We start from the raw sequence: 57671 nt of genomic DNA, 5'->3' as shown, positions 1-57671 counted from the left end.
GCCGGTTCTTCACCACCGACGCCGTGACCGTCGAGCACCCGAACCTGATCAAGCCGAACGGCGCGCGAACACCGCTGGACGAGATGCTCGCGGGCTCCAGGAAGGGCGTGGAGTTGTTGTCCAGCCAGAAGTACGACGTGCACTCGACGTTGCGCTGCGGCGACACCGTGGTCGTCCGGCTGACCTGGACCGGCGTGTTGCGCACAGGTGATCGGCTCGTCGCGCACATCGCGCAGTTCGTCGAGATGCGCGACGAGCTGATCAGGTCGATCGAGACGTTCGACTGCTACGAGCCCAGCGCGTTCACCATGGCGGTGTGAGCCTTCTTCGGCGTGATCGACGACGTCCACGGCAACGCGTTGCCAGGCACCGGCGGGTAGCGCTTCGTCGTGGCCGTCGAGCCGTACCGGTCGGTGAAGCCCCACGAGGTGAACCCCGTGCAGTTGACCTCCTGCCGACACACGGCGAGCCGCTCACCGAACTGCCTGGCCTGCAAGGCCTGGTCGGTCGTCGTGACGTCCATTTCGGACACCCGCACCTTCAGCCCGAGATCGGCCAGCGCGCGGACGTGCTTGCGGAACGTCTCCGCGGGCACCCGGTCGGCCGCCTCGTACTCGTGGCTCTGCAGGCCCACGCCGTCGATCGGCACGCCGTCCTGCCGGAGCTTCTTCACCAGGGCGTGCAGAGCCTTCCAGCGCGGTCCCTCCTGCTCGGCGCCGTACTCGTTGAGATACAGCACGGCGCCGGGATCGGCGGACCGGGCGGCGCGGAAGGCCTGGGCGATGTAGTCGGCTCCCATGGCCTGGTACCAAAGGTTGTGTTCCAGTCCATCCGCGTTGTCCTCGTTCATCGGCTCGTTGACGACGTCCCACTCCGCGACGCGGCCCTTGAAGTGCCCGGCGACGGCCTTGATGTGGTCCGTCATCACGATTTTCTTGTCCGGCGCCGACCTCATCCACGTGGGCAGCGCCTCGAACCACACCAGCGTGTGCGCGTGCACCGCGATGTCGTTGGCACGCGCGAAGTCCACGATCGCGTCGGCCTCCTCGAACGCGAACACCCCGCGCGCCGGTTGCACGAACTGGGGCTTCATGTCGTTCTCGGGCGTGATCAGGTTGAACTGCTCACCCGCGGTGGCCCGATAGGCGTCATCGGCCACGAGCGGTGCCACGGCGAGTGCGCTGCCCACACCCATCTTGCGCGGCAACGCTTCCGCGCGTGACCGCAACGAGCCGGGCACGGTCTTCTGCTTCCAGTCCGGCGCCGTGCGGATCCCCGCGGCACCGGTGGCCGTCAACGACTTCAGCGTCCACGACCCGTCCGCGCCGAACCACACCTGGCCCGAGGAGAACACGCCGGGATCCGGCACGCCGCCGAGCTGCCTGCCGCCGGCCGAGAACTCGAACGACGAACCGGACCGCCTCACCCGCACGGCCACGTCACCGGACAGCCCGGAGCCGAACTTCTTGGTCTGCACGGGTTTGTCGCCCTTGCCGTTCCACACGGCCACGTCGAGCTGCCCGCCGATCACCCCGACCCGGACGCTCGGCGGTTCCTGCCGCCACTCGTCGTAGATGATCGGCGGCGAGCCGTAGAGCTGCAGATAGCCGGAACCGGACATGGTCGCGTCGACCTCGAACGCGCCGTTGACCAGCAGCCGCGGCCCGAGCAGGTTGACCGGCGGGTTGGGCTGGGAGCGCTGGCCCTCCGTGGCGACGATCCACCGGTCCAGCGGCCGGATCCGCACCCCGTCCGAAGTCGGTGTGGCACCGGCGAAACGACCCCAGTCCTGACCGCTCAGCAGATCGAGCGACGCCTGGGGAGCAGCGACCGGGGTGACCCCGGCCGCGAGTATCAGTGCAGCGAACATGGGCAGCATCGAGCCCTCTCCTGTGGTGGGCGGCGACTCAGCCGGCGGCGGAAACCCTGGTGGCGACGAGATCGGCGAGCACGGTGGTGAGCCCGGTGGCGACGGCACCGGTGAGGATGGCGGCCTCGCCCAGCCGGGACGTCTCCACGGCGGGTGGGTAGGCGGACAGGCCGTTCAGCGTGGCGCGCACGGGTTCGACGAGCAGGTCGCCGTTCAACCCGATGCCGCCGCCCAGCACGATCAGCGACACGTCGACGACCGCCGTGATCCTGGCGGCGTGCTCGGCGATCCGCGCCGCCTCCCACGCGACGAGGTGCAGCGCCCGTTCGTCGTGCTCCCGCGCAGCGATCATGACCTCTTCCGCGGTGACGAAGTCGGAGTGCTGCCACACGTGCGCGAGGAACGCGTCCGCGGCGGGACTGTCGGACCGGAACCGCTGCCCCTCCGGCACGTGGTCGATCTCGCCCGCGGCACCGTTGACGCCCCGGTGCAGCTCGCCGCCGAGCACGAGCCCGGCGCCGACCCCGCTGCCGATCGACAGGAACGCGAAGTTCCGCACGCCGAGACCGACCCCGCGCCAGCCTTCGCCGACGGCGGCGAGGTTGATGTCGTTCTCGGCGATCACCGGCAGCTCCAGCGCGCCGGCGAGCTCGGCCTTGGCGGCGAACCCCTCCAGCGCGTCCTGGTTGGCGTCGTGGACGACCCCGGTGCGCGGGTCGATCACGCCGCCGATGCCGATCGTGGCGACCTCGGGCGCGACCCCGGTCACGGCGACGAGCTCGTCCCGCACGTCCCTCGCCACCTCCAGCACGTGCGCGGGTTCGTTGCTGCTCACGGGCTGGTCGAGCCGCGCCAGCACGGTCCCGTCGAGGTCGGCGACGCACGCGCGCAGGAACCGGCTGCCGAGGTCGAGCGCGAGCACCGTGGCCGCGGTCGCGCACGGCCCGAAGTACACCGCGTCGTACCCCGCCGCGTTCTCCGGTTTCGGGACCTCCTCGACCAGCCCGGCGCCGAGCAACGCGTCGATCGCCCGGTTCGCGGTCGGCTTGCTCATCCCCAGATACCGCGCCAGCTGCGCGCGGGTGACCGGGTGCGCCCGCCGGATCGCCTGGTACACGGCCTGCACGTTGGTCTCCCGGACGTGCGCGCCGGTGACGGCTCCTGTCATGCCCGCCAAACTAGTAACGAGACGTTACCGGTGTCCAGGGGTACTTGTTCACATACCGCTCGCATACCGGCCCTCATACCCCGGCGCTGTTGCCTGACGGCGTTCCTCGACGAAGGGAGACCGGTGATGGCCGGCGAGAAGCAGTACAGCCGCCGAGCGGTGGGCAGGCTGGCGGCGGGCGCCGTCGCGGCGGCGGGCATGGTCTCGTTGCCGGGCAAGGCGTTGGCCGTTCCGCACTACCGGGCGCACGGTCCGTTGCTGACCGACGGCTACCAGACCTGGCTCGACGCGATCACCAACCAGTCCGCGAACCTCGCCAAGGTCGTCACCGGCTGGGGCATGCCGGGCCCCGGCCCGTGGGCGAACTACCGAGACCACGTCTGGACCGCCGCCGGTGCGACGAACTTCCTCATCGTCCGCACCACCACCGGCGACACCGACAACGTGATCGACCCGAACCGCGCGGTCGCCGAGATCCGCGACTCGCGCTTCTTCGAGTACAAGAGCATCCGCTCCGGCGCCGACAAGTGCATCATCGAGCTGGGCAACGAGCCGAACATCCGCGTCACCGACCCGTGGGTCTACGGCTACAACCTCGGCGTCACGGTCGACCGCATCCGGGAGGCGTTCCCCGGAGCCAAGATCTGCGGCACCGCGCTCTCGCCGAACAAGGGCACGAACCCGGACACCTGGTACGCCAACCCGAACTTCGTCAACGCCATCGCCAAGTGCGACTTCGTCGGCGTGCACTTCTACAGCAACGCGGCCGACGGCAGCTTCGCGAACCAGGGCAGCTGGAACGAGCTCACCTACGCCGAAACCCTGTCGCGGTGCGCCTCGAAGTGGTCAGGCAAACCGGTGATCGCGACCGAGTACTCGATCAGGACCACCGGGCTCACCCCGTACCAGAAGGGCTACAAGTACGGGAACTTCATCCACTTCGACGACTCGGTCGCGGGCAACCTCTGGGGCGCCACGTACTACCACGTGCAGACCAACCCGAGCGGCGTCGACTACAACGAGAACGTCGGCTCAGAGGGGGCTCGCGGCTACCGCAAACGACTCTCCGAAGGTGGCCTCTGAGGTAGACTGAGGGCCGATCTACCTGGGGGTTTGGTTGAATCGGCACATCAGGACGGTCGACGACGTCCTCACTTTGCTCGACGGTCTGTTCGCACCGGAGGCCGACCGCTGGACCGAGCGGGCGGGCGACTGGTGGGACCGCTTCTACGCCGACCGAGGCCGCGAGGTCCCGTTCTTCGCGGCGAAGCCCGACGAGAACCTGGTGAGCTACCTCGACCGCGGGCTGATCAAGCCGGGCCGCGCGCTCGACGTGGGCTGCGGACCCGGCCGCAACGCGATCTTCCTGGCGCGCCACGGGTTCCAGGTCGACGCGGTGGACCTCTCGGCCACCGCGATCGCCTGGGCCCGTGAACGCGCGGAGGGCCTCGACGTGCGGTTCCGCCAGGGCGACGCGTTCGCGGCCGAGGGCTCGTACGACCTGATCTACGACTCCGGCTGCTTCCACCACCTGCCGCCGCACCGCCGGATCAGCTACCTCGCGTTGCTGGACCGCGTGCTCGAACCCGGCGGCCACTTCGCGTTGACGTGCTTCACCGCCGACGAGGGCACCGCCGCGCCGGACGCCGAGCTGTACCGGCGGCGGGAGCTGAGCGGCGGGGTCGGCTACGAGCCCGCCGACCTGCGGTGGATCTTCTCCGGCCACGCCGAGATCGAGCTGCGCCGGATGACCGAGCAACCCGCGCAGTCCCCGGTGTTCGGCAAGTCGTTCCTCTGGACGGCGCTGTTCCGTGCAGCGAACGGACGTACGCGTCCGGCAGGCGAAATCGACGAGGGTCGCCACCTGCGAAAGTAGGGTGAAGGCCCTGCTCCCGTAGGTGATCCGGAGCCCCTACCCGCCAGTATCGTCAGACGTGTGAAGCGGGCAGGAGACCTCGCACCGGAGCTGCCCGTGGCGGCGCCGGACATCTCCGGCGCGGTGATCGCGTTCCTGATGATCGCCGGGCTCGCGGCCCTCTACCTGCTCAGCCGCCGCCGGCTCGTCCAGCGCGCGGAACGGGCCGAGCGCGACCTGCGGGCCGTGCAGGCACGTGCCGACGAACGCACCAGGCTCGCCGCCGAGATGCACGACGTGGTCACCCACCGCCTGAACCTCATGGTCCTGCACGCCGGCGCGTTGCGGGTGGCGGCCAAGGACGACGGCACGCGCGAGGCCGCGGAAGGGCTTCGCACCGCGGGCTGTCAGGCGTTGGCGGAGCTGCGCGACATGGTCGGAGTGCTGCGGTCCGGCGGCAAGGCGCGCATCCCGGACGTGCTGCCCGACCGTCTCGCCAACCTGGTGGCCGACTCCGCCGCCACGGGCCTGGAGGTGACGCTCACCGAGCACGGTGACGCCGACACCATCTCCCCCGCCGTGCGCCGCACGATGTACCGGGTCGTCCAGGAGTCGCTGACCAACGTGCACAAGCACGCCCCCGGCGCGCACACCGAGATCACCATCCACTGTGGACCGAGCAGCGTCCGTGCCGTCATCCGCAACACCGCGCCGTCGTCCACGCCCGGCACCGCGCCGCCGCGTTCCGGCAACGGGCTGCTCGGGTTGCGCGGCCGGGTGGAGATGGTCGGCGGCACGCTCACCGCGGGCCCGACGGACGACGGCGGGTTCGAGGTGGACGCGGTGCTTCCGGCGTTCGTGCCGACCGGCCGTTGAACCACGCGACGCAGGTCCAGAGCTGCCGCCAGATGGCGGTCCGCAGGTCCTGCAGGGGGATCGGCAGGGCGCCGTCGATCTCCTTGAGCATCGACCACAGCCGGAACTGCTCGGCCAGGCACGACTCGTCCCCGCGGTCCCACAGCTCCTTGACCAGGCTGACCTGCGCGGACAGGCCGATCAGGTCGGTGCGGCCGCTCAGCTTCCTGCTCAGCCGCACGACGGCCCGGTACTCGTCGACGATCGTCTCCACCTCACCGAAGTGCCCGCGGATGAGCGCGAGGTCGAGCCGGCACGCCAGCGTCAGCTCGACCTCGCCGAGGTTCTCGGCGCAGTCGTCGGCCAGTGCCGCGTACTCCTCGATCGAGCATCGCGCCCGGTTGCGCTCCCAGTGCAACCGCGCCAGCTCGCGCCGTACCGTCAGCACCTCCGGGTGCCCGAACCCGAGGTAGCGCAGCCTGACCACGAGCGCGTGGCGGAACATGGCCTCACCGAAGGCGTACGACCGCGACAGGCGCGCGAACTGGGCCACCGCGCAGGTGAGCCGGCTGCCCATGAGCTCCCACTGCTCCGCGTTGGCGAACGTGGCGCGCGCGTCGTGGATGCGGTCGACGATGTACGCGCACTGCGGGCTGAGCACGCCCCACTGCGCGAGGTGGCGCGGGTCCGATGTGGACAGATAGCTGGTGCAGCCGTCCAGTGCCGCGACGCAGAGCGCGAGATAGGCGTGGAAGTCCTCCTGCACGTCGGTCTGGTGCCGGTTCGCCTCGCGGATGACCGGGTGCACGCTCAGGTACGCCACGGACACGCCGGACGAGCGCGGATCGGTCATGGTGGCCTGCTCGACCAGGCCGAAGTCGGCGAGCAGCACCAGCACCCGCATCAGGTCCAGCTCGCTGACCTCGGGGAACAACGAGGACTGCGACAGCACGCGGTGATCGAGCAGCACGCACGGAACCGGTGCCTGCTCGAAGAACGACAGCCACCGCAGCAACGGACGCGCCAGCGGCTCGCCGTGTTCGGCCAGCAGGTCGAGCGAGAGCTCCCAGGTGCGCAACAACAACTCGCGCTCGCACAGCCCGCTGCCGATCTCGTGCAACCGGTCGAGGTCGGCGAACCGCTGCTGGAACGTGACGCGGTACTGGTCGAAGTCGCGCGGCAGGGCGACCGCGGCCAGCGGCGGGAAGTTGCGCGCCGCGTGCAGGTAGTGACCGGCCAGCCGCAGCGCGAGCGGCAGGTAGCCCAGGGCGCGGGCCAGCTCCGCCGCGTTCCCCGTCGCGGTCGGTGCCGCCGACTGCAGCAGCTCGACCGCGCTCTCCTCGTTCAGCGGCCCGATCAGGATCAGCTCGGCGGCACCGCGCCCGCTCGTCTCACCGCCGTCCCGCGACGTGATCAGCACGGTGCCCCTGGCCTGGGTGAGCGCCGGGCGCCACGCCTTGAGCACACGGTGGTCGTCGGCGTCGTCGATGATCAGCAACCACGGCCAGCGCGCGGCCGCGAGCACCTTCCCCAGCAGTTCGACCGCCGAGCTCTCCCCCGACCACGCCCTGGCGATGTCGCTCGGGCACGCGCCGGCGTCGAACGCGACCTCCCGCAGCCCCGCCTCCAGGCCGGCCGCAGTGCCCGCGTCGACCCACCAGGTGCGGATCTTCGTCTCGTCGCGGGTCAGCCGTCTGGCCGTCTCCAGCGCGACCGACGTCTTGCCGCAGCCGCCCCGGCCGTGCAGCACGACCGAGGCGCCACCGGATCTTCGCGCGACGCCGAGCAGGTGCGCGATGACGTGCTCCCGGCCGTGGATCTTGCCGACGAGCCGGTCGAACGGCGGCGCGATCGACACCAGTCCCGGCTGGGGTTCCACTCCGGGCACGCCGTTGAAGACGAGGTCGCCGCCGATCTGGCCGGCCTGGAACACCGTGCGGGCCGTACCGGCCTCGATCTTGTTTCGCGTCGCTCCCGGCGGCAGGTCTGGGCGCGACGACTGGTCATCACTCACGCGGCGGACTCCGGATGAATCGGTCGAAGGTGAGCACCCTAGCGAAGGAATCACCGATCTCAAGCCGGTAACGGCGATAGTTCGGCGTATGCGTTCGGCCCGGCGTTGAACGCTCGCCGCTGAACGACCGCGATCAACCGTTCACCGCATCTCACCCCGCGCGCGGGGTGAGAAGCGCAATTCGGTTAACCGCGGTCGCGACCACCTGAGATGATTGGGTGCGTTCACGGTCAAGGGGGTGGATCATGTCCACGGCAAAGGCGTGGAAACGGGCACGGGCCTGCAGTCCGGCGGGCGACAACTGCGTCGAGGTGAATCTCAGCCACCCAGGACGCTCCTGCGTGCGCGATTCCAAGCACACCGATGGAGCAATCCTGACGTTCAAGGCGACGAGCTGGGCCGACTTCGTGCGGTTCGTGCGGCGCCATTGAGCAATCATGGCCAAAACAAGGCCATTTTCGCGGACCGCGTGCCGCGCTGATCGTCTGCTTTCCACAATGGCCGCCTGACCGATCACCTCGTTCGAGTGGAGAGTCAGTGGCAGGCTCGGAACCCGTGTCGCCGCGGTCGCGACGAGAGAAACTGGGCGAGTTCGTGCGCATCGCCCGCAAGGACCGCGAGATGTCCCAGGCCCGGCTCGGGAAGCTGATCAGGGGCAGCCAGGCGAAGATCAACCGAATCGAACGCGGCCTGGCCGGCACGAAGATCGACGACCTGCGGGCGATCGTCACCGCGCTCGGCATCCCGCCCGAGGTCGCCGCGGAGATGGAGGCGCTCGCGGCCGCCGCACCACGGCAACGCACGTGGCGGGGTGCGATTCCCCTGCACGTGCGGCGCTATCTCGAAGCCGAGCGCGAAGCCGTGCTGATCCGCGGCGTGCACGGCGACCGCATCCCCGGCGTGCTGCAGTCCGAGCAGTACATGTTCCGCCAGGCCGGTATCCGCAACCCGGCCCAGATCACCGACCGGATCCGCGCCCGCCTCGAACGCAAGCAGCTGTTCGACCTCGACGGCGGACCGCGGTTCGAGTACCTGCTCAGCGAGTCGTCGGTGCGGCGGCGGGTGCACGGCAGCGTGGCGGTCGCGCTCGACCAGGTCGCCGAGCTGCTGCGCATCGGCGACCGGTATCCGGGCGTGTCGATCCACGTCCTGCCGTTCGACGCCGACATCGACTTCCTGCCCGGCGACTTCACGTTGCTGGACTTCGCCGACCGGGCGCGGAACTTCGTCTACATCGAGCTGATGGGGAGGTCCGTCGAGCCGAGGGGCACCGCGGAGATCACCAGGTACCGGCACCAGTGGGACAAGCTGCGGCAGGCGGCGCTCAGCCGCGCGGACACCAGGGTGTTCCTCACCGACCTGTACAAGGAGCTGGACGCCTAGGTCTCGTCCGACGCGCGCACGGCCCGGCACGCCAGGTGCACCGCCAGCCGTTCGTCCGGGTTCAGCAGGCTCACGCCGAGCAGCTGCTCGGCCCGGTTGATCCGCTGCGCCACCGTGTTGCGGTGCACCTTGAGCCGCACGGCCGCCGTCGACGTCACCGACTCCTCGTCGAGGTACACGGCGAGCGTGCGCAGCAGCTGCCCGTCCTCCACGCCCGCCAGCGGTTCCAGCAGCCGCGCCGCCTGCTCCACCAGCGCCGGCGTCTCGGCCGCCATCGACAGCAACCGCCGCACGCCGAGCTCGTCGATGTGCACGACCTTCGCCGGCCCCGTCATCGCGGCGGCCTCCCGGGCCTCGGCGAGCGTCCGGCCGACCCCGGCGGCCCCGGGATGCGGCCGTCCGACGCCCGCGACGAGGTTGCCGGAGCCCAGCGCCTGGGCCAGTTTCGCGGTCAGCTCGCGGTGCTGCGACTGAGGCGGCTCGGCGTCGTTGGTGAGCCAGAACGACCAGCCCTCCGCACCCTCTACCAGCTGGCCGTGCAGGCCGCGCCGGGAGAGCTCGACGCGCAGGCGTTCGGTGTGGGCGGCGTCGAGGATGCCGGGCGACGGCGGGTTCGGCATCGCGTAGACGCCCGTGTGCCAGCCGTCGAGCCGCCAGCCGGCCAGCACCGCCTGCTGCACCAGCTGCGGTGGCACGTCGTCCCCCGCGGCGAGCAGCTCGGCGAGCAGCGAACCGCGGGACCGGGCCCGGCGCTCGGTCTCCAGGCGTTCGGCGGCGACCCAGTTGCCCAGCGCCCAGGACGCGACCTGGCTGATCTGCTGCACGGTCTCGGCCCAGCGCTTGTTGCGGCCGCGGGTGTGCGCGACGAGCCACAGGTGCACGTGCCCGGTCCGGTCGGTCTCGACCGGCACCGCGACCGCGACGCCCTGCGGCAGCTCCACGGTGGTGGCGACCGAGCCGGACAGCAGGTCCGGCGGCAGGCCCGGCGGGGACACGCCCTCGATCGCCGTGCCGTCCGCGCTCATCACCGCGCACGTCACGTGCAGCTCGCCGGACAGGATCGTGATGACCGACCGCGGGTCCGGCCTGCTGCGGCCCAGCCTCGTGGTGACGGCGTTGAGCAGCCGGGCCGCAGCGACCTCGGGGCGGCGGACGGCCGTGCGCAACGAGTCGGCGACCAGCAGCGGGTCGTCCGCTCTGATCTGCAGCAACGGGACGCCGAGCCGGTTCGCGAACGAGACCGTCGCGGCGGACGGCGGCTGGTAGCCGCCGGTCGACGACCGCACCAGCACGACGGCCCGCACGTCGGCGCTGTAGGCCCGGCGCAGCGCCACCTCGACGAGGTACGGCTGGTGCCCGGTGAGGATCACCAGGTCGCCGGCCGAGCACGCCTCCACGGCCGTCATGTCGGCCGCCAGCCGCACGTCGGTGACCTCGGTGCCGACGCCGCGCTCGCCCGCCAGCAGGCACGCCTCGCCGAGCACGCCGATCTCCAGCAGGTCGCGCACGGTCAGCGAGTCGGCGTCGTCGATCACGGGACTTCCCGGAACGGCACGTAGTCGAGGTCGTAGCCGAACGCCCGCGGGTCGACCCGTCCGAGCATGTCGGCGCGCACCCACCGCGCCGGTGATGGGAGCGCTACCACGTCCACGACGGCACCGAACGCGAGCCGCTCGGTCGACACCGGTTTGCCGGACTCCGCGTCCAGGCAGCACAGCAGGTCGGGAGTCGTCACGAGCGGCTCGCCGTCCGCGAGCGCGACGAGGTACTCCCCCTGCATCTCCAGGCGCACGTACGCGTCGTCGGCGTCCAGGCACCGCAGCGCCACCGTTCCGCGCGGGAAGTCGCCGACGGACTCGCGCCACACCTCGACGACCTTTCCCCGTGCCACGAGGAAACCACCGGAGGCCTTCGCGCGTTCGTCGACGGAAACCGTACGCCTGGACCAGATCTCACCGAGTTCCAGCGCCCTCGCGAGCGAGCCCTTTACACCCGCTTTGACGGCGTCCGCGAGCTTCAACGGCTTCGCGACCATCATCGCCCAGCCGCCGAAGTCGACCATCACCGTGCGCGCGAGCTTCTCGATGCCGGTCGCGTCGAGGACCGCCCGGTTACCGCCGGGTTCGGTGATGGCCAACGGGATCGTGGGCAGCCCGGCCGCGTCGTAGGTCGTCTGGTCGATCCGTGGGAACGCTCTCCCCATGCCGTCCACGTCGACGTACGGCAGCCCGAGGCGAGCGGCCAGGATCAGCGGCAACAGGCCGTTGCACCCGCCGGCCTCCCACCCGATGACGGCCGTGACCGGCGTGGAGTCGTGCGCCTGCAACGCCTTCAGCGCGTCTTCGGCCTCCTGGCCGGACGGCAGCTTCTCGATCATCACCGTCGGCGCGCCGATCAGCCCGACGCGCGCACCGGAACCGTCCGGATCGGCCTCTTCCGGTGAAAGCACCGTGACCGGCCCGCTTTGCCGCATTTCCTGCCGAAGCATGGCCGCGAACGCGTAGGTCTCCCGCTCGCCGCCTCCACCCCCGCTGCCGAGCATGACCACGCCCAGGGCGAGCTGGTCGACCTCGTCGGGCTGGAGCAGGTGCATGCGCGGGACTGTAGTGGAAGTGTCACGCCCCGAGCGGTGTGTAGTCGTGCGAGTAGCCGAAAGCCGACGGCCCGACCAGCGCGAGTCCTTCCGGCGTCCGCCAGCGCGGGTGGCAGGGCGCCCCGACGACCGAGACCCGCTGCCCGTAGCGCAACCGCTCGGCCGGCACCGGTTCGCCTTCGGCGTCGAGCACGCAGATCAGGTCCGGCACCGAGGCGACGACCTCGCCGTCCCTGGACGCGACGAGGTGCTCGTTCTGGAACGCCAGCCGGCAGTTCCCGCCGTCGTACGCGGCCAGGCCCTCCAGCCACGCCTCTCCCTTGGCGAACCCGGGATCGGTGGCGCGCATGACGTCGACGACCTTGCCGGTGAACAACACCCGGCCGCCGAGGAACGACGCGATGGCCGCGCACGGGTCCTGGCGGTCGCGCCGCGCCTCCTCCACCAGCCGCCCCAGCCGGGACGCGAGGGTGAGCGTGCCGGGGATGGTGATGTCGCGGGCCTGCTTGCCGGACATGGGAAAGCTGCTCATCAACGCCGTGCAGCCCATGCCGATCGTGGCCGAGCGCGCGAGCCGTTCGGCCCAGTGGTTGTCGCGGACGTCCAGGACGATCGAGTTGCCCTTCTCGTCCGCGATGGCGAGCGGCTTGGCCAGCACGCCGTCGAGCGTGCAGACGACCATCTGCACCATGGGGAACGCACGGCCCATGCAGTCCGCGTCGAGCACCGGCAGGCCGAGTGACGCGGCCACCGGGAACGGCGCGAGCGAGTTCATCCCGCCCACCTCGATCGGCAGCACGTGCGTGATCGGGCGGCCGATTTCCCGTTGCAGCGTCAGGAAAGCCGTGACCGCCTCCTCACCGGCGGGCAGCTTCTCGATCATCACGGTCGGAGCGCCGATCATGCCGATGCCCGCGACCACCGCGTCGTCGGGCACCTCGTGCAGTTCGGCCGCGAGCACCGGCCCGTACTCCAGCACCGCCTGTTCCGCGACCAGCCTGCCGATGTACGGGTCGCCACCGCCACCGGTGCCGAGGATCGCGGCACCGCGGGCGATGTGTCTCAGCTCGTTCGCTCCGATCTCACGCACGTGCCCTCCTCGGGGCGTCGTCCAGCACGAGATCCCCCACGGCTCTCGCGCGCACCCTGCTCGCGTTGCCGGGCAGGTACGCCAACGGGATCTCCTCGACCTCGACGATCCGCACGCTGTCGGCCCGTGCGCCCGCCGCCACCGCCTTGTCCACCGCCTCCTGCCTGGCCGAGTCGAGCACCTCCTCGCGCCGGCTCGGGTCGATCGTGAAGACCCGGTCGACCTCACCGCCGACCTGTGCGATCGCGGCACCGATGGCGTTGGCGAACGCGTGGTGCGGCGGCCTGACCAGCTCGCTGATGCCCTCGACCTCGTCGGGCACCAGCACGCTGCCACCGCCGACGAGCACGACGGGCAACGGTGCCGGGCAGGTGCGCATGCGGTCCACCTGCGTGGCGATGCGTTCGCAGACCTGGTCGAGCACCGCGCTGACGAGCGACCGGTCGAGGTGCTTGACGAGCGCGCGGTCGCCGATGTCGGCCAGCCCGGCCGCGACCGCGACGTCCGTGGCGGTCAGCGTGTCGCCGCCGAACACCAAAGCCTGCTGCGACAACCGGAACCCGACGCTGTCCGGTCCGATCTCGACGCCCTGCGGCTGTCCCCGCACGACGCTGCCGCCGCCGAGACCCACGCTCAGCACGTCGGGCATGCGGAAGTTCGTGCGCACCCCGCTGATCGTCACCTCGGACGAGGCCTCGCGCGGGAAACCCTTGTTCAGCATGCCGACGTCGGTCGTCGTACCGCCGATGTCGATCACCGCGCACTCGTCCAGTCCGGACAGGAAGGCCCCGCCGCGCATGGAGTTCGTGGGACCGGACGAGAACGTGGCGACCGGGTAGCAGCGCGCGTACTCGAGGTCCATCAGCGTGCCGTCGTTCTGGCTCAGGTACAGCGGGGCGTGGATGCCCTGTGCCGTCAGCGATTCGGTGAGCCCGTCGGCGATCTGCTCGGCCAGCTCGCGCAGGGCCGCGTTGATGATCGTCGCGTTCTCCCGCTCCAGCAGGCCGAGCCGCCCGATCTCGTGGGAGAAGCTGACGAGCAGGTCCGGCACCTCGGCGGTGAGGATCTCCGCGGCCTGGCGCTCGAAGTCGCCGTTGACCAACGAGAACACCGACGAGATGGCGACCGACCGCACGCCCTTCGCGGCGATGTCCGTGGCGACGCCGCGCAGCTCGTCCTCGTTGAGCGGCGAGATGACCCGGCCGTCGTACTCGTGGCCGCCGTGGCAGAGGTAGGCGTGCCCGCCGATGACCTGCCGCAACCGCTGCGGCCAGTCGACGAACGGCGGAAGTGCTTTGGTGGCGGGAAGTCCGAGCCGCACCGCCGCCGTCTGGGCGAGTCCCCTGCCCTCGACGATGGCGTTGACGAAGTGCGTCGTACCGATCATGACCGCGTTGATCGCCACCGGGTCGAACGCGTGGACGGCGTGCAGACCGTCGACCGCCTTGACGATGCCGCTCGTCACGTCGGCCGTGGTCGTCGTCTTGCACTCGGCGAGGACCCGCCGTCCCTCAACGAGAACGGCATCGGTGTTCGTGCCGCCGACGTCGATACCGATGTGCATGTGCGAAACCACCCCTCAGGCGGCCGACGCTTCCCCGACCACCTTACGGTTGGTGGCCCTCCGAGTCCTCATGCGAAGCAGGTCGAATCTGCCTGCTGAGACGTAGAGGACGAACGCGAGGACGAGCGAGTTCACACTGGACTGACCGAAAGGCAGCAGCTCACCGATGCCGGCGGCGGCCGGCCAGATGACCACGGTGGCGGGCACCCACGAGGGCGCCGATCTCGGTACGCGCGGCCGAGTCGAGATGATCTCCTTGCGCCAGCGCCGCACGACGTAGTACTCGGCGATCATGATCCCGGTGACGGGCGGGAACACCACGCCCAGCAGCACCAGGAAGTGGCTGAACTGGCTCACGATCCCGGCGGCCGCGAGGAAGCTGCCCGCGCACCCGACCATGACGGTCACCTGCGCCCGGCTGATCCGCACCGCGAACACGGCGTCGAAGAAGTTCACCAGCCCGAGCGAGGCCGAGTAGAGGTTCCAGTCGTTGATCTTCAACACGGCCGTGACCACGACCAGCGCCCCGATCCACCCGCTCGACCGGCTGATGACGCCCATGATGTCCGTGGTGCCCAGCCCGTGCGCGATGATCACGCCGGCCAGGCTGATCACCCACTCGCCCAGCGTGATGCCGAGGACCGTCTGCTTGACGACGTCCCACTCGTTGCGGTTGAAGCGCGTCATGTCCGGCGCGATGGCGGCCCCGACGATGAAACTGCCGGTCACCAGCGTCACCGCGGTGAGCATGCCGATGGGCGCGCCCGGCGCCGGGCTGCTGAGCGCGGCGGGGATGTCGCGGACGTTCGTCAGCACGAGCCAGCCGAGGAGCACGAGAAACGCCGGCACCGCCACGTACGCCGTCCACGCCATCCACCGCACGCCATACGCGGCGATGACCGTGACGACGATGCCGAAGAGCAACGACCACACGGGCGCCGGCAGCACCCCTGCAACGTCCGCGAGCGTGGCGCCGGCCAGCCCCGTCTGCACTCCGAACCACCCGGTGGCGGACAGCGCGATGATCAGCCCGAGCATCGCGCTCCCGGCGTGCCCGAACCCGGTCCACCTGGTCAGAATGGCCGTGGAGAGCCCCTCGCGCTGCCCGATCACCCCGACCGTGACCGCCACGGTGTTGAGCACCACGGCCCCGATGGTGAGCGCGAGGAACGCGTCCCAGAACGTCATGCCGAAGCCGAGCGTCGCGCCCAGCAGCAACTGGCTCAGCGCGGTCGTCTGCCCGAAGCGCTGGGTCGCGACCGACAACCACGGGTGCCGCGCCTGGTCGGGGACACGGGTGAGGGCCTGATCGTCATGCCCGAGAAGAGCGGCCACTCTCGTCCCTCCGCTCCGTGATCGACAACCCGGACAGTAATCGCCGACTCACCATCGAGCTACAGACAATGTGCACTGTCGGACGAATCATCACGTTGCGATTCGCACAGGCCACCTAATTCATCGCCAGCCCAATCCGCCGCCGCGCCACCAGCCGAGTGCGGTGCACGTCGATGCTCGCACCCAGCCCAGGCCGCCGCTCGAACCGGTCGTAGCTGCGGCTGAGCAGCCAGTGCGCCGCCTCCGCACTGATCAACTCCAACCGCATCTGGTTCCGCAACCGATCGAGCGCCTCTTCCACCCGCCGCGTCAGGAACGCGTGCCGAGTGAGGCTCCCGCTGATTTCATCGATCATGAAAACCATGGCGTGCGGCTCATCGCCATACGCATAACTGCACAGCAGTGCCAGATATCCCGCGTCGATCGACCGGTCCCCGATCCAGCACTCCCCGAACCGCAACTGCGCAAGATCCCACCGCGGCTCGCGCTGCTCCTCGGCCGCCTCCCGGGCCCACTGCCCAGGCCTGCCCGGCAGCAGGTGCGCGAGCGCCGTGAGCAGCGCCGCACTGCGCCGGCTCGGCACCTCCCGCAGGTGCTGAACCACGACCTCCCACAACGCCTCGTTGTCGGCGAACGGCCCCACGAACGCACTGACCTGGAGCTCGACCTCCAGCGGATCGGTGAGCTGCGGCAACGGCCGCCCGGCGTCCACCACCGCCTGCTGCATGGGGGTCAGCCTCGTCCGCACGCGCGGGAGATTAGCCCGATCGGCGCAACGCAACGCCTTTGTTGATCCACGCCACCACGCGGATCACCCCATCGTGGGGTCAGCTCGGCTGGACCGCGGCGTAGAACGCCCCGGCCAGTTCCTTCAACCTGCCTCGGCACGCCTCCGACCTCGGATTCGTCTTGTCGGACGGCTTGTTGTCGAGCAACAACACGGCGTTGGCGTCGAGGATGACCAGGTAACAGCTGTCGTTGTCCTTGGCGTTCTGCCATTTGGCCTGTTCGCCAACACCCACGTCGGCGGGCCCGTCGTCAACCGGATCCGTGGAGTCGTCGAACCACTCACGCGCCTTCGCTCTGCCCGGCTCATCGCGCCACACCGAGATCTCCAGCCCGATACGCGGGAAATCGGGAATGTTCTGGAACTCGCACCCGGTGAACATGTCCACGAACGGCGACGGATGCTCGTTGCCCGATCGGAACTTCGGCAACCCCCGCACCTTCTGCTCGATCTGCTTGCAGGTCGGCACCGCCTTGTACTTGGCGGCCGCGGGGGTGGTCGGCGTGGTGAACGTCGGCTGCTCGATCGGCCGCACGTTCGTGCCTCCGCACGCGCCCGCACTCAGCGCGAGCAGCAGCACGCCCACGATCTTCACTGACCGGTTCACCTGCCTCCCAGCCCTTTCCACAGGTCTTCTTCCGGATCCTCCTCAACGTGCGGCCGTCTGCGCGTCGGCACCGAGGCACGGTTCGACCGGAGGCCCGCGTCGCCGAACACCTCCCACAGGTCCTGCTGCACCTGACCGGGGTTCGCCTGGGAGATCGCGTCGGTGTTCGCCGTCAAACCGACCAGCGCGCCGGTGCGCAACTGCAGCGTCACGAACCCGTAGGGGCTGCGCAGCTCGGTCACGTCGTACGACACCCTGGCCGCGCTCTCCCTGGCCTCACTCAACTTCTGGCCGATCGCGACCTGCTCGGCCCTGGTCTTCGCCAGGAACGTCTCCAGGTCCTCAGCACCGGACCAGCTCTTGAAGCTGACCGGCACTTCCTGCACCGGCCGGTTGCGCCGCGCCTGACGTTCGACGGCAGCGGCGATCCCCAACGCGTGCTGATAAGCCGCCATCAACGCCGACCCGAATTCGGTGGCGGGCAGCCGCGAGAGCCAGGACCCGGCCAGGTCGAAACGCAGCACCTTGCCCTCGGGATCAACGGTCACCCGCAACGACCGCGAGGCATCGGCCGCCGTGTACTCGTCAGCGGGCCCTGCGGGCAGCTCCGGCGACGGTCGCTGCGGACCGAGGGGAATCCGCGGCAGCCGCACCTCGGCCAGCTCCATGTTGCGCAGCTCGTCAGCCAACGCGCTCAAGTCGGTCATGAGCTCACCGCCTGCGGCCACGCGTCCCTGGGGAACGCTCCGGTGCTGCTGCGCGTGCTCACCGCATCACGCATGAAGCTGATCGCCTGGCTGTAGTACTCCACACTGTCGCCGAACACGGTGACAGCGCTGTCGACCAACTTCCCGCACACCTCCGCAGCGTCGCCGATCGCCTCCAGCGCGCCGATGATCGTGCCGGCGGAGATGAGAGCTGCAACCGCGCTGGAGGCGATATCACCGATCCGAGCGGCATAGGTGTTGAGGAACTTGATGTTCGCTTGTGCCACCTGGGTGAGCCACTTGCTGATCGCTTCCGCTTTCGGGCTCAGCGCGTCGAGCGCCTTCTGCTGCCGCGCGACCACCTGCACGCTGTAGTAGGTGGCGGCCTTGCCGGTCCACTCGCCGTAGTTCTTGTTCTGCTCGAAGTCACCTACTCGCGAGGCGATGTCCGATACCGGCTTCTGCATCTGGGTGAGCCAGTTGAAGCTTGCTTTGATCAGTGCGATGACGGGAGCCTGATGCTCGAAGAACTGCTCTGTCGCCTTCGCGAACTTGTCCACCCAGTCCCGCAGGGTGTTCACGCCCCGCTCCAGTTTTCCGAAGATGTCCGGCGCCAAGTAGATGAGCGGGTTGGTGTTGACGTTGTGAATACCCTTGTTGAAGTTGTCGATGAGGAGTTTCACCGCGTCGTAAGCCAGTTTGAACGCTTCCTCGAGTGCCTGGATCAACGCTGGGTACGACGAGTCCGCACTGGTCATGGTCACCCCACTGTCCTCAGTAGACGCTGTCGAGTTCGAGCTCGACGACGGCCTCGGCCTGCTCGTACGTGTCAGCGATCTTGACAAGCGCCCTGGCGATTTCGGCGAACTCGGTTTGCGCCTCACCGAGCAGCTTCTCGACGAATGAGCGCATGTCCTCGTACGAGCGCGCCAGCTCCTCCGGAGGTGTCGGAAGCCTCAGCGGAATCGTGGCGAACGTGATCGCGTCCAGCACGAAGAAGGCCAGCGGCTCCAACGTCATCGAGGCGATCGCATCACGCACAGGGCCTATTTCATCGGCGAACTCGTCCCACTTCGCAGCCTCCTTGCGAACTACCGCGGTGACCACCTGATAGCCAGCCACGAGCCCCTCCCAACCTCACTGGCATGACAATCCGCGCTCGCATGATTGCGAAAAGTTACGGTAGCACGGAGTGACGGCTGGCACGGGCGCAAAAGCCGAGCAGCCGCGACACGCACCAGGAGCAGAAGACCCCCCATTGGAAGGAGTAAGCGAGACCGAGGCCGCCTGACGTGGCATGAAAGGCCGCCACCACCGCGCCGGTACGCATTTGGAGGACCTCCATGAATGACCACTTGGTGTCTATGTATTCACCTTCGTGTCGAAACATTGACTACGCCGCGTGGTGGTCGTTAGATGCCAAAGAGAGTGGTAGCACGCAGCGCGACGCCCCGGCTTCGCTCCGTGCACAGCGCTGAGCACGTGCATCCAAGTTCAGGGGAGGAACTCGATGCCGTTCTACGCGGCCAAGCCGGACGGGGGAAGTGACAGGCCATCCGCTGGAGGGCCGGTGACCATGCGCGTCGATCCCGGCAAAGTGCTGGGGCTCAAAGCTCACCTCGAGGCGGTCCGCGACAACGTTCAGCACTTCCTGAGGTCAGAGGGCGACAACCTGCGGGCAAGACCGCTGGCCCGGGACGAGGTGTCCGTCGACGCTGCCAGGATCTTCGTGAAGAACGCCGACACCGCTCTTGCCGTGGCCACGCAGTTCGTCGACCAGCTCAGTCTCACGATCGAACAACTGGGCCAGATCGCCAAGACCTACCACCTGGCCGAGGAGGTCAACACCACCGCGATGCAGCAGCAGAACAGGGGTGTCTGAGCCAGATGCGACGATCTGCGTCCGCCGTCTTCGCCGGCGTCACCGCGCTTGCGTTCGTCACGGCTTGCACTGACTCCAGGGAAGGAACCGCTACCCCGGGTAGCACAACTCCGACCGCGGAATCGACATCTGCCAAGCCATCGTCTGCTCGCCCTCAGGAGATCAAGCTCGACGGCAAGGATCCCTGCCAATTGCTCACGACGGAGCAGTTGCCGTCGCTCAAGATCGATCGACCTGGGCGTCCGGGGAACGCACCCGCGTTCAACGCCAAGGATTGCTCATGGACCGTCACGGGCGCCGACAGCCGGCTCGCCCCGGTCACGAGCGAGGGCATCGACGTCTGGACCGGCGGCAAGCGCACCGGGCAAGCGGAGAAAACGGCACCGATCGCGGCATTTCCCGCGATCTCCGTCACCATTCCGTCTGACCAAGATCGTTGTGACGTGATGGTCGACGTGGCTGACGGCCAGTACCTGCTGGCGACCTTCTCGGTCAGCCCGAGTTTCAGGGACCGGTTTCCGATGCCGTGCGACGGGGCGCGGCAGCTGGCCGAGGCAGCCATGCAGAACTTGGTGAAGTAGGGCTTGAGAGGGGGAGTTGCGGTGCTCGGCGACTACAACTTCGACGCGAAGTCGCATCAGGAGCTGTACGACAAGATTCACGCCGACGACGGCGCATCCTTCGCCCAGACCGTGGAAGACGCGTGGAACGGCTTCCGTGCGGTGATGGGGAACGCGAAAGCCGAGATCGAGGCGGCCTACCGGGACGCGGGCGTGCACTGGGCAGGGACGGCCGGGGAGGCGTTCTCCGGTGCGATGGCGCCGCTGGCCCAGTTCGCCGAAGACGCTCGCGCGGCAGGGGTGCAGACGCACCGTTCGATGCAGGCCCAGCAGTCGTTCTACCACGGCGCGAAGAACGGGATGCCGCCGCCGGTGCAGGTGTCCTCGACGGCGAACGACGACTTCTTGGGCATTCCGGCGGGGATGACGCATCTTCTCGGCGGACAGACCGACCAGGACATCGAGGAGCAGGAGGCCAACGAGGCCAAGCGCGAGGCCGTGCGAGTGATGAAGACATACCGGGACGGTGCCGCGTCGTCGGTGACGAGCATCGGCACGTTCGTACCGCCACCGCAGGTGACCACTCAGGTTGCCGAGACGCCGATCCAACAGCCGTCGAACCCACAGACGCAGTACGCACAACAGTGGAGCTCGCAACAACGCACCACGTCGACCGGCGAGCAGCTGACGCAGTCCCGACAACAGCAGCAGAGCGACGCGCCGCTGGTGTTGCAGGGTGAGGACGACATAACAGGAACCTCGGCCTACCAGCCGTCCACTGACACGGTGCCGCGCCCGACGCCATCGCCTGGCCCGCAGCACACGCCGAACCCGCAGCCGCCGATCAGCGGCCCCGTACCACCCACGATGCGACCGCCGGGCGCGACTCCAGCCGGAGGCACCAGCCCGCGCGGCAGCTCCGGCGCGAGCACGCCGCGGTTCGGCAGCGGAATGGCCGGTCAGCTGGGCCGTGGTCCAGCGGCCGGGGTCGGCGCTCTCGGTGAGGCGGCGCAGGCGGGCCGCGGCGGGCAGGGTGCGTCAGGCGCGCGAGGCGCGACCGGAACGCCGGGCGCGGGCGTGGCCGGTGCGCAACAGCGTGGCCAGGACGAGGAGGACAAGGAGCACAAGTCCGCGCCGTACCTGGAAGAACTGGACGACGTGTGGGGCGAGGGCACCATCCCGGCGGTGGCGCCGCCGGTGATCGGAGAAGACCAGCAGTGAGATACCGGTTGTCCCGGCTGGAGTTCGACCTGTGCTGGGAACGTCTCGGCCTCGGCGAGTTCCCCACCATCCTGGCCATCAACAGCCACGGCGACCTGCTCGACGAGCGCAGGACGCTGCACCGCGAAGCGTGGGAATCGTTGGAGGACAAGGGCTACACCGACCGCGGCGAAATGGACGGCGCGCTGGCCGGATGGATGCGCGTGCTGGCCCGCCCCGAACGGGAGGTCGACGCCCGGCTACGGCTTGATCCCAGCGGGCCACGGGTCCGCGCACTCGCCGCGGGCGTCGGCCGGTACGCGGTACTCGCGGTGCTCACCGCGGACGAGCTCACCCTGCGCGAGATCGACGAGACCGCACTGGCCCGGTCGGTGGTGTCGTTACTGCCAGAGCACGCAACACCGCGAGCCCGGTCCGTCAGCCTCCCGGCCGAGGTGCTCGACCACGCCGCCGCTCGGGCCGGCGAGTCCTCCAGCCGCATGGAGAATCTGCTCGCCGACGCCCGGATTCCGCAGCCAGACGCCCACCTGGTCGCGTCAGTACTCGGCAACGTGGTGCGCATGGGACAGTTCGGCGCGGCCTGCCGCGAGCGGCGGCACGGTGGACTCGGCCCACGACGCCGCGGACCGTACGCCGTGTCGTTCTACGACACCCCGGACGGCCGCTGGCAGTTCACCCGCCGCGCCTCAGGCGACGGACGCGAATGGTCCACGCTCGCCCCGGCCGACCACGGACGGCTCACCCACGCCGTGACCGAACTGCTCAGCCGCACCAGCTGATCAGTCCTCTTCGGTGTGCTGGGCCTGCTCGATCGGCTCCTGGTCGACCTGGTTGGCCAGGAGTTCGGCCATGGTCATGTTCTTGATCGGTTTGTCTTCGGGCACAGGCATTGCCTTTCGGGAATTCACCGTCCGGTTAGGACTTACGCGTCGATGAGCGCGTGTGCATACGGTGCAGCGTCGGGGTTCAGGCGGTAGCCCAGGCCAGGAAGGTGCACGTGCACCGCTTGCTGGCCAAGAACTCCGTCGGCGAACGCATGCGCGAGATCATCGAGAAGAAGCAACGGTTGTTCGACGAGTACGCTCGCAAGAGCGTCGCCAAGGAAGCTGCCGCTCGTGCGATCGATGCTTCGTTGCACCAGTCGGTCGACGTGACACGAGACGAGGCGGTTCCTGCAGAACAGCGGATCATCGCTGCCTAACGTCAGCGGCTCGGCTTCGACCCGCGTTCAAGGTGACAGATGATCGCGGTCTCAAAGCACGGCGGTAACTGCTCCGACCGACGGGCCAACGATTCAACCTCCGCACACACGCGACACAGGCGCGGCGTCCGCGTAGATGTCCAAGGTGGTCCAGCCTGCCGAGAGCAGGACCAGTCCTCCGACGACCGTCAACACGCAGCCGAGGATCAAACCCGTCAGGTGCCGGCGGCGCATCAACAGGATCAGCGCTGCTGCCAGAGCACCGACTGCCGTCAGGACGCCGAACCAGGTGAGCACGAACGCAGTCGCCGGCAACGGAATCGTGCCGTCGCAGAGGTGCGCGGTTCGCTGGTGGAACGACGTCACGGTGTCGCGCGCGGCGGACGCCAGCCACACCGAAACTCCCCCGAGTGCGAGAGCGAGCGCCAACCAGCGCCACTGCGTGGCCTTGCGCTCAGTGGTCGTCATTCGGACTCCCAGCGAACGTCTTCAAGCGCCTCGACGATCCGTCGCTCCGCATCCTGGTAGTCCTTCGCGGAGGCTCTCAACTTCTCGGCGGCCTCTCCGGTCCGCTTCACCACGTCGTTCAGGTGATCCGACCACGTCTGGCGACATGCCACAAGCGCAGCCGCCGAGCGCCACCCGGGATTGGCCGAAGCCGCGTCGGCACTGGGCGCGAGGCAGTTCTTCACGTCGTCCAGCGCGCTGGCGACCGCGTCGTCGACGCCCTTCGCGGCTTCGTGCACAGCCTCCGGGTTGATGTTGATCGACATGTCACTTCTCCGCGGGATCGACGCGAACGACGATGAACTGCTGTTCACCGAGCCCCTGCTCGATGTGGCGCTCCCGCCCCTGCAGGCTGAGGTTCACCTTGTTGTCGGAGTGCTGGGTGTAGTGGATGACTCCGTCAGGTGTCACCGAAGTGACCACAGCCGTGTGGTGGATGTCCCCAGTCTTCGGGTCGCTGCTCTCGCCCTCCTGCTTCAGGAAGATCAGATCGCCGGGCCGGGCCTCCTGCAGCGGTACCTCGTGACTGCGCGTCTCGGTGACGAGGTAGTCGTGCAGTTGGTTGGCGCCCGCCCAGCTGTGCGTCGGCCTGCCGAGCTTCCAGATCGAGTCGTCGGTCCAGTCGCTGTTCTCCTCCATGCCGGCGTGCGCCATCGCCACGGATGCGAACTGCGTGCAGTTGTTGTCGTACTTGTCGATGCTGGTGTCGTTCCAGTGCTCGAGGCTGAACCGGACCATCTCGACGCGGTTGAGGGGGCCAGGACCGCGCAACCGCTCCTTGACGTCCTCGGGCACGCCGTTGAGGTCGGCGAGCTCGACTGGCACCGCCAGTTCGAGCTCACGGCGTTGCCCATCGCTGAGCGAGTTCCACCAGGCGGCGACGGTCTCGGCGTCCTGGCCGTGCGGCAACGAGAAGTGCAGCATCGTGATCTCCGCCTGCGACGCCACGGCCTGGTACTCGTCCAGCGCCTTCTTGGTGTCTGTGATCGACGTGCCGGCCGCGAGCAGGCTCAGCTGCTCGGCGGCGAGATCGTCGGCCTGGGTCGCGGCCTCGACCGCATCACGGATCATGCGTTCCACCCGAGGCTTGTTCTCCATCGCCTCGGTGTACCCGTTGTCGCCCTGGGAGTCCGGATGGTCGTACGGCCCGACGGAGCCGTCGTCCCTCACCTGCAGGTTGTGCCGCCGGGCCATCTCGAACGCAGCCGCCAGCTCCCGCTGGGCGATCTCGATCGCCTCGGCGAGACCTTCCAGGATCATGGCGGTGCTGCGCATGAGATCGGAAGCGCAGTCGTACTCGGTGGCCAGGTCGCCCAGCACCTTGCCGGCCGCCTCGCCGACTTCGTCCTTCCAGTGCTCGTCAAGCTTGTTCTTGCCCTGACCGCGGATGTCCTTGCCCGCGTAAACCGCCTGATCGGCGAAGTTGCGCCACCCCTTCGCCGCGGTCTCCCAAGGCCCCCACTTGGCATCGCGCAGTTGGATCATGCTGACCATGCCACCCCCGTTCACTCTCCGTGGTCAGGCATGAACATAGAGCAATGCCGTGTCCGTGTCCCACGATTGCCAACTTGACCTGGGTCATCGCCGCGCGGACCGTCGTGTCACCCGAACGTGCTACAGCGACCAGCTACGGTGGGCCACGTGACGAAGTCTCCCGGGGTGCCCGCGGACCTGTTCCGCTTCACCACGACCGCCGACGCCGAGCTGCACACCGCGGTGCTGCGCGTGTTCGGCCTGGCGAACGCGCGCCTGGAGACCTCGCTGAGCCTCGATGACGTGCAGCAACGGCTCCGGGACGCAGGCTGGGCCGAACAGGTGACGGACGAGGAGCTGACGGGCTCGCTGACCAAGCTCCGCAAGTGGGGGTTGCTCGACAGCGCGCAGCAGCGGTACGGGCTGACGAAACTGGGCGAGGCGGCGTTCGCCGGCGTGCAGCACGCGCTGGAGACGCTGGCCGGGAGCGGGGCGTTGCAGACCGCCGTGCTCGACGCGATCGCGGACCGTCTTGATGAGCTGCAGACCACCGACGACCGGCGCACGTTCACGGCGTTGATGGAGCTCGAAGGCCATGTGCAGACGTTGACCACCAACACCACGCGGTTCAACGCGGACTTGCAGCGGCTTCTGCGCGAAGAGCACGACCTCGCCACGTTCCAGGACGTCAAGCGCACGACGATCACGTACCTGCGTGACTTCATCAGCGACCTGGACGCGCGCAAGCAGCGCATCCGGGACGCCATCGGCAAGATGGACGCCAACCTGCACGAACGCGCGCGCAACGGGGCTGACCTGCTGAAGGACGAGCATTGGCTTGAGGAGCGCGCGAAGAACTGGGACCGCCTCAAGGCGTGGTTCCACGACACGCCGTCGAAGGCCGACGAGCTGCAGGACGTGGCGCGGAAGGCGATCGTCCAGCTGCTCCGGGTGCTCGACCGGATCAGCGAGCAGCGCAGGCGCCCGACCAACACCGCGGCCGACTTCAGGGCGCTGGCCAGGTGGTTCGCGCGGACGGGCACCGAGGACGAGGCGCACGAGCTGTTCAACGCCGCGTTCGGGCTGTGGTCCGCGCGGCACGCCCACCTCGCACACGCCGACGGCGAGCTGATCCCGAGCGCCGAGCCGTGGCACAACACGCCGCCGGTGCCCCTTTCGCCTCACCTGCGCGCCACCGGCAAGCAGGAGCACATCGGCAGCACGGGCAAGGTCCGCGACGTCGACGAGGTCCGGCGCAACCGCCGCCGGCAGGCGCAGCGGGAGCGCGAGGAGCTCGAACACGCGTGGCGGCAGATCCAGACCGACGGGCCCGTGCGGATCTCCACCCTCAAGGAGCTCGACCACGACACGTTCCACCGGCTGATCGACCTGGTCGGCCGGGCGCTCGGCAGCGACCCGGACAGCACCGGCACGCGCACGGCCGGCACGACCGACGGGCGGATGCTGATCAACCTGCGCAACGCCCGCGGCTGGGCCACCATCACCACCCGGAAGGGCACCTTCAACGGACCCGACTACGTGATCGACGTGCAGAGTCGATGAGCCGGATCGGGAACCAGCTCGCCCGGCTGGAGAGCGAGGAGGTGGCGCGTGGCGTCCGGTTGCTGCTCGCCCGGCCGCTGCTCGCCGCCGTGCACGACCCCGACGGGTTCGACCTCGTCCGGCGGCGGCGCGAACCGATCGTGAAGTGGTTCGACTACTACTGCGGCTGGAAGGTGCACGTCGAACCGCGTGCCGGGTACGCGCGACTGGTCAAGACGACTCAGCGGCCCGACCGCACGCGGCCCGCGCCCGGTTTCGACCGGCGGCGGTACGTGCTGTTGTGCCTCACGTGCGCGGAGTTGCTGAGCACGCCGACGATCACCGTGGACGCGCTGGCGGAACGGGTGCAGCGGGCGGCCGCGCTGGAGGACCTGCCGCCGTTCGACCCGAACCGGCGCGCCGACCGGTTCGCGCTCGCGGACGTGCTGGTCTTCCTCGACCAGCACGGCGCCGTCGAAGGCGTCGAGACGCACCTCCGCGCCGATCCCGTGATCATCACCCGGCTGCTGGCGGCGCCGGTGTCGGCGTCCACTGTGGACCGCGTCGAGGACCTCACGCACGAGGCTCGGTACGAGAGCGCGCACCGCAGTCTGTGGCAACGGCACTCCGTCATGCGCAGGCTCATCGACGACCCCGTGGTGTACCGCGACGACCTGACCGCGAGTCAGCTCGCCTTCCTGGCGTCCCCGTCCGGGCGCAAGATCGTCCAGACGGGCGTCGGGCTCGCCGGGTGCACGCTGGAGGAACGCGCCGAGGGTTTTCTCGTGGTCGATCCCGACGCGATCGCCACGGACACGAGGTTTCCGGACGACGACAGCCACGCGAAGATCGCCGCGTTGTTGTTGCTCGACCGGTTGGCACGAGGTCCGGCAACGACGGAAGACCTCGTCGAGGAGACACGCGAGCTGCTCACGAAGTTCCGCAACTGGGCCAAGGCCTACCAGTCGGACGGTGGCGCGGGACGGCTCGCGGCGGACGGGCTCGCGCTGCTGGAGGCGTTCGGGCTCGCGCGCACCGAGAACGGCACCGTTCGCAGGCTGCCCGCCGCAGCCAGGTACGAGGAGCTGCATGACTGACCGGTGGCAACCCAGCCGCGCCGGGATCATCAACATCTGGCGCTACTACGACGAGATCTTCACGTTCCACCAGGGCAGGCTGCTGCTCAGGGGTCCCAACGGCACGGGCAAGTCGAAAGCGCTCGAACTGCTGCTGCCGTACCTCTTCGACGCGAACCTGCGCCCGCACCGCCTGTCGACGTTCGGCAGCGCGGACCGCACCATGCACTGGAACCTCATGGGCGAGGGCAACCAGGGCAGCACCCGCGTCGGTTACGTGTGGCTGGAGTTCCAGCACGGCGACGAGTGGTTCACGTGCGGTGCGCGCCTTCAGGCCACCACGAACACGTCGAACGTCGGCGCCACGTACTTCACCACCAGCCAGCGCGTCGGGGATCTCGCGCTCGTCAGCGAGTCCGGACGTCCGTTGACCACCACGGATCTCATCGCGGCGATAGGTGAGTACGGCGTCGTGCACGCCTCACCGGCTGACTACCGCCACACGGTGCGCACGACGCTCTTCCCCGGCGTGACCGAGCAGCGGTACGACTCGTTGATCACCGCACTGCTGCAGCTGCGCACGCCGAAGCTGTCCGAACGGCTCGATCCGAGCGTGCTGTCCTCGTTGCTGTCCAAGGCACTTCCGCCGCTGGACCAGTCGGACCTCACCGAGATCGCCGAGGGTTTCGAACGCCTCGACCGGCAACGCGAGGAGTTGCGGCGGCTCGACGAGGAGATCGTCACGGCCGAACGGCTCGCGGACATCCAACGGACCTATGCGCAACGTGTGCTCGGCGCGTCCGCATGGGCGTTGTCGTCGTCTTCTGAGCACCTCGAAGACATGACGCGTGCGGCGCGGATGAGCGAACGGCGTTTCCAGCGCCAGGTCACGCTGGCCGACGAGGCCTTCGAGCAGCTGGCCGCGCTGGGCCGGGAGGCGAGCGCGGTCGACGCCGAGATCGCCGGGATCTCGGACCTGCCCGCGTACCAGGAGGGCAAGCAGCTCGACCTGTTGCGGCAACACCACTCCGCCGCGGTGCAACGGGCGTCCGAAGCTGCCGCGCACGCCGCGAAACTGCGCGCACGAGCCGTTGCGGACGACGAGCAGGCCGCGCAGGCCAAGGCCGATGCCGCCGCACGCGCCGATGCGGTGCGGCATTCTGCTTCGGAGGCCAAGGAAGCGGCAGAGCGCGCGGGCATGCCGTCGGTGTTCGAGGAGATCGACGCGGACACCGACGCGCGGGCGGGCCGTCAGCTGCTCAGCGCCGCCGTGGACACCCAGTCCGCCGAGATCAACGCGGTCATGCGTGCCGTCGCCGCGCACGAACGGGCGGTCGACGCACGGGACGCCGCACGCCAACGGCTCGACGAGACGCGCGAAGAACTCGATCTCGCCGTGGAGGCGGAGACCGCGGCGCAGCAGGCTTTCGAGCAAGCGTTTGCGCGGTTCGGCGCCGAGTTCGAGACGTGGGCGCACGGCTGCACCGAGCTGCGCGTGTCCGAACACTCCGAGGTGGTGGAGGCCGCCGCGCTCGCCCGCGAGGAGTTCAGTGCCATCGAGGCACGCCTCCACGAGACGCGCACGGCGTTGAACGGCCAGCTCGCGCAGTACAACGCCATCCGCGAGAAGCTCGCCAACCAGGTCGATGTGCCGCCGCCCGCGCCGTACACGCGTGACACGGAGTACCGCTCATCTGCCGTGGGCGCACCTTTGTGGCGGCTCGTTGACTTCCGTCCTGGCACGCCACCCGACGTGTGCGCGGCCGTCGAGGCCGCCCTCGAAGCGTCGGGGCTGCTGGACGCGTGGCTCACGCCCGGCAACTCGTTCGGGCTCTCCGATCGGGACCGCTTCGCCGAGCCGCTGCTGGCCGGCCCGGCGCCCGGCCGGACCCTGCTCGAAGTGCTCGCCACCGACGACGAACGCGCCTATCGGTTGTTGGAAGGCATCGCGTTCGGTGAGACGGCAACGGGCCACACGGCGGCCATCGGCGCTGACGGCACGTGGCGCCTGGCCAACTCGCACGGCCGCTGGACCAAACCGGCCCCCGCCTACATCGGCACCAGCTCCCGCCAACGCGCACGGGCCGGCCGGATCGCCGAGCTCACCGGCCTGATCGAGCAGCTCGCCACCGACCTGGCCGGGGTGGACGCCGCGCTGTCCCAGATCGCCGTCCGCCGTGCGACGCTGACCGGTGAGCTGGCGAGGCAGCCCTCGACCGACCCGGTGGAGATCGCCGAGGAGCAGCGGACCAAGGCACAGTTGCGTTGTGCGGCACGGAAAGACGCCGTCGCCGCCGCCGCGCGCCGGGTGTCCGAAGCGGACGCCGCCGTGGCCGAGGCACAGCGTCTCGTCAACAACGACGTGACGGTGGACTTGGACGCTGTGGCCGCGTTCCGCACCGCGGGCCACCTTTGGCTCGACGACCGTCACGACGCGTTGGCCGCCGAAGCACTTGCCGCCGAAGCGCTGAACCGGTCGTCGGTGAGCAACGCACTGGCCGACGAGGCGGAGGAAGCCGCGTCCGCCCGTCAGCAGGAGGCCGCCGACCTCGCCATCACCCTGGAAACCGTCGAGCGCTCGGCGGGCTCCGAGTTCCACGCCCTCGACCAGCAGCTCATCTCGTTGCGCACCAAGGCTCTCGAACTGGCCGAGCAACGCGAAATGTTGCAGGACAAGCAAACCTCGCTGGCGCGCACCCTCGGCACGTTGGAGGAGAAGCGCAAGACCGACACCGCACGTGCCGCGGAGGCCACGGCGCTGCGGGACGCCGCCGAGGCCCGGCACCGCCACCTGACCAGCGGTCATCTGCCCACCGACGCCGGTGAGGTGCCCGACGGTCCCGTCGACCCGGCGCTGATCCGCGACGCCGAGTCCCGCCTGAGCCGTGCCGTGCATCAGGCCCAGCAACAACTGGCGGGCCGGATCGACCTGTCGCTGGACCTCGACGACGACGTCACGATCCTCAGCGCAACGGTGGACGGCGCGCGCATGGGTGCGCACGCGTTGCTTCAAGCCCTTCGGGCCGAACACGAACGCATGCGCACACACATCACCGACGGCGAACGGGACCTGTTCGACCAGACGCTCACCGGTGACACCAGAAGGCACATCGCCCAACGCATCCAGGGTGCGTCCGAGCTCGTCGAGACGATGAACCAGCACCTGGCGCGAGTCCAGACCGCGTCCAACATCCGCGTGCAGCTCGACTGGCAGGTGGACCCGCAGCTACCGCTGGGCACCCGAGAAGCCCGCGACCTCCTGCTGCGCTCGGACCTCGATGCCGCGGAACGCGCTGTGCTGCACCAGTTCTTCCGCGAGCGCGTGGAAGAGGCACGCGCACACGACACCGCAACGGGCTGGGAACAACAACTCGCTCAGGTGCTGGACTACACGACGTGGCACCAGTTCGTCGTGAAGGTGGACCGCGGCGAGGGCTGGGTGCCTGTCACCAAACGCGTCCACGGCGCGTTGTCCGGCGGTGAGAAGGCCATCGTGCTGCACCTGCCGTTGTTCGCCGCGGCCGCCGCCCACTACCACGCCACCCCCACCGCACCCCGCCTGATCCTGCTGGACGAGGTCTTCGTGGGCGTCGACGCGACCAACCGCGGCCAGCTGCTGGAGCTGCTCGTCGCGTTCGACCTGGACCTGGTGCTCACCTCGGACCACGAGTGGTGCGACTACCAGGAGCTGACCGGTATCGCGATCCACCAGCTCACCACCGGGACCGACGGAGACGACGCCGTCACGACCGTGCGCTTCACGTGGGACGGTCACAGCCTCAAGGGCGATGACTGAACAAGGCCAGGAGGTCGCGCTGCTCGTCGTCGAGAGGGAACGCCGGGTTGTGCCGCGGATAGATCTCCGCGGCCTCCCACAGCTGTGCGCGCACACTCGACGCTATGCCGATCTTCAGGCCACGTGCCCGTAGATCCGCGACCACGGCCGCGGAGTCGAAGAGGTGCACGGCGTCGACGACCATCGGCCGCACGTCGGCGGCGACCCTCGGGCCGGTCAGCACGAGGTAGCGGTCCGGCCCGTCCTCGCGCAGGTCCAGCAGGTTGTCCCGGCTCAGGTACCACCTGATGTTCACGGTCGTGCCGTCCGCGAACCGCCCGTCGACGCCCTTGGCCGCGTGCTGGTCCAGCTCGATCCCGAAGATCTGGGCCGCGATCCAGTCACCGAGGTGTCCCGGCAGCGCGGGACGCCGGATGCAGGCGGACAGCGCGGCATCGACGCGGTTGCGCTCCCGGATCAGCTCGGCCACCCGCGGCACGTCGCTCATCGCCGTCCCCCGGTGAGCTCCGGCAGCGCCACGTCCACGCCGAGCAGCGACGCGACCAACCGGAGGTCGTCCTCGTCGGCGACCTCCGCCAGCGCCGCGAAGTAGCCGCGGTGCAGCTCCATCACGTCCGGCATGCCCAGCCCGAGACCGCGCGCCACGTCGAGCAGCTCGTCGAACGGGAACCGCCCGTCGAGCACCGCCCGGTCCAGCACGTCGAGGTACGCGTCCTCCCGCATCGTCCCCGCCCGCGGCAGCAACGGCACGAGCTTCGCCAGGAAGTGCTGCTCCCGTGCATGAGCATGACGGCGTTGCGCGGCATAGGTGTTCACCTGCCGTGGCACGTCGAACTGCACCGGCGCGACCTCACCGATCCGGTCCAGGCACCGCACCAGCAGGCGCGCGGACGCCCGTGCGTTGCGCAACGCGGAATGCACGCCGCCGAGCGAACGCGACGACGCGCCGAGGAACCGGCCCGCCAGCTCCATCGTGCACAGTCCCGAGGCGGAGAACCCGTACCCCAGCCGGCCGAACTCGGCGGTGAGGAACCGCAGGTCGAACGACAGGTTGTGCGCCACCAGCACCCGGCCGGACAGCCGCGCCGCGAGCTCGCCCGCGATGCCGGCGAACTCCGGCGCGCGGCGGATGTCTGCGGTGCTGATGCCGTGCACGTGCTGTGCGCCGAGGTCTCGCCGAGGGTCGACCAACGTGCACCACTCGTCGGTGCGGCGGCCGGACGCGTCCACGTGCACGACGGCGACCTCGATCACCCGGTGGTGGTGACCGGGTGAGAGCCCGGTGGTTTCGACGTCGACGACCGCGTACCCGTTGCTCATGCCGGGGCTGTCGTTCGGACCCGTGCCTTCCGTTATCCGCTGTCATCCATTAGGGCTAACGCGAGCTCGCCGCGGGCCGTGATGCCGAGCTTCGCGTAGGCGTTCGACAGGTGGTTGTCGACGGTGCGCACGGAGATCACCAACGTTGACGCGATCTCCTTGTTCGTCAACCCGCGTGCGGCCAGCACGGCGATCTCCCGCTCACGACGGGTCAGTGCCGGTGCCGACATCAACGCCAACGCGGGCGTGCGCGCGCCCTCGCACATGCTCACCAACCGTCCGAACAACGCCCGGTTGCCAGACGCGGCAGCAGCTTCCGCCGCGAGCAGCATCGTCCCGGCCTCTTCGAACCGTGCGGCGACCTCCATCAGTGCGTCGGAATCATTGCGCACCAACGCATCTGCGTGCGCGGCATACACCGGAACGAGCAACCCCGTCGTCGTCGCGGCAAGCTCACGCAGCCGTTCGAGCGCACGATCGGCATGCCCCAGCCGCACCGCCTCGTGCAGCAACAACGCCTCGGCGGCGAGCTCTCCGTGCGCGCGAACGTCCGCCACTGCCTCGAACGGTGACACACCGCCGGCCCAGATCCGCGCGAGCCACAGCCCGTAGCGCTGCGGCCGTTGCCCCTCCGGCGCCAGCCGCTCCGCCTCGTCGAGCAGCGAACGAGCGTCGTTGCCCAGCAACGCTTCCACGTACGCGCGCACGCACAGCTGCGCGAACGGACGAGCGGGGCGTGCTTCGCGCAGCAGCCGGCCGGCGTGCTCGAGCCGACCTGCCGACGTGGCCAGGCTCGCCCTCGCGACGGCCCAGGTCGTCCGCATGGTGGGCCACTCGGCCCTGTTCCGGTGCGCTTCTGCGGCAAGGCTTTCCGCCTTGCGCAGATCACCGTGCAGCGCGTGGACGAAGACCTCCGCGAGCAAGGTCATCTCCGCGGCCAGCGGTAGGTCCGGACGTGCCCGGATGACCGGGAACGGCGGCACGTACCTGCCCTGCACCACGTCGATCATCGCGCGGACCGCGGCCACCTCCGGCTCGTCACCGACGAGCAGGGCACGCGCCTCGTCGTACTTCCCCGCGTCGTAGAGCAGGACGGCCTGTGCCAGCTCCATGTCGACCATGGCCGCCGCTTCCTCGCTGCGGCCAAGTCCCCAGTCGATGTTCGTCGCACGGATGGCACGCAGTTCCACCGGGTCGTCGTCGGTGGCGACCATCGCGAAGACTTCTTCCGCCTCCTCCGGACGATCGGTGAACACCAGCACTTGCGCCAACAGCAGCGCGGCGTCCACACCACCACCGACCGACCAAGCCGCGCGTGCGAGCCGTTCTGCCAGAACAATGCCACCTGTCGCACACGCCAAATGCGCGGCCTTCAACAGCAGCGCGGGATCGTCTGCCGTATCGCTGTCGAGCCGCAGGACTGCCACACGCAGCGGGTCGTCGAGCACCTCAGCCAAATAGCGCTGATGGTTGCGCTTGCGCAGAGGAGGGCACTGCGCGCGCAACACCTCGCCGTACAACGGATGCGCGAGCCTCAGGCCGTCGTCGGACACCGTGACGAGGCCGTCCAACGCCTCGGACGCGGCCAGGTCCAGGGGTTCGCCCAACGCGAGCAGCTCCAGCACCCGGCGTTCCTCGTCCGGCACGGCGGCGAGGTGCGCCTCGATCAGCTCGACCAGCCGTGGCGACAGGGGCAACGCCCCGTCCAACGACCAGACGCCGTCGTGCGCCACCCACCGCGCCGCGAGGTGCATCTCGCGCAGCAGCAACATGTTCCCGGCGGAAGCCGTCCACAACCGGTCGGCGGCACCGCTGTCCACCACGCCGCCCAGCACGGTTTCCAGCACCTCGGTGACTTCGGCGGGACCGAGTGGTTCGAGTTCGATGCGCGGCAGCAGCTCGTCCTTCCAGAGCGCCACCACGGGTTCCGGCGCACGTTCACCCGAACGCAGCGTCGCCACCACCACGGCCTCACGGTGCTGCACGAGCATGTGCAACAGGCCCGCCGACGCGTCATCGAGCACATGCACGTCATCGACCACGACAACGCGTCCGCGCAACGCAAACCGTGCGGCGTGCAACATGGCCAACGGCGAAGGTTCCACCTCAGGCAGGAAAGGGGCCATCACGCCGAGCGGGATGTCCGACATCGCGGACGTCGCACGCAACCGGACGTCGCACGCCACCTCGTCCAGCAGCCGCGTCTTGCCCACGCCGGCCGGTCCGACGACGATCAGCCCGGCACCGCGCACCGCCCGCCGGACCTCGGCGAGCTCGGCACTCCTGCCCACGAACGGCCACCCCATCCGGTCAGGCTAGGTGATGCCCGGCACGAAGATGGGTGATCGCTCACTCAGGCCCCCGAACAGCGCAAACGCCACGCTGAGGGCATGAGCTTCTTCGCAGACCCCGCCCCGTACTTCCACCAGTGGCGCGAGCAGGGCCCCGCGCTGATCGACACCCCGGACGGCCGGCAGGCGTGGGTGATCAGCCGGTACGACGACGTCGTGCAGGCGCTCGACCACCCCGGACTCAGCAGCGCCATCATCCCCGGCGGAATGCTGAACCACACCGACCCACCGGAGCACACGCAGCAGCGCAAGCCCATCGCGCGCGCTTTCTCCACACGGCGCGTGGAGGCGCTACGGCCGCGCATCGAGCAGATCACCAACGAGCTGCTGGACGCGTGGGAGACCGAAGAAGAAGTCGACGTCATCGAGACGTTCGCGTACCCGCTGCCGATCACGGTCATCTGCGAACTGCTCGGTGTGCCCGAGAACGACAGGGACGAGGTCCGCGCGATCACCGCCGAGCTGCTCTCCCTGGAGACGATGACGCAGGCCTACGGCAGGTTCGCCGACTACGTGCAACGTCTCGTGGACACCAAGGAACCCGGTGACGACGTCATCACCGAACTCCGCGACGAACCGAACCTCGTGAGCAACCTCGTGCTGCTCATCACCGCGGGCCACGAGACCACGGTGCACCTGATCGGCAACGGGTTGCTCGCGCTGCTGCGCGATCCCGCCGTGAAGCAGACGTTGCTCGACGACCCGATCATGGTTCCGGAGGTCGTCGAAGAGCTCCTGCGCTTCGACGGTCCGCTCGCACTCGGTGTCGCGCGCGTCGCGACGTCCGACGTGGAGATCGGAGGCGTCACGATCCCGCGGTCCTCGGCGGTCACCGTCTCGCTGGGGGCGGCGAACCGGGATCCGTCCCGGTATCCGGACCCGACGTGCTGCAGCTGGGCCGACACCCGCACGTCGCGTTCGGGCACGGGATCCACTACTGCCCGGGGGCGCGGCTGGCTCGCGTCGAGGCCGAGATCGCGTTCGGAACGCTCCTCCGGCGTTTCCCGGAACTCGCGCTCGCCGCTGAGCCCGAGTGGCGGGAGTCATTCATCCGAGGCTTGGCGTCATTTCGCGTGCGACCGAAGCCCTGACCGCTGCCCTGGCCGCCGACAGGTCGTCGACGGCGTAAATCTCCGGGCAGGAGGCGATGACGAGGTCCTTTTCTGACGCGACGGTCAGCAGAGAAGCTTTCTCGGTCAACGACTTGGCTTGCCGGACAACTCCCTTGGCATCGACGCGGATCAACGTGACCCACGTCTCTGACCAGGGAAAGTCCGCGACGGCGCTGGATTTCCGCAGGCCTTCCACATCGAACTCGGCAAATCTGGGCATGCCACCAAGATAACGAGTGGAGGTTGCGGAAAGTCAAAGATCACCCTTTCACCGCAATGCCGCCAGCAGATGAGACAGGTTGACACCAACGGCGTCCGCCAACCGGCGCACGACTTCCGGCGCGGGTGCCAGCGGATGGGTGTCGCGGGTGAACGGCAGGCCTTCACCGCCGGAAAACTTGGATTGCGGCGTAACGGGCGCGAGGATCGGGTAGACGCGCCAGCGCGGCACCTTCGAGTCCGCCATCGCGAGCGTGTTCTCGTGCCACAGCATCACGGCGGATTGGCGCGCGTTGCGCGCGAGGACGCAGCCGTAGCCCGTGAGGGTGATCGCGCGCGCGGCCGCCCGCACCGGGTTCCGGAAGTCCCCGTCCACCACCCACACGCCGTTCATGACCTCCGCGGTGAGACCTTCCGCCTCCAGCGCGGCGAGCGTCTCGGCGTGCTGGTCGTCCGCCGCGGCCGTGGCGAGCTCGACGACCTCCTGCACCTCGGAGGCCGTCACGACGCGCGCACCGGCCTCGGTGGAGGCGTGCAGGAGGCGTTCCACGTAGCGGTCCTCCGCGTAGGCCGCCCACTCCTGCGCCTTGTCCCACGCCGACCGTGCGATGACATCGGCCTCGGAACCACCGCGCAGGCGTGCGTCCTGCAACAGCTGGGCGAGCACCACGGCGATGACGGAGCTCAACAGGGCGTCATCGTGTGACTCGTCGTCCTCGGGCACGAGAGCGGTCACCAGGTCGCGCAGATCCGCCCGCCAACTCTCGTCACCCGCCCACACGCCGATGGCGAGCAGGTTCAGGTAGTGGTCCGCGATGGCCATCCGCACCAGCAACGGCTGAGAGGCCGCCTCGCGCGCGTCGCGCCGTGCGTTGACCTTCATCTGCTGCCGTTCCGCGGGATCGACCACGCTCACGCGGATCTTGTCGAGTTCGTCGAGGAAGTCGTCCCACCGGTCCTCCGAAAACCGGGCGAAGACGTCGTCCACCTCATACCTCCAGCTCACAGTCGAGCGACGGACTCGAGTACTCGTCTGGTGCGCGCCACTTCGTGCGCGCGGAACACCGCGGCGCCCGCCACCGCCGCGATCGCCGTCGCGACGAGGGTTCCCTCGACGCGTTCGTGCAGTTCTACGCCGAGGGTCTCCCCGACGAAGTCCTTGTTGGACAACGCCATCAGCACCGGCCACCCGGTCGCCACCAGCTCGTCCGTGTGCCGCACCAGCGCGAGGCTGTGCCATGTGTTCTTGCCGAAGTCGTGTGTGGGGTCGATCAGCACGCTCTTGCGCGGCACACCGAGCGCGACCACCCTCTCGGCGTGCGCGGTGGTCTCCGCGATGACGTCGTCGATGAGATTCGGATAGCTCACCCTATGCGGACGCGTACGGGGTTTGACACCACCCGTGTGCGAACAGACGTAACCGGCGCCGTACTCCGCGGCGACCTCGGCCAGCTGGGGGTCCGCACCCGCCCACGTGTCGTTGAGCAGGTCGGCGCCGGCCTCGCAGGCGAGCCTGCCGACGTCCGCGCGCCACGTGTCGCTGCTGATGACGAGGTCGGGGTAGGCCTCGCGCACACGGGCGATGAACGGCACGACGCGGCGCACCTCCTCGTCGGAGTCGACGAGGTCGCCGGGGCCCGCCTTCACGCCGCCGATGTCGACGATGTCCGCACCCTCGTCGACGACGCGGTGGACGGCCTCCATCGCGACGTCCTCGGCGTAGGTGGCGCCCTTGTCGTAGAACGAGTCCGGGGTGCGGTTGATGATCGCCATCACCAGCGCGCGGTCGCGGACGACCGACCGGCCGCGGAAGTGGAGCTCGATCACACCCCGTGTCTACCAGGTGGCCGAAGACCTTGGCACATGGCGGACGTCTCATACTGCCCGGGTGGAACTGGTAAAGGCGATCGACACGGCGTGGCAGCGCGGCTGGCTGCCGTACGACGTTCGCGAGATCGTGTCGCGTTCACTCGACGAGTCGGCCACTTCTCTCGTGGTGGACGTGATCGCTTTGTCCTGTTCGCCGCATGCCTCGTCGACCGTGCATCCGCGCTGGCAGCGCCAGCTGGACGAGATCGGCGCCTCGGTGTGGTGGGACGGCCCGTTGCTGGAGGCGTGGGCGACGCGCCACATCGAGACGGAGTCTTACGCGTCTCGTACGGCTGCACGGCTGTTGACGTTCCTCCAGCTGTTGCCCGTGTTGCCGCGCATCCTGCCGTTGCCGGGCGACGCGTTGATGTCGGCCGTGCGCGCGGGTGTGGACCCGAAGGTGCTCAACCGGGTGCGCGGGCTGCTCGCGAAGGCCGAGTCGACGTCGTTCGCCGAGGAGGCCGAGGCGTTGTCGGCCAAGGCGCAGGAGCTGATGAACCGGCACGCGCTGGAACGGGCCGTGCTGGACGCGGACCTGCCGGCCCTCGCGACGTCGCGGCGGATGTGGCTGGACAAGAGCTACTTCAAGGAGAAGTCGCAGCTCGTGCACGTGGTGTCCAGGGCGTTCCGGTCCCGTGCCGTGGCCTACGACGGGTTCGGGTTCGTCGCCCTGGTGGGGGACGAGGTGGACCTGGAGAGCGTCGAGCTGCTGTCGACGTCGCTGCTGGTGCAGGCGACGCGGGCGATGGTCGCGGCCGGCGGGCGGGCGACGAAGGGCAGCGAGGCGCGGTCGCGGCCGTTCCGCAAGGCGTTCCTGGTGGCCTACGCGACGCGGATCGGCGAACGGCTGGCCGACCCGCCCGAGGAGCCGGGCGTGCCGGACGAGCGGCTGCTGCCGGTGCTGGCGGATCGGAAGAAGGCCGTGGACACCTTGTTCGACGAGATGTTCACCCGGACGAAGACCTCACGCGTGACGGTGCGGTCGGCGGCCGGGTGGGGTGCGGGCCGGGCGGCCGCGGACGTCGCGGACATCGGGACCGGCCGGAAGACCGTGACTTCGGGATAGGCTGGCCCCGCCGCCCCGCGACCTAGGGTGGTGCACGTCCTTGTTCGGGAAGTCCCTCGCTGTTGCCGCGGTACTCGCGGTGACCTTCTCCTCGACCGCTTCCGCGTCGTTCTCGCTGCTCAGACCTCTGACGCGCGGCAACGGCGACTCCACGACGCCGGTCATCAGCGCTGATGGGCGCTTCGTCGCGTTTCCCTCTCTCGCGTCGAACCTCGTGCACGGAGACCTCAACGGGGTCTCCGACATCTTCGTGAAGGACCTGCGCACGGGCGTGGTGCGGTCGGCGTCGCGTGGTGGTGACGGGCCTTCGTTCGACCCGCCCGCGTTGAGCGCTGACGGACGGTTCGTCGCCTTCGTGTCGTCGGCAACCAATCTGGTCGCAGGTGACACCAACGGCGTCGACGACGTGTTCGTGACCGACATGCGCACTGGACGCGTTGAGCGCGTCAGCGGCGGCAACGGCCCTGCGTTCGGTTCGCCGGTCATCAGTGCCGACGGGCGTTATGTGGCGTTCCGGTCCGAGGCGTCGACGTTGGTGGAGGGCGACACGAACGGTGTGGCGGACGTGTTCCTGAGGGACCGGGTGTCCGGTGCCGTGACGCGGATCAGCACGTCGGCCACGGGTGCGCAGGGAGACAAGCTCGTGCACCACGGTCTGGCGATGAGCGCGGACGGCCGGTTCGTCGTCTTTCCCTCCGCCGCGACGAACCTGGTGCCGGGTGACACGAACGGCAGCGTGGACATGTTCGTCAAGGACGTCGTTTCCGGTGCGGTGGAACGGGTCAACGTGTCCGCTTCAGGCGCACAAAGTTCCTCCTACACGCTGATGCCCGCCATCACACCCGATGGTTCACGCGTGTTGTTCGTGGCGTGGGGAGACACGTTGGTGCCCGGTGACACCGAGGACACGCCGGACATCTTCATGAAGGACAGGCGCTCCGGCGCGATCACACGGGTGAACACACGTCCTGATGGGACGGTGTCGGACGCGCAGCCGTACCAGCCGTCGGTGAGCGCGGACGGCCGCTTCGTCGTGTTCTCGTCGCTGGCGTCGAACCTGGTGCGCGGTGACACCAACAACGTGGACGACGTGTTCCTGAAGGACATGCGCACCGGTTCGGTGACGCGGTTGAGCGAGCGCTTCGGCAGGCAGGGCAACAACTTCTCGCTGGCGCCGACGATCAGCGCGGACGGCCGCTCCGTGGTGTTCTCCTCGAAGGCGACGAACCTGACCCCCACCCCTTCGAGTGAACTCCTCCTTCACAACCGCATCTGAAGGCCTTCCCCGGCGAAAAACCGTCAGACCCCCTCCCTAACGTCGACCCCATGACATCCACCTTCCACAACGAGATCAAGCTCGGCGAGGTCAACTACCGGCTGAGCGCGACGACGGACTCCACGGAGTCCCTGGTGCTGGACCTGCTGGGATCGCTCGACTCGGGCGAGGTGATCGCGGACGGCCGCCTTCGGCTACCGGTCGAGGGCGGCGCCGCGGTCGGCAAGCTCCTGTCCCGAGTCCTGGGCGCCCACACGCGTCTGCGAGCCCGCACGTCCCGCTACGCCAACGCCAACCAACCCTGGTCCGACGAGCTCGACGCCGCCCTCCGCACCGCCTGGCTCACCCCGGCCGACGCCCAGGCCCCCACGTTGATCAGGTCCATCGCCGACGACATGCAACGCTCCCCCACCGCCATCCGAGCCCGCCTGCCCCGAGTCGGCTGCGACCCGGACGTCCCCGGCCGCGAACTGTCCCAGGCCGCCGCCACCCTCCTGGGGTCGATGTCAGGGACGACTCAGGGAAAGACCTGATTCGCCGGACCCTCGGCCCGGCGGACGCTGGAGCAGCAAGCACCAGAGTCTCAGGGGGTAAACAGTGGAAATCGGCGGCTTGTTCACCGCGCTGCTCTTCGGAGCCATCATCGGCGGCCTGGGCCGCCTCGTGGTCCCGGGCAGGCAGCACGTCTCGCTACTGGCCACCATCCTGGTGGGCATAGTCGCGGCCCTCCTGGGCACCGCGGCGGCCACCGTCCTGGGCGTAGCCGACACGCCGGGCATCGACTGGATCGAACTGGCCCTCCAGGTAGGCCTGGCAGCCACAGGCGTGACCATCCTGGCCAACCGCTCCAGGCCCAAACTCCCCCGCTGACCACCGGGCAAGGGCGGCCAACCGCCGCCCACCCACTCACCACCGGCCCGCGCGCCCCGCGGACCCGAGCCGCCCTGCCCTCCGCCGCTCCAAGCGCCCGGACCGCACCGCGCCCAACGGGTCCCCGGCCCGCCCCACCCACACCTCACCGCTTCGGCCCGCCCCACCCACACCTCACCGCCTCGGGCCGCACCTCACGCAACCAGCGCCCGCACGCGCACCAACCCACCCAGCGCAAAGCGCCCGGACCCGCGCACACAACCAGTCGCACCACACGCCACGTGCGGACCAGCCCACCCAGCTACGCACAGCCTCAACGCGCAACCGCGCACACACCAGGCAGCACACAACCCCCCCACCGCCCGCGAACCAACCCACACAACCTCCAGGCGCCCGGCCGCGACTCGCTCCAGGCAGCACACAACCCCCACCGCTCGCGAACCAACCCACCCAGCCACGCACAGCCTCAACGCGCAACCGCGCACCGCCCGCGAACCAACCCACCCAGCCACACAACCTCCAGGCGCCCGGCCGCGCACTCACACCAGGCCGCGGCCGCACGCGGGTCCAGGCATGCCCGGCGTGCAACGCCACCGCGACCGTTGCCGGCCGCTGCCGCACGAGCGCCATCCGCGCGCCCCAGTACCCTCTGCGCGGCTGACCCGCGACGCCCACGACCGGCCGCAGTTCAGGCTGCGCAACGCGAACCCGAGCGTCCCTCCGCCGCTCCACAGACGCGGACCGCACCACACCTCCACCCGCCATCGACGCGAGGCTCTGGACGGCCAGGGCCCCACTTGACCCGCGTGCCGTCCGATCGCGACCGACTGAGCCGAAGAGGTGTCAACCGCCGGCCGTGCGGGGGCGTGATCCCAGGCGGCGTACTCGACATACGACAGCCTTCACCGCACCAGCCTGCTGTCCTGAACGGACCAGTTCGGTCTGCCTGGGACGACGAGGACGAGCTCGCCGGGTGGCCGGCTGGGGAGGTCGGCCCGGTCACCGGTCGTTCAGCACCGCCTAAGACGGACGGAAAGGGTGGAACATCAGCTGAGTGCTTGAATCTCGGTCGCCGGCTTCTCCTGGCTGGCCGCCCACGACGCCAACAGGGCCAGACCGTCCGCGGCCGCCGTGCCGGCAGGCGCGGTGTAGACGGTCAGGAGCAGGCCGGGTTCGGCAGACAGCTCCATCGACTCGACATCCAGGTCGAGCCGGCCCACCACCGGATGGTGCACACGCTTGCGGCCGGACCGGTGGAGCCGAACGTCCTGAGAAGCCCACCGCTGCCGAAACAGTTCACTGCGCGTTGACAACTCACCGACCAGGGCGATCAGCTCCTCGTCGTGCGGATTGCGGCCGGCTTCCATGCGCAGCTTCGCGGCCACGTCACAGGTGATTCGGTCATGGTCCACGAAGAACGCCTTTGCCGCCCCGGGATCCAGATACACGAACCGCGCGGTGTTCGCCGGCCGTCGCGTGTCGGCCAGCACCGGTGAAAACAGCGCGCGGGCGAGTTGATTCGTGGCCAACATGTCATAACGGCCGTTGCAAATCCACGCCGGCGCATCGGTGATGGCGTCGAGCACCTGCTGAAGCGCTGGACGCACCGTCACGGCGGGGCGCCGGCGGCGTGGACCACTGGGCGCCCTGGACTGCCGTGCAAGGTGGAACAGGTGATCGCGCTCGGCCTCGTCGAGTTGCAAGGCGGAGGCCAACGCGTCGAGCACCCCGTCGGAGGCGCCGGCGAGGCTGCCGCGCTCCATGCGCACGTAGTAGTCGACCGACACCCCTGCCAGTAGAGCCACCTCTTCGCGACGCAGACCTTTGACCCGGCGGTTGCCGCCGTAGGCGGGCAGCCCGGCCCGCTCGGGCGTGATCCGCGCGCGACGCGAGCTCAGGAATTCCTTGATCTGAGTGCGCAGGTCGATCGTGGCCACCCCTTCACGGTAGGCCCTGCTCGCAGGAGAAGGGAGGTACTGCTGGTACCCCGCGGGCAAAGCCTCACGCCGACGCCTAGGTACCCGATGCGGTCGTGGCGGTGCCGCCGTCGACCGGGACGACGGTGCCCGTCAGGTAGGAGCCGGCCCGGCTGGCGAGGAACACGGCGACACCTGCCATGTCGTCGTCGCGGCCGAGCCGGCGCAGAGGGGCCTTCGCCGCGATCGTGTCGCCGACGGCATCGATCGTGGCCGCCATCATCTGCGACGGGAACACACCAGGGGCCACCGCGTTCACCGTGACGTGCTGTGGGCCCAGTTCCCTGGCAAGCACCCTGGTGAGTTGATGGAGTGCCGCTTTGCTGCTGGCGTACGAGTAGTTGGGCGCCTCGGCGACGTGGATGGCGGCGATGCTGCCGATGTTGATGATCCGCGCGGGATCATCGGCGGTGCCCGCCCTGCGCAGTGCGGGCAGCAGCGCCTGCACCAGCCAGAACGGCGACTTGAGGTTGAGGTCGAGCACTGCGTCCCAGGCCTCGGCCGGGAACGTCTCCAGCGGCTCGCGCCACATCGCTCCCGCGTTGTTGACGAGGATGTCCAGGCGTTCCGAGTCGGCCTCGACGAGATCAGCGAGACGCTGACACTCGTCGTACCTGGACAGGTCGGCGGGGATCGCGTGAACGTCGCCGAATTCGGACAGCAGCCGCTGCGCCTCCGCGCACGCGTCCGCCTTGCGTGAGCTGACGACGACGCGGGCACCAGCCTGCAGAAGGCCGCGCGCGATCATCATCCCGATGCCCCTGGTGCCGCCGGTGACGAGTGCGCACTTCCCACTCAGGTCGAAACGGTCTGCGTGAGTGGTGAACTGGTTGTCCGCCATTGTCTTCGTCCCTTCTGTCGTGGAAGCACGTGCTGAGACGTTGACAGGCGTCCTGGACGTCTGGGAGACCCTGGCGATACAGGTACCGTGAGGGCCTCCCTTCGGCCCGTTGCCGGTCCCGTGGTCCAGTCGCTTGTGGACGGACGGAAGCCGTTACCGGGAAGCGTGTGTTCGCGACAGCCGGCAGGTGTCACCATGTGGCATGCCTGAGCGCCGCCGTGCAGTCCTGGACGGAACCCGAGTCCGCCGCACCAGGAACCCGGAAGACGACCAGATCGAAGCGGCGGTCCTCAACATGGCCCGCGAATCCGCCGTGGTCCTCTCCGAGTCGGAGGACGACAACACCTACATCCAGGTGTGGCACCGCCCCGACGGCCTCTACCAGCTGGAGCACCGCGCCGGCTCGCCGCTGGAGCACTTCCAGACCATGACGGTGTCCGCGGACAAGGTCCACACCGCCTTCACCGCCTGGCTGCGCGACGACGAAGGCTGGGCCGACCCGTTCACGTGGAAGTCGATCAGCGACCTGTTCTAGCCGGCAGGATCGGCAGGCGGCCTCAGCGCCAGGTAGGCCGGCCGCAGCAGCGAGACGACGTTCGAGCGCCGGACCGTGATCGGCACGGCGTCGAGCTGGTCGAGCACGGCGTCGGCGCGCACCTCGGCCGTGGGGTCGCCGAGGGTCAGACCGGACGTGGTCTGCCGCTGCCAGAACGTGTCCAGGCACCGCGTCAGTGGCGGTGCCTCCTCGCGCGCGGCCACCGCCTGGGCCGTGCCGCGCAGGGTGCGGAGGCGTTCCAGCAGGTCCTCGCGGCTGCGGCCGCGCCAGGCCAGGATTTCGAACGGGTCGTTGTCGAACGACTCGGCGAGCAGGTAGCAGGCGGCGGCGAGGTGTTTGCACGGCACTTCCCAGTCCGGGCAGGTGCAGTCCATCGTCAGCTCGCGGGAGGAGGCCGGGAAGAGCTGCAGGCCCAGGGAGGCGAACAGCACCTCGATGTCGGCGGGCATCTCGCCGGCCAGCAACTTGGCCGCGTACAGGGCTTTGCCCGCCAGCGCGTGCTCGATGCGCTGCCATTCCGGCGTGGTGAACGCCTTGATCGCGATGCGCACCTTGTACGGAGTGGGGCGTGAGCCCTGCACGAGCGCGATGACCATGCTGGTGGACAAGGACAACGACAGGACCTGGCCCTGGCGCGCGTAGTTGCGGCCGCGGCTCAGGCGGCCGCCCATGCCGAACGACTCCAGCACCTCGATGAAGCGGCGTGACCACCAGGTGGCGCCGATGTCACCGCGCTTGCTGCGCGCCTTGATGCCGTTGTCGACCTTGATGGTCTTGCCGTAGCGGGGGCCGGTCCAGTGCTCACTCACCGATGGCCTCCCCCGACAACGTCAGCAGGTCGCGCAGCTGGGCGGTCGACAGGTCGGTCAGCCAGTTCTCGCCCGCTCCCACCACCAGCTGCGCCAGTGCTCGCTTTTCCTCGATCATGGCGTCGATGCGTTCTTCCAGCGTGCCGATGCAGACGAACTTGCGCACCTGCACGTTGCGGCGCTGACCGATGCGGAACGCTCGGTCGGTCGCCTGGTCCTCGACCGCGGGGTTCCACCAGCGGTCCAGGTGGATCACGTGGTTGGCGGCGGTGAGGTTGAGGCCGGTGCCGCCCGCCTTCAACGACAGCAGGAACAACGACGGGCCGCGCGGGTCCTGGAAGCGTTCGACCATGCGGTCGCGCGCGGCTTTGTTCGTGCCGCCGTGCAGGAACATCACCTCGGTGTCGAAACGCGCGGCGAGGTAGGGCACGAGCATGCTGCCGAACTCGGTGAACTGCGTGAAGCACAACGCCTTGTCGCCCTCGGCGAGCACTTCCTCGAGCACTTCCTCCAGGCGCGCGAGCTTGCCGGAGCGGCCGGCGACGCGCGAGCCGTCGCCCAGGAAGTGCGCCGGGTGGTTGCAGACCTGCTTGAGCTTGGACATCGTCGCGAGCACCAGACCCTTGCGCTCGATGCCCTCCGACTCCTCGATCTTCTCCAGCATGTCGTTCACGACGGCCTGGTAGAGCGAGGCCTGTTCGGTGGTGAGGTTGCACAGCTGGCGCATCTCGACCTTGTCCGGCAGGTCGCTGATGATGCGCGGATCGGTCTTCAGGCGGCGCAGCACGAACGGGTTCGTGATCTTGCGCAGGCGGGCGGCCGCGTCCTGGTCGTTGTGGCGTTCGACGGGAACGGCGAAGCGGGCGCGGAACGTGTTGATCGTGCCGAGCACGCCGGGATTGGCGAAGTCCATGATCGACCACAGTTCGGCCAGGCGGTTCTCGACGGGCGTGCCGGTCAGCGCCACGCGGTGCCGCGCCTTGAGCTGACGCACGGCCTGCGACTGGCGGGTGGCGCTGTTCTTGATGTTCTGCGCCTCGTCGAGCACCACGCGGTCCCAGGTGAGGTCACCGAGCGCGTCGGCGTCGCGGGCGGCCAGCGCGTACGTGGTGAGCACCAGGTCGTGGCTCTCGACGGCCTCGCGCAACGCGTCGCCGTCCAACCGGTCCGCGCCGTGGTGCACGTGCACGGACAGCTCCGGGGTGAACCGCGCGGCCTCGCGCTGCCAGTTGCCGACCACCGACATCGGGCAGATCAGCAACGTCGGCGGACGCTTGCCGTGCGCGCGGTTCAGCGCTTCGAGCGCCAGCAGCTGCACGGTCTTGCCGAGGCCCATGTCGTCCGCGAGGCAGGCGCCCAGGCCGATCCGGTCGAGGAACGCGAGCCACGCCAAGCCGCGCTGCTGGTACGGGCGCAGCCGCGCGCCGAAGGTCTCCGGCGGCTCGACGGGTTCGAGCTGCTCGTCGGCCTTGCCGGACAACAGGTCTCCGAGCCAGCCGTCGGCCTCGACCGACGTCAGCGGGAGCGGGAGGCTCTCGTCCGCCGCACTCAGTCCACTGTGGAGCATCACCTCGGCCGCGGTCATCTGCCCACCACCGCGTTCGAGGAACGCGAGCCCCGCGGCGAGGCGTTTCTGGTCGACCTGCACCCACTGGCCGCGCACCTTCACCAGCGGCACCTTCGCCCTGGCCAGCTCGGCGAGCTCGGCATCGGTGAGCGTGTCCTCACCGAGGGCCAGCTCCCACTTGTAGTCCACAATGGACTTGAGGCCGATCTCGCTCTCCTTGGCGACGGTTCCGGCCGTGCCACGGCTTTTCGTCGTGAGCTTCAACCCCAGCTTCGTCTGCTGCTGCCACCACGACGGCAACAGCACGCCGAACCCCGCCTGCGCCAGCACAGGAGCGGCGGTGAGGAACCGGTACGCACCTTCCGCGCCGACCTCCAGCTCCGCCGGGTGCGCGTCGCGCAACGCCTCGTCGAGGTCCGGGTGCAGCCTGCTCGCCCGCCCGAGGTCGGCCAGCAGGTGCTCCTGCGGTGCCGGGATCCAGCGCCGCAGCACGCCGTCGTCGGCGAACCACACCTGCTGCGCGGGCACGAGCACGCTCGGCTCGTCGACGGCCTGCAGCAGGAACTCGATCGCCCACTCGTCCTCGTCGCGCTGCTCGGGCGAGCGCAACCGGAAGCACGTGCGCACCGGGCTCTCGTTGCCCGCGCTGTCGCGCCAGCGGTCCAGCTGTTCGCGCAGCTCGTACAGCTCCACCGGATCCGCGTCGAACGCCGGCTCCCCGGTCAGCGCGGCCAGCCACGCCTCGGCGGTCGTCACGCGGCCGCGGTGCTCCGGCGCGAGGGCCATGCCGCGCAACCGGCTCCTGACCTGCTCGTCGACCGCGGTCGTGAGCGCCGCGCGCACCAGCTCGGCCGGGTCGCTGACGATCTCCTCGCACCGGCACGCGGGCGGCATCGCGGCCTGCAACGCGGCGAACCGCGCCGAGTCCGTGCCCGACAGCACCGGCGCCCACCGCGCGACGGGCTGATCAGGCGAAATCGACGGCAGCACGCGCCCGCGGTACACCAGATCGGCGGCGAACGCCGCCACGTCGAACACGAACCGCGCGGAGTCGCTCAGCCGCACCTCGGCACCGGGCTCGGGCTTGGCCGTCAGCCGGATCGTGGGCACACCCCACTGCCGCAGCCCGACCTTGCCGCGCTGCGCCCGTCCCACCGCCAACGGATCTCGCACCAGCTCCGGCGACGCCATGGGCCCGGACGAGTACGACGGCAGCAGCAACGCCCGCGTGGTCGTCTTGAGCGCTTCCCGCCCGAACGCGACGGCCAGCGACTCCCCCGTCGCCGCGAACGGGTGCGGCGCGTCCCGGCGCGTGCTCTCGCTGCGTGCGGGCAGCCCGGAATCCTCGGCCCACAACGCCAGGACGCCGTCGGTCGTGCACAGGCCATGCAGTACGAGCACCTTTGAACCCTATGTGTTCACATTGGCGCCATGGTCGAAGACTCCCCTGTCGTGCTGGACGGTCAGTCCCTCGGCGCCGACGACGTGGTGCGCGTCGCGAGGTACCACGCCCCCGTGGCCCTGCACGCCGACGGCGTCGAACGCCTCGAAGCGTCGTGGCGCGCCAGCCAGCGCCTCGTGGTGCGACGACAGGTCTACGGCCGCACCACGGGCGTCGGCGCGAACCGCGACCAGATCGTCAGCACCGAGGGCTGGGCCGAGCACGGCCTGCGCCTGCTGCGCAGTCACGCGGGCGGCCTCGGCGGCATGCTCCCCGAGGAACAGGTGCGCGCCATGATGGTCGTGCGCCTCAACCAGCTCCTCGCGGGCGGCGCCGGCGTGCGCAGACCCGTGGCCGACGCCCTGCTCGCCGCCCTGAACGGCAGCTGCTACCCCGGCGTGCACGAGTACGGCGCCATCGGCACCGGCGACCTCACGGCGTTGGCCGAAACCGGCCTGACCCTGCTGGGCGAGCGCTACTGGCTCGGCTCCACGCAGACCCCGGACCCGATCGAGCTCGACTCCGGCGACGCGCTGGCGTTGATCAGCAGCAACGCCCTGACCATCGGCATGGCGGGCCTGGCCTGGCAGGACGCCCATCAGCTGCTGAAGGCCACCCACGTCGTGGCCGCACTGTCGTTCCTCGCCGTGGACGGCGCCGTCGAGGCCTACGACGAGCGCGTCCACCTGGGCCGCCCGCACCCCGGCCAGGTGGCGGTGGCCGCCGAAATGCGCCGCCTGCTCGCCGAGCCGTCCCGTCCGGCCGCCCGCATCCAGGACCCGTTCGGCTACCGCTGCTTCCCGCAGATCCACGGCCCGGCCGTCGACGCCGCCACCGACCTCGGCCGCGTCCTGGACGTCGAGTTCAACGCCGCCGCCGAGAACCCGCTGATCGTCGCCGACCAGTTCGGCCCGGAGGACGACGCCGCCTACCACCACGGCGCCTTCCACAGCGCGTACCTGGGCCAAGCGCTGGACCGCCTGCGCCTGTCGATGCTGCACACCGGCCACCTGTCGACCGCCCGTCTGGCCACCCTGGTCGAGCCGAACTTCACGGGCCTGCGCCCGTTCCTGGCCGAGGGCGTGCGCGGCAGCTCGGGCGTGATGATCCTCGAGTACAGCGCCAACTCCGCGCTGGCCGAGGTCCGCACGCTCGCCGAACCCGCGAGCATCGGCAACGCCGTCGTGTCGCGCGGGCAGGAGGAGAACTCGAGCTTCGCGTTCCAGTCCGCCTCGCAGGCCCTGCGCTCGCTGGGGGCGTTCCGGCTGGTGCTCGCCTGCGAGATCGTCGCGGCCGTGCGGGCGTTGCGGCTGCGCGGGGTGCGGCCGGAGACGCCGGCGTTGCTGGCCGCGTTCGAGCTGGCGGAGTCGAAGCTGAACCCGGACATGGCGGACCGGCAGCTCAGCCCGGACGTCGAGGTGGCGTCGGGGCTGCTGGACGACTTCGCGGCCTGCTAGGCGTGTGATGATCGTTCCCATGGGTCTGCTCGCTCACGACGAAATCGGCACCGGCGCACCCCTGCTGGTGGTGCCGGGAGGTCCGCTGCTCGCCCCGTCCTACCTGGGCGACCTCGGCGGCGTCCCGGCCCGGCTGCACCTGCTGCACCTGCGCGGCACCGGCAGGTCAGGACCCGCGGACGCGGCCGAGCTGCGCTTCGACCTGCTCGTCGACGACGTCGAGGCCTACCGGGCGCACGCCGGGTTCGACCCGGTGGACGTGCTGGCGCATTCGGCGGGCGCGTCGATCGCGATCCGGTACGCCCTGCGATACCCGGACCACGTGCGACGGTTGGTGCTCGTGACGCCCAGCCTGCGGTCGCTCGGGTTCGCGCCTGATCCCGAGCAGTTGCGGAGTGCGGCCGCGGCGCGGTCCGGTGAGGACTGGTACCCCGCGGTCAGGGACGCGCTGGAGGCCGTGCTGGGCGGGAGTTTCGCGGCCGCCGACTGGGCGGCGTTGGCTCCGCTCTACTACGGACGGTGGGACGAGGTGGCGCAGGAGCACGCCCGCGCGTCCGACGCGATCCGGCTGCCCGACGCGCCGGCTGCCTACTACGCCCCCGGAGCTCCTGTTGCGTCGGCGGAGGAACTGGCACGGCTGGACGTGCCGGTGCTGATGCTGGCCGGTGAGGCCGACGCCATGCCTTCGCCCGCGGCGGTGCGGGAGGCGGCCCGGTTGTTCCCGCGGGCCGGTGTGGTCGTGCAGCCCGACGCCGGGCACTACCCGTGGCTGGACGACGCCGAGTTCTTCCGGAAGGCGATCGCGGACTTCCTGGCCCGCTGACGGATTCCGGTCTTGATCTCCACTTAGGTCGAGCTCCTACGGTGGACACGACCAAGGTGATCGAGATGGGGATGTGGTCGTGATGAGGGCTGTCCGCGTGCACGAGTTCGGTGGACCCGAGGTGCTGCGCGTCGACGAGGTTCCCGCGCCGGTGGCAGGTCCGGGACAGGTCGTGGTCGGCCTGGCCGTCGCCGACGTGATCTTCCTCGACACGTTGCTGCGCAGTGGTTGGGGCATCGAGTTCTTCCCGCGCCGGCCTCCCTACGTTCCCGGCGGAGGCGGCGCGGGACGGGTGCTGTCGGTCGGAGACGGCGTCGACCCGGCCTGGCTCGGCCGTCACGTGATCGGCCGCGGGCCCGAGGGCTACGCGGAACAGGTCGTCTTCTCGGCCGAGGAGATCGTCGCCGTCCCGGACGGCCTGGGCTCGGCCGAGGCGGCCGCGATGCTCCACGACGGAGCCACCGCGGTGAACCTCGCCGGCCGCGTGAAGATCGAGCAGGGCGACTGGGTCCTGGTGGCGGCGGCCGCGGGCGGGGCGGGTTCACTGCTCGTGCAACTGCTGCGCGACGCCGGCGCACGGGTCATCGCCGCCGCTCGCGGCGAACGCAAGCTCGCCCTGGTCCGCGAACTGGGCGCGGAAGTGACCGTCGACTACTCGCTCGACGGCTGGCAGGACCAGGTCCGGGACGCTTCTGGCGACATCGGCGTGGTCTTCGACGGCGCGGGGGGAGCCCTCGGCAAGGCCGCGTTCGAGGTCGTGGCCGACGGCGGCCACTTCGTCACCTACGGCAGCTCGGACGGCCTCACCGACATCGATCCGGCGGTGGCGAGCCGCCGACAGGTGCACGTCGACAACGTGCTCGCCGCGATTCCGGACCCGGCGACCGTTCGCGAGCAACTGACGAAGGCGCTCGAACTCACCGCAGAGGGCCGGATCCGCCCGGTGATCAGCGCGACGTACCCGTTGGAGGAGGCCGTGAAGGCCCACAGGTCGCTCGAAGAACGCGCCACCCTCGGCAAGTCGCTGCTGCTGATCTGACGGCCTCACGGTCCGGGTTGCGCCGCCATCCCCGGTACGGCGCAACCCGGCCCGGCCGTCAGCCGCCCGCGACCGAGGGCAGGATCTGGATCTCGGCGCCCGCCGGCAACGGGGTCGCCGGACCGGAGAGGCGGCGGCACTCCTCGCCGTTGACGTAGAAGTTCACGTAACGGCGCAACGCAGCGCGCTCGTCGCGCAGGCGGCGGTCGAGGCCCGGATAGGTGGCGGCGAGAACGTCCAGGGCCGCGCCGAGGGTGGCGGGCTCGGGGACGTCCACGTCCAGGTGGGAGGCGCCGTCGGTCGCGGTGCGCAGGACGCCTGGGATCAGGACGGTCACCTTCACGTCGGGACCACCTCCGGTCGGACCGGCATCAGGCCGGGCGGGCGGGCAGCGCCGTCAGGCGGGCGGGCAGCGCCGTCAGGCGGGCGGGCAGCGCCGTCAGGCGAGCGGGCAACACCGTCAGGCAGGCAGGCAACACCGTCAGGCGGGCGGGCAGCGCCGCCGGGCAGGCGGGCAACACCGTCAGGCGGGCGGGCAACACCGCCAGGCAGGCGGGCAACACCGCCAGGCAGGCACGCAACACCGCCAGGCAGGCACGCAACACCGCCAGGCAGGCAGGCAACACCGCCAGGCAGGCAGGCAACACCGCCAGGCGCGGCATGCACGACACCGGACACCAAGGCCCGTCGCCGCTCGGACCGACTGCGCATCGGATCGGTGGGCCGCGCCGCTGACGCGGCACGCGCAGCACCGGACAACAGACATGTCACCGTCACGCCGGCATCACCACCGCACAGGCCGACACCACACCACACCGGTGAGCAGCGCCACCGGCCGCAACACCCACGACGCCGGGCGCGAGGACCCTCGCGGTCACGCCGGCACCACCGCCGCACGGACCGACATCACGTCGGGCAGGTGGGCGGCCACCTGGTGCCAGGTTTCGCCCTCGTCCGGGCTCGCGTACACCTCGCCCGAGCGGGAGCCGAAGTAGACGCCGGGGGTCGGCGCGGTGTCGGTGCACATGGCGTCGCGCATCACGGCGGTCCAGAAGTTGTCCGGCAGGCCCGTGCCCAGGGGTTGCCAGGTCGCGCCGGCGTCGCGGGAGCGGTACACGCGGCACTTGCCCTCCGGTGGGAAGCGGCGGCCGTCGGCCTCGATCGGGAAGGTGAAGATCGTGTCCGGGTCGTGCGGGTGGACGACCACGGCGAAGCCGAAGTCGGTCGGGAGGCCGTCGGCGATGGACTGCCAGGTGTCGCCGCCGTCGTCGCTGCGGTACACGCCGTGGTGGTTCTGGGCGTAGAACCGCGAAGCCGAAGACGGGTGCTGGGCCACCTTGTGCACGCACTGGCCGAACTCCGGCCACGGGTCCGGAAGGAAGTACGCCTTGATGCCCTTGTTACGGGCCTCCCAGGACTTGCCGCCGTCGGTCGTGCGATAGACGCCGCCCGTCGACATCGCCACCAGGAGCCGGTCCGGGTCGACCGGGTCCGGCACGATCGTGTGCACAGCCTGGCCGCCGAAGCCCGCCGACCACTCCGGGCGGTGCGGGTGGTTCCACAGGCCCTCGACGAACTCGAACGAGCGGCCGCCGTCCGAGGATCTGAACAACGCCGACGGTTGCGTGCCCGCCCACACGACGCCCGGTTGCGAGGCGGGGGCGGGTTGCAGTTGCCACACGCGTTCCAGGGAGGCGTCTTCCACCGGGAACGCGATCGGCGGCGAGGAGGACTCCTCCCACGTGACACCGAGGTCGTCCGAAATGGACACACCGGGGCCGAAGTGCGGTGAGGACACACCCGCCAGCAACCGCACCGGACCTCGTGTGTCGAAGGCGACCGCGTACACCTCCTGCATCGCGTGGTGCGGCCCGTCGACCTCCCACGTGACCCGATCCTCGCTGCGGGCGAGCCACAGCCCCTTGCGCGTACCGATCGCCACGACCACCGTCATCGCAACACAGCCTCCTGGGAAAGATGTGATGCGGAGCACGTTACGCCTGGGGTCCGACAATTTCTGAGCGCGGGAGAAACCCCACGTAGACCCACAAGTTACTCACTGGTAGCGTCCGAAACGACCTAAAGGAGGCGCCAGTGCTGCTCGACCCGAACCACTACGACCCAGCCCACCTCGACGACGAGACCCGCCGCCTGCTCAGGGCCACCGTCGACTGGTTCGAGGCCCGCGGCAAGCGGCAGCTGATCGCCGACGCGCAGGACAAGGTCTGGTACACCGAGTTCCTCGACTTCGTGAAGCGGGAGAAGCTCTTCGCCACCTTCTGCACGCCGAGCAGCGTCGACCCCACCAAGCGCTGGGACGCCGCCCGCAACGCCGCGTTCAGCGAGGTGCTGGGCTTCTACGGGCTGCAGTACTGGTACGCCTGGCAGGTCACCGTTCTCGGTCTCGGCCCGATCTGGATGAGCGACAACGCCGAGGCCAAGCAGAAGGCGGCCAACCTCCTCGACAGCGGCGCCGTGTTCGCGTTCGGCCTGTCCGAGAAGGAGCACGGCGCCGACGTCTACAGCACCGACATGATCGTCACGAGGACCGAGGACGGCTACCGGGCCAACGGCGGCAAGTACTACATCGGCAACGGCAACGTCGCCGGCATGGTCAGCGTCTTCGGCAAGCTCGCCGACAGCGACGAATACGTCTTCTTCGCCGTCGACAGCCAGCACGAGAACTTCAAGCTGGTCAAGAACGTCGTCGACAGCCAGATGTTCGTCAGCGAGTTCCGCCTCGACGACTACCCGCTGACCGACGCCGACATCCTGCACCGCGGCCCCGACGCGTTCTCGGCCGCGCTGAACACCGTCAACGTCGGCAAGTTCAACCTCTGCACGGCCAGCATCGGCATCTGCGAGCACTCCTTCTACGAGGCGATCACCCACGCCCACAACCGGATCCTCTACGGCAACCCGGTCACCGACTTCCCGCACGTGCGCCAGAACTTCGTCGACGCGTACGCACGCCTCACCGCGATGAAGCTCTTCGCGGACCGGAGCGTCGACTACTTCAGGTCCGCCGGCGAGAACGACCGCCGCTACCTCCTCTTCAACCCCATCACCAAGATGAAGGTCACCAGCGAGGGCGAGAACGTCATCGACCTGCTCTGGGACGTCATCGCCGCCAAGGGCTTCGAGAAGGACACCTACTTCACCCGCGCCACCGCCGACATCCGCGCGCTGCCGAAGCTCGAAGGCACCGTGCACGTCAACCTGGCCCTGGTGCTGAAGTTCATGCCGAACTACTTCTTCAACCCCAAGGCCTACGACGAGGTCCCGACCCGCCACGACGCGACGGACGACGACTTCTTCTGGCACCAGGGCCCCGCGCGCGGCCTCGGCAAGATCCAGTTCCACGACTGGGAGCCGATCTACACCGAGCACGCGCACCTGCCCAACGTGCGGCTCTTCCACGAGCAGGCCAAGGCGATCAAGACCCTGCTCGCCACCGCGGCACCCGACGGGAACCAGCAGAAGGACCTCGACTTCCTGCTGAACCTCGGCCACCTCTTCACCCTGGTCGTCTACGGCCAGCTGGTGCTGGAGCAGGCCAGGATCACCGGTACCGACCCGCACCTCGTCGACCAGATCTTCGACGTGCTGGTCCGCGACTTCGCGGCCTACGCGACCGCGTTGCACGGCAAGGCCAGCAGCACCGAGGCCCAGCAGCAGTGGGCCCTGGGCCAGATCCGCAAGCCGCACGTCGACCAGGCCCGCTTCGACGCCGTCTGGCAGCAGGTCGTGGCGCTCTCCGGCCAGTACGAGATGCGCCCGTAGCAGACCCAAACAGGACGCAAGGGGGCAAAGCGACAGCCTTTGCCCCCTTGACGCATTGGTTGCACAAACGTTTTCATGAGCACGCCGCCGCCTCCACAGCCACAAGGAGCGCGTGCACGTGGATCACCGCAGATGGCGCACAGCCGCAGTCGCCGCCCTCATCGCAGCCGTCATCACCCCCAAGGCGCAGGCGGCGGAAAAGCCCGAACTGGCGCTCACCCCGCCGATGGGCTTCAACAACTGGAACAGCACGCACTGCCGCAACGACTTCAACGAGGAGATGGTCAAGGGCATCGCCGACATCTTCGTGGCCAAGGGTCTGAAGGACGCCGGCTACGAGTACGTCAACATCGACGACTGCTGGGCCCTCCCCGAACGCGACGAGCAGGGCGACCTGGTCCCGCACCCGGTCCGCTTCCCCAACGGCATCAAGGCAGTGGCCGACTACGTGCACGGCAAGGGCCTGAAGTTCGGCATCTACACCAGCGCGGGCACCAGGACGTGCAACAAGGACGGCGGTTTCCCCGGCGGCCTGAACCACGAGGAGCAGGACGCGAAGCTGTTCGCGAGCTGGGGCGTCGACTACCTCAAGTACGACAACTGCAACAACCAGGGCGTCGACGCGAAGCTCCGCTACACCAAGATGCGCGACGCGCTGAACGCCACCGGCCGCAAGATCGTGTTCAGCCTCTGCGAGTGGGGCCAGAACAAGCCGTGGGAGTGGGCGAAGGACGTCGGCCACCTGTGGCGCACCACCGGCGACATCAGTGACAACTGGAACTCCATGGTGTCGATCGCCAAGCGCAACATGGAGCTCGCCGACTACGCGGGCCCCGGCCACTGGAACGACCCGGACATGCTGGAGGTCGGCAACGGCGGCATGACGGACCTGGAGTACCGCAGCCACTTCAGCCTCTGGTCGATCATGGCCGCACCGCTGCTGATCGGCGCCGACCTGCGCAAGGTGACACCGGAGACGTTCGAGATCCTGGAAAACCGCGAGGTCATCGCCGTCAACCAGGACAAGCTCGGCGTGCAGGGCAAGGTGATCCGCAACGAGGGCGGCGCCTACGTCCTCGCGAAGCCGCTCAGCAACGGTGACAAGGCCGTGCTGCTGTTCAACGAGAACGACAGTGCCGCGAACATCTCCGTCACCGCGACGGAACTCGGTCTCCCGAAGACGACCGGCTACCAGGTGCGCGACCTCTGGGCCAGGACCACCACGCACTCCGCCGGTGAGATCGGCGCCGCACTCCCGCCGCACGGCAGCGCCATGTTCCGCGTCAGCGCGGCGAAGGACTGGTACCGCTACCCGCCCGCCGTCACCACGGCCGCGACCGGCGAGGTCCTCTACCCCGGCGCGCTGCCGATCGTGCAACCCGGCAAGACCGTCACGTACACGACGTCGGTGACCAACACCGGCCGCCTGCCGATCGCGCTCGTCCAGGCGACCCTCCAGGTTCCCCAGGGCTGGACGGCAAAGGCCACGACGGCGAGCTTCAAGGCGATCCTGCCCGGCGAGAAGTCCTTCACGACCACCTGGCAGGTCACCGTTCCGCAGAACGCCGCAGCGGGCAGGTTCGGCGTCGACGCGACCTTCACCTTCCACAGCCCGCACGAGAACAACCCGGTGACCAGGCAGTACTCCGCGGCGGCACTGGTACCCGGACCAGCACCGAGGGGCGAGCTGTACGTCAGCGACCTGAAGTGGCTGCGGGCGGCCAACGGCCACGGCCCGGTCGAGCTCGACACCACCAACGGCGAGGCCAAGCAGGGCGACGGCGGCCCGATCACCATCCGCGGCAAGGTGTTCGCGAAGGGCCTCGGCACGCACGCCCCCGCGCAGATCGAGTACTACACCGGCGGCAGCTGCTCGAAGGTGACCGCGACCATCGGCATCGACGACCGGAAGGTCAACCCGCTGAGCCTCGTGAGCTACGAGGTGTGGGCCGACAACAGGATGGTCTACGACAGCGGCCCCGTCGCCGGCACGGACGCCGCGAAGTCGTTGGAGGCCAACGTGTCCGGAGCCACCGTCACGCGCCTGATCGTCAGGGACGGCGGCAACGGCAAGTCCTACGACCACGCCGACTGGGGTGATCTGAGGATCACCTGCTAGTGTCGTGAGTCGTTAATTCGTCGGCAGTCTAGGTTGTGGTGGTGCCGAGTCCGAAGCTGGTGCCGCTGATCCTGTCCGATGACGAGCGTCG

53 protein-coding genes and 1 pseudogene (1 of these 54 running past the window's edge) are annotated in these 57671 nt (G+C 69.4%); 25 read left to right on the top strand and 29 right to left on the bottom strand.

The window, feature by feature from the left end; genetic code table 11:
* On the top strand, window positions 1–320 hold the 3' portion of the coding sequence (locus ACWEIJ_RS42290; RefSeq protein WP_449842933.1) for a nuclear transport factor 2 family protein. 61 nt of this gene lie to the left of the window's left edge; only the last 320 of its 381 coding nucleotides appear in the window; its start codon lies beyond the left edge, outside the window; its stop codon occupies window positions 318–320.
* Here the strand turns inward: ACWEIJ_RS42290 and ACWEIJ_RS42285 are convergent.
* Both ACWEIJ_RS42285 and ACWEIJ_RS42280 read right to left on the bottom strand, forming a co-directional pair.
* The gene (locus ACWEIJ_RS42285) at window positions 287–1870 is read right to left on the bottom strand and encodes an endo-1,4-beta-xylanase (protein WP_449842932.1); all 1584 of its coding nucleotides are present in this window, start codon (window positions 1868–1870) and stop codon (window positions 287–289) included. The two genes, ACWEIJ_RS42290 and ACWEIJ_RS42285, sit on opposite strands and share 34 nt — an antisense overlap.
* Before the next feature lie 37 nt (window positions 1871–1907).
* Window positions 1908–3038, bottom strand: coding sequence for an ROK family transcriptional regulator (locus ACWEIJ_RS42280; protein WP_449842931.1), 1131 nt, complete (start codon window positions 3036–3038; stop codon window positions 1908–1910).
* Window positions 3039–3164: 126 nt separating this feature from the next.
* On the opposite strand from ACWEIJ_RS42280, the gene ACWEIJ_RS42275 reads away from it, so the two are divergent.
* The 3 genes from ACWEIJ_RS42275 to ACWEIJ_RS42265 are packed head-to-tail and all read left to right on the top strand — an operon-like array spanning window position 3165 to window position 5769.
* Complete coding sequence (locus tag ACWEIJ_RS42275) at window positions 3165–4121, top strand: hypothetical protein (protein WP_449842930.1); 957 nt, start codon at window positions 3165–3167, stop codon at window positions 4119–4121.
* Between the two features lie 34 nt (window positions 4122–4155).
* Entirely contained in the window at window positions 4156–4914 is a 759-nt protein-coding gene (locus ACWEIJ_RS42270) for a class I SAM-dependent methyltransferase (protein ID WP_449842929.1), read from the top strand.
* A gap of 60 nt (window positions 4915–4974) precedes the next feature.
* Window positions 4975–5769: a sensor histidine kinase gene (locus tag ACWEIJ_RS42265; protein WP_449842928.1), complete on the top strand. Its 795-nt coding sequence runs from the start codon at window positions 4975–4977 to the stop codon at window positions 5767–5769.
* Here the strand turns inward: ACWEIJ_RS42265 and ACWEIJ_RS42260 are convergent.
* Both ACWEIJ_RS42260 and ACWEIJ_RS42255 read right to left on the bottom strand, forming a co-directional pair.
* On the bottom strand, window positions 5693–7762 hold the full coding sequence (locus ACWEIJ_RS42260) for an AAA family ATPase (protein WP_449842927.1): 2070 nt from the start codon (window positions 7760–7762) through the stop codon (window positions 5693–5695). The genes ACWEIJ_RS42265 and ACWEIJ_RS42260 overlap by 77 nt on opposite strands.
* 151 nt (window positions 7763–7913) lie before the next feature.
* Entirely contained in the window at window positions 7914–8279 is a 366-nt protein-coding gene (locus ACWEIJ_RS42255) for a hypothetical protein (protein ID WP_449842926.1), read from the bottom strand.
* Between the two features lie 20 nt (window positions 8280–8299).
* On the opposite strand from ACWEIJ_RS42255, the gene ACWEIJ_RS42250 reads away from it, so the two are divergent.
* A complete protein-coding gene (locus ACWEIJ_RS42250; protein WP_449842925.1) occupies window positions 8300–9145 on the top strand; it encodes a helix-turn-helix domain-containing protein in 846 nt (281 codons plus the stop codon).
* Here ACWEIJ_RS42250 and ACWEIJ_RS42245 read toward each other — a convergent pair.
* The 10 genes from ACWEIJ_RS42245 to ACWEIJ_RS42200 all read right to left on the bottom strand — a co-directional run bounded on the left by ACWEIJ_RS42245 (window position 9142) and on the right by ACWEIJ_RS42200 (window position 18869).
* Window positions 9142–10680: a helix-turn-helix domain-containing protein gene (locus ACWEIJ_RS42245; protein ID WP_449842924.1), complete on the bottom strand. Its 1539-nt coding sequence runs from the start codon at window positions 10678–10680 to the stop codon at window positions 9142–9144. The two genes, ACWEIJ_RS42250 and ACWEIJ_RS42245, sit on opposite strands and share 4 nt — an antisense overlap.
* Entirely contained in the window at window positions 10677–11738 is a 1062-nt protein-coding gene (locus tag ACWEIJ_RS42240; protein WP_449842923.1) for a DUF917 domain-containing protein, read from the bottom strand. The genes ACWEIJ_RS42245 and ACWEIJ_RS42240 overlap by 4 nt, the downstream gene beginning before the upstream one ends.
* A gap of 22 nt (window positions 11739–11760) precedes the next feature.
* Window positions 11761–12828 (bottom strand): DUF917 domain-containing protein, encoded by a 1068-nt coding sequence (locus ACWEIJ_RS42235; RefSeq protein ID WP_449842922.1) that lies wholly within the window; start codon window positions 12826–12828, stop codon window positions 11761–11763.
* Window positions 12821–14392 carry a hydantoinase/oxoprolinase N-terminal domain-containing protein gene (locus ACWEIJ_RS42230; protein ID WP_449842921.1) on the bottom strand — a complete coding sequence of 524 codons (1572 nt, stop codon included), beginning with the start codon at window positions 14390–14392 and terminating at the stop codon, window positions 12821–12823. Before ACWEIJ_RS42230 ends, ACWEIJ_RS42235 begins: the two co-directional genes overlap by 8 nt.
* Window positions 14393–14407: 15 nt before the next feature.
* Window positions 14408–15727, bottom strand: coding sequence for a purine-cytosine permease family protein (locus ACWEIJ_RS42225; RefSeq protein WP_449842920.1), 1320 nt, complete (start codon window positions 15725–15727; stop codon window positions 14408–14410).
* Window positions 15728–15842: 115 nt separating this feature from the next.
* Window positions 15843–16454: a hypothetical protein gene (locus tag ACWEIJ_RS42220; protein WP_449842919.1), complete on the bottom strand. Its 612-nt coding sequence runs from the start codon at window positions 16452–16454 to the stop codon at window positions 15843–15845.
* 100 nt (window positions 16455–16554) lie between these two features.
* Window positions 16555–17121 (bottom strand): hypothetical protein, encoded by a 567-nt coding sequence (locus tag ACWEIJ_RS42215; RefSeq protein WP_449842918.1) that lies wholly within the window; start codon window positions 17119–17121, stop codon window positions 16555–16557.
* Window positions 17118–17828 (bottom strand): hypothetical protein, encoded by a 711-nt coding sequence (locus ACWEIJ_RS42210; RefSeq protein WP_449842917.1) that lies wholly within the window; start codon window positions 17826–17828, stop codon window positions 17118–17120. The genes ACWEIJ_RS42215 and ACWEIJ_RS42210 overlap by 4 nt, the downstream gene beginning before the upstream one ends.
* Window positions 17825–18592 carry a hypothetical protein gene (locus ACWEIJ_RS42205; RefSeq protein WP_449842916.1) on the bottom strand — a complete coding sequence of 256 codons (768 nt, stop codon included), beginning with the start codon at window positions 18590–18592 and terminating at the stop codon, window positions 17825–17827. The genes ACWEIJ_RS42210 and ACWEIJ_RS42205 overlap by 4 nt, the downstream gene beginning before the upstream one ends.
* Window positions 18593–18602: 10 nt before the next feature.
* A complete protein-coding gene (locus ACWEIJ_RS42200; RefSeq protein ID WP_449842915.1) occupies window positions 18603–18869 on the bottom strand; it encodes a hypothetical protein in 267 nt (88 codons plus the stop codon).
* A gap of 535 nt (window positions 18870–19404) precedes the next feature.
* On the opposite strand from ACWEIJ_RS42200, the gene ACWEIJ_RS42195 reads away from it, so the two are divergent.
* The 5 genes from ACWEIJ_RS42195 (at window position 19405) to ACWEIJ_RS42175 (ending at window position 22692) form a co-directional block, all read left to right on the top strand.
* The gene (locus ACWEIJ_RS42195) at window positions 19405–19710 is read left to right on the top strand and encodes a PE family protein (RefSeq protein WP_449842974.1); all 306 of its coding nucleotides are present in this window, start codon (window positions 19405–19407) and stop codon (window positions 19708–19710) included.
* A gap of 5 nt (window positions 19711–19715) precedes the next feature.
* Window positions 19716–20291, top strand: coding sequence for a DUF3558 domain-containing protein (locus ACWEIJ_RS42190; protein ID WP_449842914.1), 576 nt, complete (start codon window positions 19716–19718; stop codon window positions 20289–20291).
* A 3-nt stretch (window positions 20292–20294) separates the two neighbouring features.
* Window positions 20295–21491 (top strand): PPE domain-containing protein, encoded by a 1197-nt coding sequence (locus tag ACWEIJ_RS42185; protein WP_449842913.1) that lies wholly within the window; start codon window positions 20295–20297, stop codon window positions 21489–21491.
* Entirely contained in the window at window positions 21488–22270 is a 783-nt protein-coding gene (locus ACWEIJ_RS42180; protein WP_449842912.1) for an ESX secretion-associated protein EspG, read from the top strand. The genes ACWEIJ_RS42185 and ACWEIJ_RS42180 overlap by 4 nt, the downstream gene beginning before the upstream one ends.
* A gap of 227 nt (window positions 22271–22497) precedes the next feature.
* The gene (locus ACWEIJ_RS42175; RefSeq protein ID WP_449842911.1) at window positions 22498–22692 is read left to right on the top strand and encodes a hypothetical protein; all 195 of its coding nucleotides are present in this window, start codon (window positions 22498–22500) and stop codon (window positions 22690–22692) included.
* Window positions 22693–22785: 93 nt separating this feature from the next.
* On the opposite strand, the gene ACWEIJ_RS42170 is transcribed toward ACWEIJ_RS42175, so the two are convergent.
* From ACWEIJ_RS42170 to ACWEIJ_RS42160, 3 genes are read right to left on the bottom strand one after another with little or no spacing between them, the layout of a single operon-like run.
* Window positions 22786–23160 (bottom strand): hypothetical protein, encoded by a 375-nt coding sequence (locus tag ACWEIJ_RS42170; protein WP_449842910.1) that lies wholly within the window; start codon window positions 23158–23160, stop codon window positions 22786–22788.
* Window positions 23157–23465 (bottom strand): hypothetical protein, encoded by a 309-nt coding sequence (locus ACWEIJ_RS42165; protein ID WP_449842909.1) that lies wholly within the window; start codon window positions 23463–23465, stop codon window positions 23157–23159. Before ACWEIJ_RS42165 ends, ACWEIJ_RS42170 begins: the two co-directional genes overlap by 4 nt.
* Before the next feature lies 1 nt (window position 23466).
* Entirely contained in the window at window positions 23467–24684 is a 1218-nt protein-coding gene (locus ACWEIJ_RS42160; RefSeq protein ID WP_449842908.1) for an amidase domain-containing protein, read from the bottom strand.
* A 156-nt stretch (window positions 24685–24840) separates the two neighbouring features.
* Here ACWEIJ_RS42160 and ACWEIJ_RS42155 point away from each other — a divergent pair, with 156 nt between their 5' ends.
* The 3 genes from ACWEIJ_RS42155 to ACWEIJ_RS42145 are packed head-to-tail and all read left to right on the top strand — an operon-like array spanning window position 24841 to window position 31086.
* On the top strand, window positions 24841–26235 hold the full coding sequence (locus ACWEIJ_RS42155) for a TIGR02677 family protein (RefSeq protein ID WP_449842907.1): 1395 nt from the start codon (window positions 24841–24843) through the stop codon (window positions 26233–26235).
* Entirely contained in the window at window positions 26232–27311 is a 1080-nt protein-coding gene (locus ACWEIJ_RS42150; protein ID WP_449842906.1) for a TIGR02678 family protein, read from the top strand. Before ACWEIJ_RS42155 ends, ACWEIJ_RS42150 begins: the two co-directional genes overlap by 4 nt.
* Window positions 27304–31086: an SbcC/MukB-like Walker B domain-containing protein gene (locus tag ACWEIJ_RS42145; protein WP_449842905.1), complete on the top strand. Its 3783-nt coding sequence runs from the start codon at window positions 27304–27306 to the stop codon at window positions 31084–31086. The genes ACWEIJ_RS42150 and ACWEIJ_RS42145 overlap by 8 nt, the downstream gene beginning before the upstream one ends.
* Here ACWEIJ_RS42145 and ACWEIJ_RS42140 read toward each other — a convergent pair.
* Genes ACWEIJ_RS42140 through ACWEIJ_RS42130 form a run of 3 tightly spaced genes read right to left on the bottom strand, consistent with a single transcriptional unit; the run spans window position 31070 to window position 34712 of the window.
* On the bottom strand, window positions 31070–31573 hold the full coding sequence (locus ACWEIJ_RS42140) for a hypothetical protein (protein WP_449842904.1): 504 nt from the start codon (window positions 31571–31573) through the stop codon (window positions 31070–31072). The two genes, ACWEIJ_RS42145 and ACWEIJ_RS42140, sit on opposite strands and share 17 nt — an antisense overlap.
* Entirely contained in the window at window positions 31570–32406 is an 837-nt protein-coding gene (locus ACWEIJ_RS42135; RefSeq protein ID WP_449842903.1) for a 3'-5' exonuclease, read from the bottom strand. Before ACWEIJ_RS42135 ends, ACWEIJ_RS42140 begins: the two co-directional genes overlap by 4 nt.
* Window positions 32407–32438: 32 nt before the next feature.
* Entirely contained in the window at window positions 32439–34712 is a 2274-nt protein-coding gene (locus tag ACWEIJ_RS42130; protein ID WP_449842902.1) for a helix-turn-helix transcriptional regulator, read from the bottom strand.
* Window positions 34713–34796: 84 nt separating this feature from the next.
* Here ACWEIJ_RS42130 and ACWEIJ_RS42125 point away from each other — a divergent pair.
* Window positions 34797–35579, top strand: a pseudogene (locus ACWEIJ_RS42125) (cytochrome P450); the annotation flags it as partial.
* Between the two features lie 62 nt (window positions 35580–35641).
* The gene (locus ACWEIJ_RS42120; protein ID WP_449842973.1) at window positions 35642–35848 is read left to right on the top strand and encodes a cytochrome P450; all 207 of its coding nucleotides are present in this window, start codon (window positions 35642–35644) and stop codon (window positions 35846–35848) included.
* Between the two features lie 289 nt (window positions 35849–36137).
* Here the strand turns inward: ACWEIJ_RS42120 and ACWEIJ_RS42115 are convergent, their stop codons facing one another.
* Window positions 36138–37076 carry a hypothetical protein gene (locus ACWEIJ_RS42115; RefSeq protein WP_449842901.1) on the bottom strand — a complete coding sequence of 313 codons (939 nt, stop codon included), beginning with the start codon at window positions 37074–37076 and terminating at the stop codon, window positions 36138–36140.
* Between the two features lie 14 nt (window positions 37077–37090).
* Complete coding sequence (gene folP / locus ACWEIJ_RS42110) at window positions 37091–37915, bottom strand: dihydropteroate synthase (RefSeq protein ID WP_449842900.1); 825 nt, start codon at window positions 37913–37915, stop codon at window positions 37091–37093.
* Between the two features lie 61 nt (window positions 37916–37976).
* Between folP and ACWEIJ_RS42105 the strand changes: the two genes are divergently transcribed.
* The 4 genes from ACWEIJ_RS42105 to ACWEIJ_RS42090 all read left to right on the top strand — a co-directional run bounded on the left by ACWEIJ_RS42105 (window position 37977) and on the right by ACWEIJ_RS42090 (window position 41169).
* A complete protein-coding gene (locus ACWEIJ_RS42105) occupies window positions 37977–39023 on the top strand; it encodes a DUF2786 domain-containing protein (protein ID WP_449842899.1) in 1047 nt (348 codons plus the stop codon).
* Window positions 39024–39063: 40 nt separating this feature from the next.
* Window positions 39064–40299, top strand: coding sequence for a TolB family protein (locus ACWEIJ_RS42100; protein ID WP_449842898.1), 1236 nt, complete (start codon window positions 39064–39066; stop codon window positions 40297–40299).
* A 50-nt stretch (window positions 40300–40349) separates the two neighbouring features.
* The gene (locus tag ACWEIJ_RS42095; RefSeq protein WP_449842897.1) at window positions 40350–40832 is read left to right on the top strand and encodes a hypothetical protein; all 483 of its coding nucleotides are present in this window, start codon (window positions 40350–40352) and stop codon (window positions 40830–40832) included.
* Between the two features lie 64 nt (window positions 40833–40896).
* Complete coding sequence (locus ACWEIJ_RS42090) at window positions 40897–41169, top strand: GlsB/YeaQ/YmgE family stress response membrane protein (protein ID WP_355441834.1); 273 nt, start codon at window positions 40897–40899, stop codon at window positions 41167–41169.
* 1046 nt (window positions 41170–42215) lie between these two features.
* Here the strand turns inward: ACWEIJ_RS42090 and ACWEIJ_RS42085 are convergent.
* Complete coding sequence (locus ACWEIJ_RS42085) at window positions 42216–43106, bottom strand: helix-turn-helix transcriptional regulator (protein ID WP_449842896.1); 891 nt, start codon at window positions 43104–43106, stop codon at window positions 42216–42218.
* A 76-nt stretch (window positions 43107–43182) separates the two neighbouring features.
* Window positions 43183–43986, bottom strand: a complete 804-nt coding sequence (locus tag ACWEIJ_RS42080) for an SDR family oxidoreductase (RefSeq protein WP_449842895.1) — start codon at window positions 43984–43986, stop codon at window positions 43183–43185.
* A gap of 202 nt (window positions 43987–44188) precedes the next feature.
* On the opposite strand from ACWEIJ_RS42080, the gene ACWEIJ_RS42075 reads away from it, so the two are divergent.
* Entirely contained in the window at window positions 44189–44521 is a 333-nt protein-coding gene (locus ACWEIJ_RS42075; protein ID WP_449842894.1) for a hypothetical protein, read from the top strand.
* Here the strand turns inward: ACWEIJ_RS42075 and ACWEIJ_RS42070 are convergent.
* Both ACWEIJ_RS42070 and ACWEIJ_RS42065 read right to left on the bottom strand, forming a co-directional pair.
* Window positions 44518–45351 (bottom strand): SWIM zinc finger family protein, encoded by an 834-nt coding sequence (locus tag ACWEIJ_RS42070; protein WP_449842893.1) that lies wholly within the window; start codon window positions 45349–45351, stop codon window positions 44518–44520. The genes ACWEIJ_RS42075 and ACWEIJ_RS42070 overlap by 4 nt on opposite strands.
* Complete coding sequence (locus ACWEIJ_RS42065) at window positions 45344–48319, bottom strand: DEAD/DEAH box helicase (protein ID WP_449842892.1); 2976 nt, start codon at window positions 48317–48319, stop codon at window positions 45344–45346. The genes ACWEIJ_RS42070 and ACWEIJ_RS42065 overlap by 8 nt, the downstream gene beginning before the upstream one ends.
* Window positions 48320–48349: 30 nt before the next feature.
* Between ACWEIJ_RS42065 and ACWEIJ_RS42060 the strand changes: the two genes are divergently transcribed.
* The 3 genes from ACWEIJ_RS42060 (at window position 48350) to ACWEIJ_RS42050 (ending at window position 51678) form a co-directional block, all read left to right on the top strand.
* Window positions 48350–49816, top strand: coding sequence for an aromatic amino acid ammonia-lyase (locus tag ACWEIJ_RS42060; protein ID WP_449842891.1), 1467 nt, complete (start codon window positions 48350–48352; stop codon window positions 49814–49816).
* Between the two features lie 19 nt (window positions 49817–49835).
* A complete protein-coding gene (locus ACWEIJ_RS42055) occupies window positions 49836–50639 on the top strand; it encodes an alpha/beta fold hydrolase (RefSeq protein ID WP_449842890.1) in 804 nt (267 codons plus the stop codon).
* Between the two features lie 82 nt (window positions 50640–50721).
* Complete coding sequence (locus ACWEIJ_RS42050; RefSeq protein ID WP_449842889.1) at window positions 50722–51678, top strand: zinc-binding dehydrogenase; 957 nt, start codon at window positions 50722–50724, stop codon at window positions 51676–51678.
* Window positions 51679–51736: 58 nt separating this feature from the next.
* Here the strand turns inward: ACWEIJ_RS42050 and ACWEIJ_RS42045 are convergent, their stop codons facing one another.
* The 3 genes from ACWEIJ_RS42045 to ACWEIJ_RS42035 all read right to left on the bottom strand — a co-directional run bounded on the left by ACWEIJ_RS42045 (window position 51737) and on the right by ACWEIJ_RS42035 (window position 53632).
* Complete coding sequence (locus tag ACWEIJ_RS42045; protein ID WP_449842888.1) at window positions 51737–52021, bottom strand: MoaD/ThiS family protein; 285 nt, start codon at window positions 52019–52021, stop codon at window positions 51737–51739.
* A 28-nt stretch (window positions 52022–52049) separates the two neighbouring features.
* Window positions 52050–52340, bottom strand: a complete 291-nt coding sequence (locus ACWEIJ_RS42040; RefSeq protein ID WP_449842887.1) for a hypothetical protein — start codon at window positions 52338–52340, stop codon at window positions 52050–52052.
* A 212-nt stretch (window positions 52341–52552) separates the two neighbouring features.
* Window positions 52553–53632, bottom strand: a complete 1080-nt coding sequence (locus ACWEIJ_RS42035; protein ID WP_449842886.1) for a WD40/YVTN/BNR-like repeat-containing protein — start codon at window positions 53630–53632, stop codon at window positions 52553–52555.
* A gap of 140 nt (window positions 53633–53772) precedes the next feature.
* On the opposite strand from ACWEIJ_RS42035, the gene ACWEIJ_RS42030 reads away from it, so the two are divergent.
* Window positions 53773–55461, top strand: coding sequence for an acyl-CoA dehydrogenase family protein (locus tag ACWEIJ_RS42030; RefSeq protein WP_449842885.1), 1689 nt, complete (start codon window positions 53773–53775; stop codon window positions 55459–55461).
* Between the two features lie 118 nt (window positions 55462–55579).
* Window positions 55580–57580 carry an NPCBM/NEW2 domain-containing protein gene (locus tag ACWEIJ_RS42025; protein ID WP_449842884.1) on the top strand — a complete coding sequence of 667 codons (2001 nt, stop codon included), beginning with the start codon at window positions 55580–55582 and terminating at the stop codon, window positions 57578–57580.
* The last annotated feature ends 91 nt before the right edge of the window (window positions 57581–57671 follow it).

It is taken from the genome of Lentzea sp. NPDC004789, from assembly GCF_053601075.1.
This window is presented reverse-complemented; position numbering and strand designations above follow the sequence as displayed.

What these genes read in the sequence shown, in the direction of transcription:
- ACWEIJ_RS42055 (WP_449842890.1), top strand. Translation starts at nt 49,836, where the DNA reads ATGGGTCTGCTCGCTCACGACGAAATCGGCACCGGCGCACCCCTGCTG.
- ACWEIJ_RS42035 (WP_449842886.1), bottom strand. Translation starts at nt 53,632, where the DNA reads ATGACGGTGGTCGTGGCGATCGGTACGCGCAAGGGGCTGTGGCTCGCC.
- ACWEIJ_RS42195 (WP_449842974.1), top strand. Translation starts at nt 19,405, where the DNA reads ATGCGCGTCGATCCCGGCAAAGTGCTGGGGCTCAAAGCTCACCTCGAG.
- ACWEIJ_RS42075 (WP_449842894.1), top strand. Translation starts at nt 44,189, where the DNA reads ATGCCTGAGCGCCGCCGTGCAGTCCTGGACGGAACCCGAGTCCGCCGC.
- ACWEIJ_RS42220 (WP_449842919.1), bottom strand. Translation starts at nt 16,454, where the DNA reads ATGCAGCAGGCGGTGGTGGACGCCGGGCGGCCGTTGCCGCAGCTCACC.
- ACWEIJ_RS42095 (WP_449842897.1), top strand. Translation starts at nt 40,350, where the DNA reads ATGACATCCACCTTCCACAACGAGATCAAGCTCGGCGAGGTCAACTAC.
- ACWEIJ_RS42080 (WP_449842895.1), bottom strand. Translation starts at nt 43,986, where the DNA reads ATGGCGGACAACCAGTTCACCACTCACGCAGACCGTTTCGACCTGAGT.
- ACWEIJ_RS42135 (WP_449842903.1), bottom strand. Translation starts at nt 32,406, where the DNA reads ATGAGCAACGGGTACGCGGTCGTCGACGTCGAAACCACCGGGCTCTCA.
- ACWEIJ_RS42210 (WP_449842917.1), bottom strand. Translation starts at nt 17,828, where the DNA reads ATGACCGACTTGAGCGCGTTGGCTGACGAGCTGCGCAACATGGAGCTG.
- ACWEIJ_RS42150 (WP_449842906.1), top strand. Translation starts at nt 26,232, where the DNA reads ATGAGCCGGATCGGGAACCAGCTCGCCCGGCTGGAGAGCGAGGAGGTG.
- ACWEIJ_RS42165 (WP_449842909.1), bottom strand. Translation starts at nt 23,465, where the DNA reads ATGTCGATCAACATCAACCCGGAGGCTGTGCACGAAGCCGCGAAGGGC.
- ACWEIJ_RS42285 (WP_449842932.1), bottom strand. Translation starts at nt 1,870, where the DNA reads ATGTTCGCTGCACTGATACTCGCGGCCGGGGTCACCCCGGTCGCTGCT.
- ACWEIJ_RS42275 (WP_449842930.1), top strand. Translation starts at nt 3,165, where the DNA reads ATGGCCGGCGAGAAGCAGTACAGCCGCCGAGCGGTGGGCAGGCTGGCG.
- ACWEIJ_RS42130 (WP_449842902.1), bottom strand. Translation starts at nt 34,712, where the DNA reads ATGGGGTGGCCGTTCGTGGGCAGGAGTGCCGAGCTCGCCGAGGTCCGG.
- ACWEIJ_RS42040 (WP_449842887.1), bottom strand. Translation starts at nt 52,340, where the DNA reads ATGCCGCGCCTGGCGGTGTTGCCTGCCTGCCTGGCGGTGTTGCCTGCC.
- ACWEIJ_RS42050 (WP_449842889.1), top strand. Translation starts at nt 50,722, where the DNA reads ATGAGGGCTGTCCGCGTGCACGAGTTCGGTGGACCCGAGGTGCTGCGC.
- ACWEIJ_RS42240 (WP_449842923.1), bottom strand. Translation starts at nt 11,738, where the DNA reads ATGCACCTGCTCCAGCCCGACGAGGTCGACCAGCTCGCCCTGGGCGTG.
- ACWEIJ_RS42140 (WP_449842904.1), bottom strand. Translation starts at nt 31,573, where the DNA reads ATGAGCGACGTGCCGCGGGTGGCCGAGCTGATCCGGGAGCGCAACCGC.
- ACWEIJ_RS42170 (WP_449842910.1), bottom strand. Translation starts at nt 23,160, where the DNA reads ATGACGACCACTGAGCGCAAGGCCACGCAGTGGCGCTGGTTGGCGCTC.
- ACWEIJ_RS42280 (WP_449842931.1), bottom strand. Translation starts at nt 3,038, where the DNA reads ATGACAGGAGCCGTCACCGGCGCGCACGTCCGGGAGACCAACGTGCAG.
- ACWEIJ_RS42145 (WP_449842905.1), top strand. Translation starts at nt 27,304, where the DNA reads ATGACTGACCGGTGGCAACCCAGCCGCGCCGGGATCATCAACATCTGG.
- ACWEIJ_RS42060 (WP_449842891.1), top strand. Translation starts at nt 48,350, where the DNA reads ATGGTCGAAGACTCCCCTGTCGTGCTGGACGGTCAGTCCCTCGGCGCC.
- ACWEIJ_RS42190 (WP_449842914.1), top strand. Translation starts at nt 19,716, where the DNA reads ATGCGACGATCTGCGTCCGCCGTCTTCGCCGGCGTCACCGCGCTTGCG.
- ACWEIJ_RS42160 (WP_449842908.1), bottom strand. Translation starts at nt 24,684, where the DNA reads ATGATCCAACTGCGCGATGCCAAGTGGGGGCCTTGGGAGACCGCGGCG.
- ACWEIJ_RS42230 (WP_449842921.1), bottom strand. Translation starts at nt 14,392, where the DNA reads ATGCACATCGGTATCGACGTCGGCGGCACGAACACCGATGCCGTTCTC.